Origin of the sequence: Streptomyces lasiicapitis (assembly GCF_014646335.1) — a bacterium.
Taxonomy (GTDB): domain Bacteria; phylum Actinomycetota; class Actinomycetes; order Streptomycetales; family Streptomycetaceae; genus Streptomyces; species Streptomyces lasiicapitis.
This window is the reverse complement of sequence record NZ_BMNG01000005.1, coordinates 480,512-537,073: the sequence shown is the minus strand read 5'-3', so window position 1 is coordinate 537,073 and position 56,562 is coordinate 480,512. Positions and strand designations below refer to the sequence as shown.

51 protein-coding genes and 4 tRNA genes (2 of these 55 only partly in view) are annotated in these 56,562 nt (G+C 72.1%); 29 read left to right on the top strand and 26 right to left on the bottom strand.

Annotated features, from left to right (window positions below; translation table 11 throughout):
• Positions 1-245: the 3' portion of a LytR C-terminal domain-containing protein gene (locus IEY91_RS14070; RefSeq protein ID WP_189174164.1), read on the top strand. Its footprint begins 418 nt before the window's first position; only the last 245 of its 663 coding nucleotides appear in the window; its start codon lies beyond the left edge, outside the window; it ends in the stop codon at positions 243-245.
• An 8-nt stretch (positions 246-253) separates the two neighbouring features.
• Here IEY91_RS14070 and upp read toward each other — a convergent pair whose 3' ends face one another.
• Positions 254-889 (bottom strand): uracil phosphoribosyltransferase, encoded by a 636-nt coding sequence (gene upp, locus IEY91_RS14065; protein ID WP_164323198.1) that lies wholly within the window; start codon positions 887-889, stop codon positions 254-256.
• 102 nt (positions 890-991) lie between these two features.
• Between upp and IEY91_RS14060 the strand changes: the two genes are divergently transcribed.
• From IEY91_RS14060 to IEY91_RS14020, 9 genes are all read left to right on the top strand, one after another.
• Positions 992-1,159 (top strand): hypothetical protein, encoded by a 168-nt coding sequence (locus IEY91_RS14060; protein ID WP_189174163.1) that lies wholly within the window; start codon positions 992-994, stop codon positions 1,157-1,159.
• A gap of 193 nt (positions 1,160-1,352) precedes the next feature.
• Positions 1,353-1,910 carry a tRNA adenosine deaminase-associated protein gene (locus IEY91_RS14055; protein ID WP_189174217.1) on the top strand — a complete coding sequence of 186 codons (558 nt, stop codon included), beginning with the start codon at positions 1,353-1,355 and terminating at the stop codon, positions 1,908-1,910.
• A gap of 75 nt (positions 1,911-1,985) precedes the next feature.
• Positions 1,986-2,462, top strand: coding sequence for a tRNA adenosine(34) deaminase TadA (gene tadA / locus IEY91_RS14050; protein WP_189174216.1), 477 nt, complete (start codon positions 1,986-1,988; stop codon positions 2,460-2,462).
• Positions 2,463-2,510: 48 nt separating this feature from the next.
• Positions 2,511-2,595 (top strand) — tRNA-Ser (locus IEY91_RS14045).
• Between the two features lie 482 nt (positions 2,596-3,077).
• Complete coding sequence (locus IEY91_RS14040) at positions 3,078-3,257, top strand: hypothetical protein (RefSeq protein ID WP_164323196.1); 180 nt, start codon at positions 3,078-3,080, stop codon at positions 3,255-3,257.
• Positions 3,258-3,307: 50 nt separating this feature from the next.
• Positions 3,308-3,601 (top strand): Dabb family protein, encoded by a 294-nt coding sequence (locus IEY91_RS14035; RefSeq protein WP_164323193.1) that lies wholly within the window; start codon positions 3,308-3,310, stop codon positions 3,599-3,601.
• A 206-nt stretch (positions 3,602-3,807) separates the two neighbouring features.
• The gene (locus IEY91_RS14030) at positions 3,808-4,656 is read left to right on the top strand and encodes an RNA polymerase sigma factor SigF (RefSeq protein WP_164323190.1); all 849 of its coding nucleotides are present in this window, start codon (positions 3,808-3,810) and stop codon (positions 4,654-4,656) included.
• 243 nt (positions 4,657-4,899) lie between these two features.
• A complete protein-coding gene (locus IEY91_RS14025) occupies positions 4,900-5,775 on the top strand; it encodes an RNA polymerase sigma factor SigF (RefSeq protein ID WP_164323188.1) in 876 nt (291 codons plus the stop codon).
• A gap of 90 nt (positions 5,776-5,865) precedes the next feature.
• Positions 5,866-6,705 (top strand): hypothetical protein, encoded by an 840-nt coding sequence (locus IEY91_RS14020; protein ID WP_189174162.1) that lies wholly within the window; start codon positions 5,866-5,868, stop codon positions 6,703-6,705.
• Between the two features lie 56 nt (positions 6,706-6,761).
• Here IEY91_RS14020 and IEY91_RS14015 read toward each other — a convergent pair whose 3' ends face one another.
• On the bottom strand, positions 6,762-6,986 hold the full coding sequence (locus tag IEY91_RS14015; protein WP_164323184.1) for a hypothetical protein: 225 nt from the start codon (positions 6,984-6,986) through the stop codon (positions 6,762-6,764).
• Positions 6,987-7,125: 139 nt separating this feature from the next.
• Here IEY91_RS14015 and IEY91_RS14010 point away from each other — a divergent pair, with 139 nt between their 5' ends.
• From IEY91_RS14010 to IEY91_RS13995, 4 genes are all read left to right on the top strand, one after another.
• A complete protein-coding gene (locus tag IEY91_RS14010) occupies positions 7,126-7,656 on the top strand; it encodes a MarR family winged helix-turn-helix transcriptional regulator (RefSeq protein WP_373287941.1) in 531 nt (176 codons plus the stop codon).
• 110 nt (positions 7,657-7,766) lie between these two features.
• Positions 7,767-10,268 (top strand): MFS transporter, encoded by a 2,502-nt coding sequence (locus IEY91_RS14005; protein ID WP_506005019.1) that lies wholly within the window; start codon positions 7,767-7,769, stop codon positions 10,266-10,268.
• A 253-nt stretch (positions 10,269-10,521) separates the two neighbouring features.
• Positions 10,522-11,340, top strand: a complete 819-nt coding sequence (locus IEY91_RS14000) for a YceI family protein (RefSeq protein ID WP_189174160.1) — start codon at positions 10,522-10,524, stop codon at positions 11,338-11,340.
• 10 nt (positions 11,341-11,350) lie between these two features.
• The gene (locus IEY91_RS13995) at positions 11,351-11,809 is read left to right on the top strand and encodes a PPOX class F420-dependent oxidoreductase (RefSeq protein WP_164323178.1); all 459 of its coding nucleotides are present in this window, start codon (positions 11,351-11,353) and stop codon (positions 11,807-11,809) included.
• On the opposite strand, the gene IEY91_RS13990 is transcribed toward IEY91_RS13995, so the two are convergent.
• The 8 genes from IEY91_RS13990 to IEY91_RS13955 all read right to left on the bottom strand — a co-directional run bounded on the left by IEY91_RS13990 (position 11,784) and on the right by IEY91_RS13955 (position 22,210).
• The gene (locus tag IEY91_RS13990; RefSeq protein ID WP_229696933.1) at positions 11,784-12,638 is read right to left on the bottom strand and encodes a TetR/AcrR family transcriptional regulator; all 855 of its coding nucleotides are present in this window, start codon (positions 12,636-12,638) and stop codon (positions 11,784-11,786) included. The two genes, IEY91_RS13995 and IEY91_RS13990, sit on opposite strands and share 26 nt — an antisense overlap.
• Positions 12,639-12,689: 51 nt before the next feature.
• Positions 12,690-14,213 carry an MFS transporter gene (locus tag IEY91_RS13985; RefSeq protein WP_189174159.1) on the bottom strand — a complete coding sequence of 508 codons (1,524 nt, stop codon included), beginning with the start codon at positions 14,211-14,213 and terminating at the stop codon, positions 12,690-12,692.
• A gap of 80 nt (positions 14,214-14,293) precedes the next feature.
• Positions 14,294-16,471, bottom strand: coding sequence for an ArnT family glycosyltransferase (locus tag IEY91_RS13980; RefSeq protein ID WP_189174158.1), 2,178 nt, complete (start codon positions 16,469-16,471; stop codon positions 14,294-14,296).
• Positions 16,468-17,802: a bifunctional glycosyltransferase family 2/GtrA family protein gene (locus IEY91_RS13975; RefSeq protein WP_189174215.1), complete on the bottom strand. Its 1,335-nt coding sequence runs from the start codon at positions 17,800-17,802 to the stop codon at positions 16,468-16,470. Before IEY91_RS13975 ends, IEY91_RS13980 begins: the two co-directional genes overlap by 4 nt.
• 38 nt (positions 17,803-17,840) lie before the next feature.
• Positions 17,841-19,490: a sensor histidine kinase gene (locus IEY91_RS13970; RefSeq protein ID WP_229696932.1), complete on the bottom strand. Its 1,650-nt coding sequence runs from the start codon at positions 19,488-19,490 to the stop codon at positions 17,841-17,843.
• A complete protein-coding gene (locus IEY91_RS13965; protein WP_229696931.1) occupies positions 19,487-20,233 on the bottom strand; it encodes a response regulator transcription factor in 747 nt (248 codons plus the stop codon). Before IEY91_RS13965 ends, IEY91_RS13970 begins: the two co-directional genes overlap by 4 nt.
• A gap of 72 nt (positions 20,234-20,305) precedes the next feature.
• The gene (locus IEY91_RS13960; protein ID WP_189174157.1) at positions 20,306-21,250 is read right to left on the bottom strand and encodes an amidohydrolase family protein; all 945 of its coding nucleotides are present in this window, start codon (positions 21,248-21,250) and stop codon (positions 20,306-20,308) included.
• A 54-nt stretch (positions 21,251-21,304) separates the two neighbouring features.
• Positions 21,305-22,210 carry a DUF2797 domain-containing protein gene (locus tag IEY91_RS13955; protein ID WP_189174156.1) on the bottom strand — a complete coding sequence of 302 codons (906 nt, stop codon included), beginning with the start codon at positions 22,208-22,210 and terminating at the stop codon, positions 21,305-21,307.
• Between the two features lie 76 nt (positions 22,211-22,286).
• On the opposite strand from IEY91_RS13955, the gene IEY91_RS13950 reads away from it, so the two are divergent.
• From IEY91_RS13950 to IEY91_RS13925, 6 genes are all read left to right on the top strand, one after another.
• Positions 22,287-22,868: a TetR/AcrR family transcriptional regulator gene (locus tag IEY91_RS13950; RefSeq protein ID WP_189174155.1), complete on the top strand. Its 582-nt coding sequence runs from the start codon at positions 22,287-22,289 to the stop codon at positions 22,866-22,868.
• 109 nt (positions 22,869-22,977) lie between these two features.
• A complete protein-coding gene (locus IEY91_RS13945) occupies positions 22,978-23,760 on the top strand; it encodes an SDR family oxidoreductase (RefSeq protein ID WP_189174154.1) in 783 nt (260 codons plus the stop codon).
• A 116-nt stretch (positions 23,761-23,876) separates the two neighbouring features.
• Positions 23,877-24,713 carry an MOSC domain-containing protein gene (locus tag IEY91_RS13940; RefSeq protein ID WP_164323155.1) on the top strand — a complete coding sequence of 279 codons (837 nt, stop codon included), beginning with the start codon at positions 23,877-23,879 and terminating at the stop codon, positions 24,711-24,713.
• A 141-nt stretch (positions 24,714-24,854) separates the two neighbouring features.
• Entirely contained in the window at positions 24,855-25,493 is a 639-nt protein-coding gene (locus IEY91_RS13935) for a CatB-related O-acetyltransferase (RefSeq protein WP_189174153.1), read from the top strand.
• A 58-nt stretch (positions 25,494-25,551) separates the two neighbouring features.
• A complete protein-coding gene (gene sigJ, locus IEY91_RS13930; RefSeq protein ID WP_189174152.1) occupies positions 25,552-26,499 on the top strand; it encodes an RNA polymerase sigma factor SigJ in 948 nt (315 codons plus the stop codon).
• A gap of 152 nt (positions 26,500-26,651) precedes the next feature.
• Positions 26,652-27,899 carry an NAD(P)/FAD-dependent oxidoreductase gene (locus IEY91_RS13925; RefSeq protein ID WP_189174151.1) on the top strand — a complete coding sequence of 416 codons (1,248 nt, stop codon included), beginning with the start codon at positions 26,652-26,654 and terminating at the stop codon, positions 27,897-27,899.
• A 108-nt stretch (positions 27,900-28,007) separates the two neighbouring features.
• Here the strand turns inward: IEY91_RS13925 and IEY91_RS13920 are convergent.
• Both IEY91_RS13920 and IEY91_RS13915 read right to left on the bottom strand, forming a co-directional pair.
• Positions 28,008-28,080 (bottom strand) — tRNA-Arg (locus tag IEY91_RS13920).
• A 237-nt stretch (positions 28,081-28,317) separates the two neighbouring features.
• A tRNA-Ser gene (locus IEY91_RS13915) sits at positions 28,318-28,408 on the bottom strand.
• 289 nt (positions 28,409-28,697) lie between these two features.
• Here IEY91_RS13915 and IEY91_RS13910 point away from each other — a divergent pair.
• Positions 28,698-29,180 (top strand): SSI family serine proteinase inhibitor, encoded by a 483-nt coding sequence (locus IEY91_RS13910; protein ID WP_306309897.1) that lies wholly within the window; start codon positions 28,698-28,700, stop codon positions 29,178-29,180.
• A gap of 332 nt (positions 29,181-29,512) precedes the next feature.
• Positions 29,513-34,519, top strand: a complete 5,007-nt coding sequence (locus IEY91_RS13905; protein ID WP_189174150.1) for a PAS domain-containing protein — start codon at positions 29,513-29,515, stop codon at positions 34,517-34,519.
• Between the two features lie 72 nt (positions 34,520-34,591).
• Here IEY91_RS13905 and IEY91_RS13900 read toward each other — a convergent pair whose 3' ends face one another.
• Positions 34,592-35,179: a TetR/AcrR family transcriptional regulator gene (locus IEY91_RS13900; protein WP_164323141.1), complete on the bottom strand. Its 588-nt coding sequence runs from the start codon at positions 35,177-35,179 to the stop codon at positions 34,592-34,594.
• A 130-nt stretch (positions 35,180-35,309) separates the two neighbouring features.
• Here IEY91_RS13900 and IEY91_RS13895 point away from each other — a divergent pair, with 130 nt between their 5' ends.
• On the top strand, positions 35,310-36,590 hold the full coding sequence (locus tag IEY91_RS13895) for an MFS transporter (protein ID WP_229696930.1): 1,281 nt from the start codon (positions 35,310-35,312) through the stop codon (positions 36,588-36,590).
• A 100-nt stretch (positions 36,591-36,690) separates the two neighbouring features.
• Here IEY91_RS13895 and IEY91_RS13890 read toward each other — a convergent pair whose 3' ends face one another.
• From IEY91_RS13890 to IEY91_RS13850, 9 genes are all read right to left on the bottom strand, one after another.
• Entirely contained in the window at positions 36,691-38,340 is a 1,650-nt protein-coding gene (locus tag IEY91_RS13890) for a long-chain fatty acid--CoA ligase (RefSeq protein ID WP_189174149.1), read from the bottom strand.
• A gap of 207 nt (positions 38,341-38,547) precedes the next feature.
• Positions 38,548-39,111, bottom strand: a complete 564-nt coding sequence (locus tag IEY91_RS13885) for a SigE family RNA polymerase sigma factor (RefSeq protein WP_372446974.1) — start codon at positions 39,109-39,111, stop codon at positions 38,548-38,550.
• Between the two features lie 231 nt (positions 39,112-39,342).
• The gene (locus IEY91_RS13880) at positions 39,343-40,230 is read right to left on the bottom strand and encodes a DUF1906 domain-containing protein (protein ID WP_189174148.1); all 888 of its coding nucleotides are present in this window, start codon (positions 40,228-40,230) and stop codon (positions 39,343-39,345) included.
• A 52-nt stretch (positions 40,231-40,282) separates the two neighbouring features.
• A complete protein-coding gene (locus IEY91_RS13875) occupies positions 40,283-41,449 on the bottom strand; it encodes a lipid-transfer protein (RefSeq protein WP_189174147.1) in 1,167 nt (388 codons plus the stop codon).
• Positions 41,446-41,904 (bottom strand): MaoC/PaaZ C-terminal domain-containing protein, encoded by a 459-nt coding sequence (locus IEY91_RS13870; RefSeq protein ID WP_164323135.1) that lies wholly within the window; start codon positions 41,902-41,904, stop codon positions 41,446-41,448. Before IEY91_RS13870 ends, IEY91_RS13875 begins: the two co-directional genes overlap by 4 nt.
• 17 nt (positions 41,905-41,921) lie before the next feature.
• On the bottom strand, positions 41,922-43,079 hold the full coding sequence (locus IEY91_RS13865; protein WP_189174146.1) for an acyl-CoA dehydrogenase family protein: 1,158 nt from the start codon (positions 43,077-43,079) through the stop codon (positions 41,922-41,924).
• Between the two features lies 1 nt (position 43,080).
• Complete coding sequence (locus tag IEY91_RS13860) at positions 43,081-44,088, bottom strand: bifunctional MaoC family dehydratase N-terminal/OB-fold nucleic acid binding domain-containing protein (protein WP_189174145.1); 1,008 nt, start codon at positions 44,086-44,088, stop codon at positions 43,081-43,083.
• Positions 44,085-45,323 carry an acyl-CoA dehydrogenase family protein gene (locus tag IEY91_RS13855; protein ID WP_189174210.1) on the bottom strand — a complete coding sequence of 413 codons (1,239 nt, stop codon included), beginning with the start codon at positions 45,321-45,323 and terminating at the stop codon, positions 44,085-44,087. Before IEY91_RS13855 ends, IEY91_RS13860 begins: the two co-directional genes overlap by 4 nt.
• Positions 45,324-45,549: 226 nt before the next feature.
• Positions 45,550-45,861 carry a hypothetical protein gene (locus IEY91_RS13850; protein ID WP_164323130.1) on the bottom strand — a complete coding sequence of 104 codons (312 nt, stop codon included), beginning with the start codon at positions 45,859-45,861 and terminating at the stop codon, positions 45,550-45,552.
• A gap of 711 nt (positions 45,862-46,572) precedes the next feature.
• Here IEY91_RS13850 and IEY91_RS13845 point away from each other — a divergent pair.
• Complete coding sequence (locus IEY91_RS13845; protein ID WP_164328379.1) at positions 46,573-47,400, top strand: bifunctional DNA primase/polymerase; 828 nt, start codon at positions 46,573-46,575, stop codon at positions 47,398-47,400.
• Between the two features lie 474 nt (positions 47,401-47,874).
• Here IEY91_RS13845 and IEY91_RS13840 read toward each other — a convergent pair.
• Together IEY91_RS13840 and IEY91_RS13835 are read right to left on the bottom strand one after the other, a co-directional pair.
• A tRNA-Ser gene (locus IEY91_RS13840) sits at positions 47,875-47,961 on the bottom strand.
• Between the two features lie 50 nt (positions 47,962-48,011).
• The gene (locus tag IEY91_RS13835; protein WP_189174144.1) at positions 48,012-49,526 is read right to left on the bottom strand and encodes a S1C family serine protease; all 1,515 of its coding nucleotides are present in this window, start codon (positions 49,524-49,526) and stop codon (positions 48,012-48,014) included.
• 197 nt (positions 49,527-49,723) lie between these two features.
• On the opposite strand from IEY91_RS13835, the gene IEY91_RS13830 reads away from it, so the two are divergent.
• The 3 genes from IEY91_RS13830 (at position 49,724) to IEY91_RS13820 (ending at position 52,372) form a co-directional block, all read left to right on the top strand.
• Positions 49,724-50,593 carry a glycerophosphodiester phosphodiesterase gene (locus IEY91_RS13830; RefSeq protein ID WP_189174143.1) on the top strand — a complete coding sequence of 290 codons (870 nt, stop codon included), beginning with the start codon at positions 49,724-49,726 and terminating at the stop codon, positions 50,591-50,593.
• A 53-nt stretch (positions 50,594-50,646) separates the two neighbouring features.
• Positions 50,647-51,279, top strand: a complete 633-nt coding sequence (locus IEY91_RS13825) for an ATP-binding protein (protein WP_164323126.1) — start codon at positions 50,647-50,649, stop codon at positions 51,277-51,279.
• 109 nt (positions 51,280-51,388) lie between these two features.
• Entirely contained in the window at positions 51,389-52,372 is a 984-nt protein-coding gene (locus IEY91_RS13820; protein WP_189174142.1) for a DUF5926 family protein, read from the top strand.
• Between the two features lie 288 nt (positions 52,373-52,660).
• On the opposite strand, the gene IEY91_RS13815 is transcribed toward IEY91_RS13820, so the two are convergent.
• Together IEY91_RS13815 and IEY91_RS13810 are read right to left on the bottom strand one after the other, a co-directional pair.
• The gene (locus IEY91_RS13815; protein ID WP_229696929.1) at positions 52,661-53,227 is read right to left on the bottom strand and encodes a hypothetical protein; all 567 of its coding nucleotides are present in this window, start codon (positions 53,225-53,227) and stop codon (positions 52,661-52,663) included.
• Between the two features lie 55 nt (positions 53,228-53,282).
• Positions 53,283-54,035 carry a bifunctional DNA primase/polymerase gene (locus IEY91_RS13810; protein ID WP_189174141.1) on the bottom strand — a complete coding sequence of 251 codons (753 nt, stop codon included), beginning with the start codon at positions 54,033-54,035 and terminating at the stop codon, positions 53,283-53,285.
• 614 nt (positions 54,036-54,649) lie between these two features.
• Here IEY91_RS13810 and IEY91_RS13805 point away from each other — a divergent pair.
• Positions 54,650-56,068 carry a PP2C family protein-serine/threonine phosphatase gene (locus IEY91_RS13805; protein ID WP_189174140.1) on the top strand — a complete coding sequence of 473 codons (1,419 nt, stop codon included), beginning with the start codon at positions 54,650-54,652 and terminating at the stop codon, positions 56,066-56,068.
• Between the two features lie 175 nt (positions 56,069-56,243).
• Positions 56,244-56,562 carry the 5' end (the start) of an aminopeptidase P family protein gene (locus IEY91_RS13800; RefSeq protein ID WP_189174139.1) on the top strand. It continues 1,151 nt past the right edge of the window, so 319 of the gene's 1,470 nt are visible here — the first part of the coding sequence; it begins with the start codon at positions 56,244-56,246; its stop codon lies off the right edge, out of view.

Below are 56,562 nucleotides of genomic sequence, written 5' to 3'. Positions count from 1 at the left end.
GGGGCACCGGGATACTGCTGGGCGCCAAGGCGGCCACGGACACGGCGCTGCCGGTGCTCGGCACGCAACTGGCGGGCGCCGAGAAGCAGACCGACACGCGCAAGGGCGGGGAGGTCGACCTGATCCTGGGCAGCCAGTTCAAGGACCTGGCGAAAAAGGAGGACGCCGACAAGGCCTTGGCGACACTCGCCAAGCCCGCACCGGCGCCCTCAAAACCGTCGTCCGTTGACGGCAAGAACTGCTGAGCCGCTGACTACTCCGCGGCCCCGTACATCCGGTCCCCCGCGTCCCCGAGCCCCGGCACGATGTACCCGTTCTCGTTGAGCCGCTCGTCCACCGCCGCGGTCACCACGGTCACCGGCGTCCCCGCCAGCTCCCGCTCCATGATCTCGACGCCCTCGGGCGCGGCGAGGAGCACGACGGCGGTCACGTCGTCGGCGCCGCGCTTGATCAGCTCCCGGATCGCCGCGACGAGCGTGCCGCCGGTGGCGAGCATCGGGTCCAGGACGTACACCTGGCGCCCGGAGAGGTCCTCCGGCATGCGCGTCGCGTACGTGGACGCCTCGAGCGTCTCCTCGTTGCGGATCATGCCGAGGAAGCCGACCTCCGCGGTCGGAAGGAGGCGGACCATGCCGTCGAGCATGCCGAGGCCGGCGCGCAGGATCGGCACGACCAGCGGACGCGGATACGACAGCTTGACGCCGGTGGTCCGGGTCACCGGGGTGTCGATGTCGACCTGCTCGGTGCGCACGTCCCGGGTGGCCTCGTACGCGAGCAGGGTGACCAGCTCGTCGGCGAGGCGCCGGAAGGTCGGGGAATCGGTGCGCGTGTCGCGCAGCGTGGTGAGTTTGTGCGCCACCAGCGGGTGGTCGACGACGTGGATCCGCATTGTTCAACAGTAACCGGGCGAAGTGCCCCCTGATCCCCCCGCGCTGGCATCAACCCGGGCGGCGGAGGGAAGGTGGACGTACGAACTGGGGAGGTGTGGCCGATGCCCGACCGGGAAGCGCGCGAGAAGGACGCCGAGCGCCGCAGGCGCCGCGCCCAGTTCCTGCACGAGCTCGCCGAGGCCCGCGAACTGCGGGCCCGGGTGACACCGCGCCGCGCCCGGGCGGCCAGACTGCGACAGGCGATGCGTATGCGTACGTTCCGCTGGTAGCCGCGAGGGGGCCGCGGCACGCACGCGGCCTGTGATCTGAGACGCGACGCGGACACAGCGGCCGGAAGACCTCTCCTGAAGCCGTTGTTTCTGCCACGATTCCGAGTGGGCGGGGCTTGGAACAGCACTCCCGCCCCCGACGTCCGCCGGGGGGATCCCCAACCGGCGCCTGATGAACAGTGGGAGAGTCACGGTGTACTTCGCCGCACTGCTCGCGCGCACCGAAGACGGGTGGGAAGCGAGCGACACGGAGCTCGACGATGTGGAGACCCTGTCGGATCTGACCGACCTGGCCCGTGAGGCAGCCGCCGAGGCGGGCGGCGCCGAAGACGAGACCGTCCTCGTCTTCATCGAACAGGAAGACGCGTGGTTCGGCGTCGTCCGCGTGGACGGCGAGGAGGACCCGCGGATCTACGTCTCGGACGCGGCCGCCGCCGCCCGCAGCGCCTACGGAGAGATCCTGCTCACCGACGAGATGCTGGGCCGCGACCCGGACGACTCGACGGACGACCTGGACGCGCTCGACCTCGACGGCACGGAGGACGGCGAGTCCGAGACGGCCGACGAGGGCGAGAGCGACGCCACGGACGCCTCCGGCGAGGCCGTGCCCGCGGGGCCGCTGGGGGACAGGCAGATCCTCAGCGACCTCGGCGTGCCGGAGAAGGACCTGCTCGGCCTGGAGAGCGGCGACGCGCTGGGCGAGATCGCCGACATCCTCGGAGCCGCGGAGGTCCTCGAAACCGTGCGATAGGCATCCGCCGGCGTCCGTTAGGTTCGCTGTGTGACACCACTCCCAGATCCGGTACGAGACCGCTGGCGGGCGCCGATGCGGGTCGCCCTGGACGAGGCCGAAAGGGCCGTCCGGGGCGGCGACGTGCCCGTCGGCGCCGTCGTGCTGGCCGCGGACGGCGAGACGGTCCTGGCCACCGGACACAACGAGCGCGAGGCCCTGAACGACCCGACGGCGCACGCGGAGGTCCTCGCGCTGCGCCGGGCCGCCGAGCGGCTCGGTTCCTGGCGGCTGCCCGGCTGCACGCTCGTCGTCACCCTTGAGCCGTGCGTGATGTGCGCGGGCGCGCTGCAGCAGTCCCGGGTGGACCGGGTGGTGTACGGCGCGCGGGACGCCAAGGCCGGTGCCGCGGGCTCCCTGTGGGACCTGCTGCGCGACCGGCGGCTCAACCACCGGCCCGAGGTGATCGAGGGCGTCCTCGCCGAGGACTGCGCGCGGCTCCTCACGAGCTTCTTCCGCGACGGCGACGCGGGGCCCGGCGAGGAGCCCGACGACGTACCCGGCCCGGGGTAGCCCAAACGGATTTCAGAGCACGGCCCACCTTGGGCTAGGATCTCTCTCGGTAGCGTGTCCGAGCGGCCGAAGGAGCTCGCCTCGAAAGCGAGTGTGGCGCAAGTCACCGAGGGTTCAAATCCCTCCGCTACCGCTCTTGATTGAAGGGCCCCGTCCGCACGGACGGGGCCCTTCTTTCTTCCCGCGGGCGTCCACCGACTTCCTGCGGGCGCGTTCACCGAACAGGCACGGAAAAACCCCGGCGCCGCCATGGCGCCGGGGCTTTCTCCCGATAGGACGGGGGAAGCGGCATACGGGGGGACAAGCCGCTTCCCCCGATGAGGACCGGAAACTCTCAAGTCGACGCCGCCACCGGGGGAAGCGGACGGCGCGGACCCCGCAGTGGAGTACCAGTCCCAGGCCCGGAGATTCCTGCCAGATCCGCCGGGCTCACCCCCCATCCTGCTCCTCGGGAAAGGGCGAACCCGCAGTCCAAGGGCCTCTGCCGCCGGGTCATTGGTCCTTAAAAACCAGGTGAGTTCGGGCCACGTTAGACTCGCCCGGCACAGGCAGATCAAGCGGCACACGGGGTGCGGGGATGGCTACGGGGATGAGCGGGCACGGGGAGGCCACAGCGTGAAGGACCCGAAGAAGATCGTTCTCTTCGTGCTCGTGGTGTTCATCCTGTACGTGATCATCACCGACCCGGAAAAGGCCGCGGACTACGTCCAGGTAGGGTTCGAGGGCATTTCGAACGGCGCCAAGGCCATCGGCGACTTCATGACCTGGGTGGCCAACGGCGGCAAGGACGACTGACCGCCGTACCGGCCGGTCGCCGCCCTACGATCCGACCACTGGGAGCGCCCGTGATCCGCCATCTGGTCCTCTTCAAGCTCAACGACGGTGTGGAGCGCGACGACCCGCGCGTCACCGCCGGCGTCAAGGCCTTCGAGGAGCTCGGCGGGCTCGTCCCCGAGCTGCGCTTCTGGGAGTGCGCCTGGAACATCTCCGAGCGCCCCATCGCGTACGACTACGCCATCAACTCCGCAGTCGAGGACGCCGACGCGCTCACCCGGTACCTGGAGCACCCGGCCCACCAGGCGGGCGTCGCGCTGTGGCGCGAGTTCGCCACGTGGGTGATCGCCGACTACGAGTTCTGAGGCCGCCGCCGCGTTTTCCACGGCCCCGCACCGGGAACGGTGCGGGGCCGTTTCGCGTCTTCTGCCCCAACTTGCCGTTCAACACGGAGTTATCGGGTGCTTGCACACAGTGCACATGTCTTGTGATGCTATGACCGCTTTTGACGGATGAGTTGACCGAGATCGACCGGGCTTGATCGAGCTCTGCCGGACTCGCGGGAGAAGGGGTGGCGTTGACCGTGCCGGCCAGTTCTGCGCCCGAAGCACTGCCCGCCCAGGTGACCGAAGGGCCACCCGTGAAGGCCCCGAGCACCCGGGGCGCCGACACCCGCGCCCTCACCCAGGTCCTGTTCGCCCAGCTCAAGGGGCTCACCGTGGGCACCCCCGAGCACAGCAGGGTGCGCGGGGCGCTCATCGAGGCGAACCTTCCGCTCGTGCGGTACGCCGCCGCCCGCTTCCGCAGCCGCAACGAGCCGATGGAGGACGTCGTCCAGGTCGGCACCATCGGGCTCATCAACGCCATCGACCGCTTCGACCCCGACCGCGGCGTGCAGTTCCCGACCTTCGCGATGCCCACCGTCGTCGGCGAGATCAAGCGGTACTTCCGCGACAACGTGCGCACCGTGCACGTACCGAGGCGGCTGCACGAGCTGTGGGTGCAGGTCACCGGGGCGACCGAGGACCTCACCACGGCCTTCGGGCGCTCGCCGACCACCGCCGAGATCGCCGAGCGGCTGCGGATCACCGAGGAGGAGGTGCTCTCCTGCATCGAGGCCGGGCGTTCGTACCACGCGACGTCCCTGGAGGCCGCGCAGGAGGGCGACGGGCTGCCCGGCCTCGTGGACCGGCTCGGGTACGAGGACCCGGCCCTGGACGGCGTGGAGCACCGCGATCTCGTACGGCATCTGCTCGTCCAACTGCCCGAGCGGGAACAGCGGATCCTGCTGCTTCGCTACTACAGCAATCTGACCCAGTCGCAGATCAGCGCGGAATTGGGCGTTTCCCAGATGCATGTGTCACGACTGCTGGCCAGAAGCTTCGCGCGACTTCGGTCCGCAAATCGGATCGAGGCGTAACCGTATCGGGTGGAACGGCCTTTTGGCCGTTACCGACGGAGTCACGGCCGAAAAAGTCCCAGACCCCCTCTTTCCTGCACGGACGTCACCCTCACTTGTCGACAAGTAGCTACAGCGCGTTGCCGACATGTGACATTCTGCTGGAACCGCGTTTGCCGGGGCCCCGCCGCCGGTATTCAGGTGGAGGCTGCGTTCCTTCGGCGGAGCGCCGGCCGCGACCGTCCGCGACCTCAAGGGGGTGGCATGTCCGCAGACCAGGGCAGCTCGAAGGTGCTCACGCTCACGCTCGAAGACAGTGCGAGCGACTCAGCGCCCGACGCGCTCAAGGGTTCCGAGGCCGTATCCCCGGCCCCGGGAGCCATCGACACCCGCACCCTGTCCCGCTCCCTCTTCCTGCGGCTCGCCGCCCTCGACCAGGACAGCCCCGAGCGTGCCTACGTCAGAGACACCCTGATCGAGCTGAACCTCCCCCTCGTCCGGTACGCGGCGGCCCGCTTCCGCAGCCGCAACGAACCGATGGAGGACATCGTCCAGGTCGGCACCATCGGCCTGATCAAGGCGATCGACCGGTTCGACTGCGAACGCGGCGTGGAGTTCCCGACGTTCGCGATGCCGACCGTCGTCGGTGAGATCAAGCGCTTCTTCCGGGACACCAGCTGGTCCGTGCGCGTGCCGCGCCGGCTCCAGGAGCTCCGGCTCGCCCTGACGAAGGCCAGCGACGACCTCGCCCAGCGCCTGGACCGCTCGCCCACGGTGCCCGAACTGGCCGCCGTGCTCGGCGTGTCCGAGGAGGACGTGGTCGACGGCCTCGCCGTCGGCAACGCGTACACCGCCTCCTCGCTCGACTCCCCCGCCCCCGAGGACGACGGCGGCGAGGGCTCCCTCGCGGACCGCCTCGGGTACGAGGACACGGCCCTGGAGGGCGTCGAGTACCGCGAGTCCCTGAAGCCGCTGCTCGCCAAGCTGCCGCCGCGCGAGCGCCGCATCATCATGCTGCGGTTCTTCGCGAACATGACGCAGTCGCAGATCGGCGAGGAGGTCGGCATCTCGCAGATGCACGTCTCCCGGCTGCTCACGCGGACGCTGGCGCAGCTTCGGGAAGGGCTCATCGGCGACTGACCGCTTCGGCGGTACGTGACCGCTCCTGCGGCTCGCACGGATCCTGTTGACAGGGTTCCTAATTGACGGAGCGTCAGCCACACTGGCGCGATGCTTCGTGGTGCTTGGAGAGGCGGACGTGGCCGCCGGGGCGCGATGGTCGGCGCCTCGGCGGCGTTGCTGTGTCTGGGCGGACTGCTCGCCGCGTGCGGCGGCGACGGCCGCGACGGCTACGTGGCCACCGGCGCGGCCGGGGACGGGCCGGAGAAGGGGCCTGGCGGGGTCGTGGCGCCCCGCGGGGACGTGGAGTACGTGCCGTTGGACGGGGAGCCTTCCGGGAAGCCGTCCGGGACCTCACCCGGCGGTCCGGGCGGGAAGCCCTCCCGGGAGGGCGGCTCGGGCGGCGGCGAGAGCACGGGTCCCGAGGGCGGCGGCAACAGCCCTGAGTCCGGCGGCGGTCCCGGGGAGCCCGCGAGCCCTGACAGCAAATCGCCCGACGGCAGCGGGAGTTCGAGCTCTCCCGACGCGCCGGACAGCTCGCCACCGGGCCGTGACGGCGACGACGACAACGGGACCCGCCCCAGCGCCCCGGGCGACGACCGTCCACGCCCGCCCGAAAAGCCCGGCACCAGCGCCCCACCCCGCCCCGCCGCCCTCAAGGTCGGCGACCCCCGCCGCCGGCCCGCCGAGAAGCGCTGGTGCGAGGACGTGACCCTCAGCTTCCGCAACGCCGGTGGCTCACCCGTGCGTTCGGGCAGCATCACGCTCGGTACGCACATCATCGGCGCCCTCGGCGTGGACTGGGGAACGATCGAGGCCACGCGGAAGCTCCCGGCGCCCATCGGGGCCGGGAAAACCGTGAAGAAGACTTGGCCGATTTGCGTCGACTGGTGGCGCGTTCCGCTAGGCATGCACATCGAGACACGCGACGTCGACGTGGACTGGAAGTAGCTGATCAGGTCGGCCTGATCAGCCGGAGCCCCGCCTCGGCCGGTTCAGCCGGAGCGTTACTTCAGTGCCAGCCAGGCCACCGCGGCCACGATCACGACGGCCGCGACCACGCCGAGGATGAGGCCGATGCGCGGGCCCGCCGGGGCCGGTGCCTGGCGCTGGGCGCGGCCGCCCTGCGGGGTCTCGTCGACGAAGGCGCGGAACATCTGAGTGGAGCCCGCCGGGTCGTGCTGACCCTCGGGGCCCGGGGCGCCCTGGGGGGCATGGGGGTTGTGTGCCATGGGGCAGGACCCTAGCGAATCCCCGCCGCCGGGCCCAACCCCCGCTGACCGGCGACTTTACGGGTGGGGTCCCAGACCTTTACCAGGCCTTTAGCCCGTTGGTCCAGTTTTAGTTTGCCTGCGGCAACCAACTGTCTCTATGGTTGCCCTAAGCAACGAAAGTGAGGGCGGGGCCGTGGCCGCACAGCGTGAATACGAGGAGCTGGCCCGCCAGCTCAGCGCCATCGGCGCCGTGAAGCGCGGCCTCGGCCGGGGCCTGCCCGCCGACTGCCCCGGCGGCTCCGCCGCCGTGATCACGCTCCTTCAGCGGCACGGCGAGATGCGGATGAGCAGGCTCGCCGAGCTGCTCGCCGTCGACATGTCGGTGACCAGCCGCCATGTCGCGCACGTCGCGGAGCGCGGCTGGATCGAGCGGTCCCCCGACCCCGCGGACAAGCGCTCGCGCATCCTGCGGCTCACGCCCGCGGGCGAGGCCAAGTTCGCGGAGCTGTCCGAGCTGTCCATGCGGACGCTCGCCCACTACCTGCACGACTGGTCCGACGACGAGGTCGGCCACTTGAGCGCGTTGCTCGCACGCCTGCGTGCCAGCTTCGGGGACTGCCGCGTGGCCTCGGCCCGGCTCCCCGGGCCCCCGCACGCGACCGAGGAAACAACCCGTACACCCGCGTAAGAATCAGGAAAAGGAAGCCCATGGCAACATCCACACCGTCCGGTGTGCGGGGCGCCCATGCCAAGCACGGAGCGCACGGAGGGCACGGCGGCGGCGCCGACGGTGCCCCGATGTCGCACCGGCAGATCATGGAGGCGCTCTCCGGCCTGCTGCTCGGCATGTTCGTCGCGATCCTCTCGTCGACGATCGTCTCCAACGCCCTGCCCGAGATCATCGGTGACCTCGGCGGCGGCCAGTCCGCCTACACCTGGGTCGTCACCGCCGCGCTGCTCTCGATGACGGCGAGCACCCCGCTGTGGGGCAAGCTCTCCGACCTGTTCAGCAAGAAGACGCTGGTCCAGATAGCACTGGTCATCTTCGTGCTCGGATCGGCCGCGGCCGGTCTCTCGCAGAACGCCGGAATGCTGATCGCCTGCCGCGTGGTGCAGGGCATCGGCGTCGGCGGTCTCTCGGCGCTCGCCCAGATCGTCATGGCCGCGATGATCTCCCCGCGCGAGCGCGGGCGTTACTCCGGCTACCTCGGCGCGACCTTCGCCGTCGCCACCGTCGGCGGCCCGCTGCTCGGCGGTGTCATCACCGACACCTCGTGGCTCGGCTGGCGCTGGTGCTTCTACGTCGGCGTGCCGTTCGCGATCATCGCCCTGATCGTGCTGCAGAAGACCCTGAAGCTGCCCGTGGTGAAGCGGGAGGTGAAGGTCGACTGGGCCGGCGCCTTCTTCATCACGGCCGCCGTGTCGCTGCTCCTGGTGTGGGTCACCTTCGCGGGCTCCGGCGCCGGCAAGAAGTACGAGTGGCTGTCGTGGCAGTCGTACTCCATGGTGGGCGGCGCGATCGCGCTCGGCCTGCTGTTCCTGCTCGTCGAGTCCAGGGCCAGCGAGCCGATCATTCCGCTGCGGCTCTTCCGCAACCGGACCATCGCGCTCGCCTCGGTCGCCTCGCTGTTCGTGGGTGTCGCGATGTTCGCCGGCACCGTGTTCTTCAGCCAGTACTTCCAGCTGGCGCGCGGCAAGTCGCCGACGATGTCCGGTGTCATGACGATCCCGATGATCGCGGGCCTGTTCGTCTCGTCCACCGTCTCGGGGCAGTTGATCACCAAGACGGGCAAGTGGAAGGCGTGGCTGGTCAGCGGTGGTGTGCTGCTGACCGCCGGTCTGGGGCTCCTCGGCACCATGCGGTACGACACCGCGTACTGGCACATCGCCATCTACATGGTCCTGATGGGCCTCGGCATCGGCATGATGATGCAGAACCTGGTGCTGTGCACGCAGAACCAGGTCGCGCCGCAGGACATCGGCGCCGCCAGCTCCGTCGTCACCTTCTTCCGGTCCCTCGGCGGCGCCATGGGCGTCTCGGCGCTCGGCGCCGTGATGTCCACGCGCATCACCGACTACGTCAAGGACGGCCTCGCCGACCTCGGCCCCAAGGCCGCCGCGTTCGGCCACGGGGGCACCGGCGGTGGCGGCATCCCGGACCTGGACGCGCTGCCCGCGCCGTTCCGTACGGTGATGGAGAGCGCGTACGGCCACGGCATCGCGGACGTGTTCCTGATCGCCGCGCCGATCGCCTTCGCCGCGTTCCTGGTGACGCTGTTCATCAAGGAGGTGCCGCTGCGGTCGGCGGGGGCGGTCGCGCAGGCCGCCGAGTCGTCCTCCACTGAGGCTCCCGCGGCCCCGGCTGTCTCGGCCGCCGCCCCGGCCGCCGAGGAGCCCGTGCTCGCCTCCGTGGCCGCGCACACCGGGCCCACGGCCGAGACCGGTCCCGATGCCACCCAGCGGCTCGCCGCCGTGGCGTCCGTCGCGGGCACCGGCTCCGGTGACGCGCCCGCGCAGGCCACCGGCGGTGTCCCCGTCCGCGGCTTCGTCCGCGGCGCCGAGAGCGCGCCCGTGCCGCGGGCAGCGGTCACGCTGATCTCGCTCGGCGGGCGGCAGTTGGGGCGCGCGGTCGCCCAGGACGACGGCTCGTACGCGGTGGACGCGCCCGGCGCCGGTTCGTACGTCCTCATCGCCTCCGCCGACGGCTTCCAGCCGCAGGCCTCGACCGTCGTGGTCGGCGAGGAGCCCCTCGCGTACGACCTGCTGCTCAGCGGCACCAGCGGGCTGACCGGCATCGTGCGCACCGCCGACGCCAAGCTGCCCGTGGCCGGCGCCATGGTCGTCGTGACCGATGTGCGCGGTGACGTGCTCGCCACCGGGTCCTCCGGTGAACAGGGCGACTTCGGCTTCGCCGAGCTGGTCCCCGGGCCCGTGACCGTCGCCGTGAACGCGGCGGGGCACCGGCCGGTGGCGCTGCCCGTCGAGGTGTCCACCGTGGGCGTCACCCGCGTCGAGGTCGAACTGCGCTCCGGCGCGCGGGTGCTCGGCACCGTGCGGGCCGCGGGCGAGCCGCTGAACGGCGCCCGCGTCACCCTCGTGGACGCCGCGGGCAACGTCGTGGCCACCGCCACGACCGGCACCGACGGCGAGTACGCCTTCACCGACCTGGACGGCGGCGAGTACACGGTCATCGCGACCGGGTACCCGCCGGTGGCCACCGGCCTGACGGTCGGCAGTGACGGCAACGCCGGCGGCAGCGTCGACGGGCACGACATCGAACTCGCCCACCCGGGCGAGTGATTGACCCCGCCCAGGGGCCGCGCTTTGAGCGGACGCGGCCCCGGGGCGGTGCGGTAGGGCCCCCGGGACGGTGGCGGCGCGACGGTTGGGGACGGCCGGTCGCCACCGCCGGGGGCCGATTGCGCGCTGCGCACCACCAGGGCAGGTCTTTGCTGCGCACGACCACCGCAACCATCAATTGAGCAACCAACGCGGCGAGCATTTGGTCCGCGAGAGCGGCGCCGGTTTAGGCGCAAAAAGGGGAGAAATAAACGTGGGACTCAGTGGGCGGGTTCGGACGCGGGACGGCTGGGCGGTACCGCACGCGGTCGTCACCGTCACCGACATGACGGGTACGCAGGTGCTGCGCGCCGAAGTCGACGGTGAGGGCGTGGTGCGGGACGCCACGGAGCTGGCCGCCGGGCCGTACACCGTCATCGTCACCGCCGTCGGGTACGCGCCCGCCGCCGCCACCGCTCTGGTCACCGCGAGCGGGCGGGCCGACGTCGGCAATGTGGTCCTCGCCCGCGCGGGCGGCACGGAGCTGCCGCCGCCCGGACCGTGGACCATCGACCCCGTCCACTCGTCCGTGGCGGCCGTCGCCCAGCATCTGGGGATTTCGAGTGTGCGTGGCCGGTTCGGCGAGTTCTCGGGGCGCGTCGAGATCGCCGAGGATCTGGAGAAGTCGCGGGTCGATGCGGTGATCGGGGCCGCGTCCGTCGACACGGGCAACGCGATGCGCGACGGGCACCTGAAGTCCTCGGACTTCCTGGACGTCGAGACGTACCCCGAGATCACCTACCGCTCGACCGCGCTCGAACCCGCCGGATCCGACCGCTGGACGGTGCGCGGCGAGCTCGGCATGCACGGCGTCGTACGCCCCGTCGACCTCGACCTGTCCTACCTCGGCACCGGCGCCGACCCCTGGGGCGGCACCCGCGCCGCCTTCCGCGCCACCGCCGAACTGCGCCGCGAGGACTTCGCCATGAACTACAACCAGGTCCTCCAGGCGGGCATCTCCGCGATCGGTACGACGCTGAAGGTCGAGCTGGACATCCAGGCGGTGCAGGGCGAGAGCCTGCCGCAGGTCTAGCCTCACGGTCATGACGCCACCGAACATCGCCACCAACACCACCGTGTCCCTCGCGGAGTTGCTGGACTTCGTCCGGCCCCGGCACAAGGCGCTGCTCCTGACCGCGCGCGCCGACGGCACCCCGCAGGCATCCCCGCTGACCTGCGGGGTCGACGACTCGGGGCGGATCGTGGTCTCCACGTACCCCGAGCGCGCCAAGACCCGCAACGCCAAGCGGAACCCACGGGTCAGCGTGGTCGTCCTGTCGGACGACTGGAACGGCCCGTGGGTCCAGGTCGACGGCACCGCGGAGGTCGTCGACACCCCGGAGTCGGTGGAGCCGCTCGTCGAGTACTACCGCAACATCGCGGGCGAGCACCCCGACTGGGACGAGTACCGCGAGGCGATGCGCAAGCAGGGCAAGTCGCTGATCCGGATCACTCCGGAGCGGTGGGGGCCGGTGGCTACCGGGGGCTTCCCTCCTCGGTGACCCCCGCAGGGGCCCCGGCGGCGGCTCCCTCGGCCGTCACAGCCGGGTCCAGCATCGACTCGATGCCCGCGATCATCAGGTCGAGGGCGATCGTGAAGTCCCGTTCCCACATCTCGGAGACGGTGCCCTCGCTGCGGGACTCCATGAGTTCCGCGGCGGAGCGCACCGCCTCGTTGTCGGCGAGCTCCTCGTTGACGGTGCCGACGGCGTCCCTGAAGTACTCGTCCTGGGTCATCCCCGCGGCCGCGCAGCGCGCGATGAAGTGGCCCTCGATGGTCCCGAAGCCGTACACGAACTGGAACACCGCGGCGATCGCGCCGTTCTGCCGGTAGGGCGTGAGCCCGGTGTTCTTCACGGCCCGCTGGATGGCGAGGGAGAACGCCAGCCAGTTCGGCCCGATGTTCAGGAACTCGCCGATCAGCGGCGACACCCAGGGGTGGCGGACCAGCAGGTCCCGGTATCCGGCGGCCAGTTCGCGCAGCTCCTCGCGCCACGCGTCGGGCGCGGCCGCCGTGCCGGTGTCGCCCTCGGCGGCGGGCAGCCGCACCTCCTCGGCCACCCTGTCGAGCGCCAGCTCCAGCAGGTCGTCCTTCGTGTCCACGTACCAGTACACGGACATCGCCGTCACGTTCAGCTCGGTGGCGAGCCTGCGCATGGAGAACTTGGCGAGGCCCTCGGCGTCCAGGAGCCGGATGGTGGCCTCGGTGATGCGGTCCCGGTCGAGTCCGCTGGGCTGGGCGCCCTTGCGGCCGGTGCCGCGCGGCGCCTTGCCCTCCAGCCAGACGCTCGTGCGGGCCGCTCGCTTCGCGCGGTCGGCTGCCTTCGTCATGGCGCACCTTCCTGGTCCTGGTCATCGTGCCGTGCTTCGCTCTGCTGTGTTCTACTCGGCGGCCGGGGCCGCCTGCTGCACAGAGTCTGCCCTCTCCGCACGCCACAGCAACGCCGCCGCCAGCGCGCCGCCGAGGAACAGCGCCACCGCGCCGACGAGCTGACTCGTCTCCAGGCCGGAGGAGAACGCGTCCGAGATACGCTCCCGCTCGCCCGCCGACCCGGCCGCCGCCATCGCCGCGGGGAACGACGTCGCCGACACCGCGACGAGCGCCGAGAACCGGGAGCTGAGGACCGCGCCCAGCACGGCGACGCCGAGTCCGTTGCCGAACTCCGCGAGCGTGCCGTTGATGCCCGCGCCCACGCCCGCCTTCTCCACCGGGATCGCGCCCATGATGGCGTTGGCCATCGCGGGCATGGCGAACGAGATGCCCGCGCCCATCAGGACCAGGCCGGCCAGCATGCCCGAGTAGTCGTGCGCGCCGAACGACGCGACCACGGCGAGGCCGCCCGCCAGCATCGTCATGCCCGTCAGGATCGTCCCGGGCGTGCCCAGCTTGGCGTGCAGCTTCGCGCCGACGCCCACCAGATTCAGTACGACCACGGTGACGGCGAGCGGCGCCGTGCGCAGGCCCGCCTCCAGCGGCTCGTACCCGAGCACGAACTGCAGGTGCTGGGTGAGCAGGAACAGCGAGCCGCCGAGGCCGAACGCCACCAGGACCGCGCCCATCACGGCGCCGATGAAGCGCTTGTTCCGGAAGAAGTGCATGTCCAGCATGGGGTACGGGATCCGCAGCTCCCACAGCGCGAAGGCGCCGAGGACCACCACGCCGACGCCCGCCGCGACCAGGACCTGCCCCGAGGTCCAGCCGTGCTCGGGGCCGGAGATGATCGCGTACACCACCGAGGCCATGCCTATGGTCGACAGCAGCGCGCCGAGCAGGTCGGGACGGTCGCCCTGCGGATTCTTCGACTCCGGCACCATCTTGACCACGGCGACGATGCCGATGAGCGCCACGGGGATGTTGATCAGGAAGATCGAGCCCCACCAGAAGTGGTTCAGCATGAAGCCGCCGAGCAGCGGACCCGCGGCGAACCCGAGGGAGTTGACGGTCGCCCACAGGCCGATCGCCTTGACGCGCTCGGCGTCGTCGAAGAGCTGCACGACGACCGCGAGCGTCGTCGTCATCAGCAGCGCGCCGCCCACGCCCATGCCCGCGCGGGCCGCGATGAGCTGCGTGGAGGTCTGGGCGAGGCCCGCCGCGAGCGAGCCGATGCCGAACAGGGCCAGGCCCGCGGTCAGCATCTTCTTGCGGCCGTAGCGGTCGGCCGCGCTGCCCGCGGTGAGCAGCAGGCCCGACTGCACCAGCGAGTACGCGTTGATCATCCACTGGATGTCGGCCGACGAGGCGTCGAGTTCGCTGGTCAGCGAGGGGATCGCGACGCTCAGGACGGTGTTGTCGAGCAGCACGGTGAGCTGGGCGAGGCAGATGACGCCGAGGATCAGCCAGCGCTGCGGGTGGCGGCCGTCGGGCGCGGCGACCGCCTCGGAGTTGTCTGCGGTGGTCGCCGTCATACGGGCTCCTTCTCTTCTACGGTGTACGTCGATGGGTAGACGTACACCGTAGAGGAGAGTCCCTTACGGTGTACAGCGACTTAGTCGGCGGGCTTCGTGAGGTCGTAGAACGTCGCGTCGCCCGCCGTGACCTTGGTGAAGTTGTCCTCCACCCAGGATGTGATCTTCGACGAGGTGCCCTCGCTGCCGCCTCGGCCGCCGCCGCCCATGCCGCCGCCCATGCCTCCGCCTGCCACGAAGTAGTGGATCCGGCCGTCGGCCACATAGCTCTTGAACTGGGCGAGGGTGGGGGACGGGTCGCTGCCGTTGAAGCCGCCGATGGCCATCACCGGGTCGCCGGTGGCGAGTTGGTAGCTGGCGGCGTTCTGGGCGCCGATCGCGGCGGCGGTCCAGGTGTAGTCCCCCGCGTTCTTCTCCAGGAGCTGCTTCGCCTTGGTGCTTACCTGGGCGCCGTCGAGGAGGCCGCCCATGCCGCCGCGTCGGGCGCGTTCGCCGGTGGGGGTGCCGCCGCCGGGGCCACGCTGCTGGTTCTGGCCTTGGGGTTGGCCGGGAGGCTGACCTTGCTGACCGACTTGGCCGCGCTGACCGCCTTGGCCGCCCTGCCCCGGAGGCTGTCCCCCGGCCTGCGGCTGGCCCTGGCCTTGGCCCTGCCCCTGGCCAGGCATCCCCATCCCGCCACCACCGCCGCCACCCGGACCACCGCCGCCCGGCCCACCACCCATCCGCCCCGCCCCCGCGGGCCCCGCCGTCACGATCGACCCCGTGTGCGGGGTGTCCACCGTGGACAGCGCGTACGCCACAGGACCCGCGAGCGAGGCCGCGAAGCCGAGCCCCACCGCCGGGGCGAGCCGCCTGCCGAGGCGCGCAGCCGGCAGCAGCCCCGCCGCGCCCGCGAGCCCCGCGACCAGGACCGCCGTCCGCAGCCACGGCACGTAGTCCGGCGTACGGCCGAGGAGTTCGTACGCCCACCAGGCCGTCACCGCGACGGCCGCGCCGAGCACCGCGCCCGCCCACCACTTGGCGCGCTCCTCCCACAGCACGGTGGCGCCCATGCCGACGAGCGCCGCGAGGTAGGGGGCGAGGGCCACCGTGTAGTACTGGTGGAAGATCCCGGCCATGAAGCTGAAGACGGCCGCGGTCATCAGAAGCGAGCCGCCCCACGCGACGAACGCCGCCCGCGCGGTGTCCGTCCTGCGCGCCCGCCACGTCACGATCAGGCCCGCGAGCAGCAGGATCAGCGCGGCCGGAAGCAGCCACGAGATCTGGCTTCCCACCTCGGAGTTGAACATCCGGCCGAGGCCGGTGTCGCCCCAACGGCCGCCGCCACCGCCACCGGGCCCGCCACCCCCGCCGACGCTCCCGGCCTCGTCGCCGTTGATGCGGCCGAGGCCGTTGTAGCCGAAGGTCAGCTCCAGGAAGGAGTTGTTCTGCGAGCCGCCGACGTAGGGGCGTGAGGACGCGGGCCACAGTTCGACGACCGCGACCCACCAGCCGCCCGCGACGACCATCGCGAGCCCGGACAGGGCGAGTTGGCCGAAGCGTTTGCCGAGCCGCACGGGCGCGCACACCGCGTACAGGACCGCGAGCGGCGGCAGGATCAGGAACGCCTGCAGCGTCTTGGCGAGGAACGCGAGGCCGACCGCGACGCCCGCCCACACCAGCCACTTGGTGCGCCCGTGCTCCAGGGCGCGCAGGACGCAGTAGACCGTGACGGTCATCAGGAGCGCGAGCAGCGCGTCGGGGTTGTTGAAGCGGAACATCAGCGCGGCGACCGGCGTGAGCGCGAGCACCGCGCCCGCGATGAGCCCTGCGACCGCGCTGAAGCGGCGGCGTACGGCGGCATAGAGCACCCCGACCGTGGCCACGCCCATCAGCGCCTGCGGCAGCAGGATCGCCCACGAGCTGAGGCCGAACAGCCGCACGGACAGCGCCATCGGCCACAGCGCGGCAGGGGGCTTGTCGACGGTGATGGCGTTGCCCGCGTCGAGCGAGCCGAAGAACATCGCCTTCCAGCTCTGGCCGCCGGCCTGCGCGGCCGCGGAGTAGAAGGAGTTGGCGTAACCGGACGCGCCGAGGTCGTAGACGTACAGGACGGCCGTGACCAGCAGCAGGCCGAGGAACGCGGGGCGCACCCAGCGCGCGTCGTCGGCGCGCCCGCGCCACAGCCGCGCGAGGATCCCGACCGCGCGCCGGTGCCCCTGACGCGCCCCTTCGGGGAGCGCCACGGGGGCGGCGGCGGGTGGGTTGGTCGTGGTCATCGGGAGTTCCTCATTTCGTACGTGTACGTGGGGGAGGGCGTCGGCTCCGTACCGGCCGGCGTCGGCTCCGTACGCCGGTCCGGGAACACCCACGCGCGCAGGAGCAGGAAGCGCAGGACCGTCGCCGCGAGGTTGGCGACGACGAGGACGGCCAGCTCCGTGCCGTGCGAGGCGTCCTCGGCCGCCGCGTCGAGCGCCGCGAGGGAACCGCTGGTCAGGGCCAGGCCGATGGCGAAGACCACCAGGCCCTGCGCCTGATGGCGGACGGCGCGCGCACGGCCGCGCACGCCGAAGGTGAGCCGCCGGTTGGCCGCCGTGTTGGCGACGGCGGACACGAGGAGGGCGAGCGCGTTGGCCGCCTGCGACCCCGTGAACGTACGGAAGGCGGAGTACAGGAGGAGATAGAAGACAGTGGAGAGCACACCGACGACGCAGAAGCCGACGAGTTGGCGGGGCAGTGTGCGCGGTACGCCCGTCAGCGCGCGGTCGCGCGGATCGTCCCCGAAGGGGCGCACAAGCCGGTCAAGAGGGAGCGCGCCCACCGCAAGGGCGCGACCCACGCGCCAGACGCCCTTCAGGTCCTCGGCCGCCGTCTTGACGATGTGGACGGTCGAGTCCGGGTCGTCGACCCAGTCGACGGGCACCTCGTGGATGCGCAGGCCCGCGCGTTCGGCGAGCACCAGCATCTCGGTGTCGAAGAACCAGCCGGTGTCCTCGACGAGCGGGAGCAGCGCCCGCGCGACGTCCGCCCTGATCGCCTTGAACCCGCACTGCGCGTCGGAGAACCGGGCGTGCAGCGAGCCGCGCAGGATGAGGTTGTACGCGCGCGAGACGAACTCCCGCTTGCCGCCGCGCACCACGCGTGAACTGCGCGCGAGCCGGGAGCCGATCGCCAGGTCCGAGTGGCCGGAGATCAGCGGCGCGACCAGCGGGAGCAGCGCGTTGAGGTCCGTGGACAGGTCCACGTCCATGTACGCGAGCACGGGCGCGTCGGACGCGGACCAGACGGCCCGCAGCGCGCGGCCGCGGCCCTTCTCCTCCAGGCGTACGTGACGCACGTCGGGCACGTGCGCCGCGAGGTGGGCCGCGACCTCGGGAGTGGTGTCCGTGGAGGCGTTGTCGGCGATCGTGATGCGGAAGCGGTAGGGGAAGGTCCGCGTGAGGTGGTCGTGCAGCCTGCGCACGGACGGCGGGAGGTCCTTCTCCTCGTTGTGGACCGGGATGACGATGTCGAGGACGGGCGGCGCTGCGGGATGCGCGGGGTGCGCTGCCACGGGAGTCGGCAGGTGCTCCCGCGTCGGCAAGGCGCCCGGCGAAGAGTCGGTTGGCAAGTCGCTTGGCATGTGTCCGACGCTCGCCAACTGCTCTGTCAGGGCTGTGTGGTGAGGCTGTGGCCCGTCTGTGAGTACGGGAGTTGCTCTTGGTGCGCGAGCTGCTCCTGGTGCGCGGGCAGGTGAACGGTGAACACCGTGCTGCCGGGCTCGCTCGTGACCGTCACGGCGCCGCCGTGCGCGGCGACGACGGCCTGCACGATCGCGAGGCCGAGACCCGTTGACCCATGGGCGCCTCGGGCGCCTTGGGCGCGCGAGCGGGAGCTGTCGCCGCGCGCGAACCGTTCGAAGACGTGCGGGAGCAGGCCGGGCGGGATGCCGGGGCCGTCGTCGGCGACGTCCAGGCAGACCCACGGGCCGTGCCGGTGCACGCGGGCGGTGACGGTGGTGCCCGGCGGGGTGTGGGTGCGGGCGTTGGCGAGGAGGTTCACCAGGACCTGGTGGACGCGGGCGGGGTCGGCGAGGACGAGCGCGGGGTCGTCGGGCAGGTCGAGGCGCCAGGTGTGGTCCTGCCCGGCGGCGCGGGCGTCGCTGAGGACGTCGACGACGAGGGGGGAGAGGTCGGTGGGTTCGTAGGTGAGGGGGCCCGGGCCGGCCGAGCCCGACGTACCGCTGCCTCGTTCCACGTCCAGGCGGGCAAGGAGCAGCAGGTCCTCGACCAGGCCGGTCATCCGCGCGGCCTCGGACTCGATGCGGCCGAGCGCGTGCCGGGTGTCGGGCCCGGTCTCCTCGCGGCCGCGGCGCGTCAGCTCGGCGTAGCCGCGGATGGAGGCGAGCGGGGTGCGCAGCTCGTGGCTGGCGTCGGCGACGAACTGGCGTACGCGGGTCTCGCTCCGCTGTCGCGCGTGCAGCGCCGAGTGGACGTGGTCGAGCATGCGGTTGAGCGCGGCGCCGACCTGGCCGACCTCGGTGCGGGCGTCGGCCTCGACGTCGGGGACGCGTTCGTGGAGGGCCACTTCGCCGCTGTGCAGGGGGAGTTCGGAGACGCGGGTCGCGGTGGCGGCGACGCGGCGCAGCGGGCGCAGGGCCACGCCGACCATCGCCGCGCCCGCGAGCGAGGCGGCGACCAGGCCCGCGGCGGTGACGCTGACCTCGGTGACGACGAGCGTGTTGAGGGTGTTGGTGACCTTGGCGGTCGGCAGGCCGACGAGGTAGTCGCCGAAGCGGCCGCTGGTGTACTCGACGCGGTACTCGCCCAGTTCCGGTACGTCCACGGTGTGCGGCTTGCCGTCGCGGGCCACGTCGGCGAGGGCGTCGAGCTGGTCGGCGTCCAGGGACTTGCCGATGGATTCGGGGGCGCGGCTCGACACGTCGGGCTCAGTGCTGACGGCGCCCTCGGTGAGGGTGCCGTCGTCGCCGACGACCGCGCCGACGGTGCCGATCTCCTGCGGGCCCTTGGTGACGAACCGCAGCGGCCCGCCGGCGCCGGGGCCCTCCTCGCGGTGGTCCGGCAGCTTCCCGGCGTCCTCCGGCGGCCCGGCCGCCCGCATCGAGACCTGCCGGAGGGCGCCGTCCACCTGCTCGTACAGATGCGACCGCAGCGCGATCGTGGTGACCGTGCCGATCACCGCGCACACGACGGCGATCAGCGCCACGGCGGAGACTACGAGGCGGGTGCGGAGGGTGCGGGGCTTGCGTGCGCGCGAGGCGCGGGGCTTGCGAGTCCGCGGGCGGCCCGGGAGGCTCACGCCGCCAGGACGGCGGGCTTGATCAGGTACCCGGCGCCCCGCCGCGTGTGGATCATCGGCTCCCGGCCCGCGTCGATCTTCCGCCGCAGATACGAGATGTACAGCTCGACGACGTTGGCCTGGCCCCCGAAGTCGTAGCTCCACACCCGGTCGAGGATCTGCGCCTTGCTGAGCACGCGCCGCGGATTGCGCATGAGGTAGCGCAGCAGCTCGAACTCGGTGGCCGTGAGGTGGATGGAGTCGCCGCCGCGCGTCACCTCGTGGCTGTCCTCGTCGAGGGTCAGGTCGCCGACGGCGAGCACGGACTCGCTGCGCCGCCCGGACGCCCCGGCCCGCCGGATGAGGCCGCGCAGCCGCGCCACGACCTCTTCGAGGCTGAACGGCTTGGTCACGTAGTCGTCGCCGCCCGCCGTGAGTCCGGCGATGCGGTCCTCGACGGCGTCCTTGGCGGTCAGGAACAGGACCGGCACGTCGGGGAGTTCGCGGCGCAGCCGCCCGAGCACGGCCAGGCCGTCCATGTCCGGCAGCATCATGTCGAGCACGACGGCGTCGGGCCGAAAACTCCGCGCTGCCCGCACCGCGCCCGCGCCGTCGTCGGCGCTGCGGATCTCCCAGCCCTCGTACCGCAGCGCCATGGAGAGCAGCTCGGTGAGCGACACCTCGTCGTCCACGACGAGTACGCGGACGGGGCTCCCGTCCGGCCTGAGCAGTTCGGTACGCCCCTGGGGCGAGGTCATCGTCATGGCTTCAGCGTGGGCGGCGGCGGTGAAAGACGGCTTTCGCCCAGCTGTGAATTCCCTGAGAAAAAGTCGTCCTCACTCCAGCCCGAACAGCCGCGCCCCGTTCCCGTGGCAGACCGCCCGGAGCCAGTCGTCGCCGAGGCCGAGCCGCTCCAGGGCGTCGAGCTGGTGGACGTACCCGTACGGAATGTTGGGGAAGTCCGTCCCCAGCAGGATCCGCCCGCCGAGCCCCAGCTCCGCGAGCCGCCCCCGCTCCGCGCGCGGGAACGGCGCGGACAGCTCGGCGAAGTCCGTGAACGCCATCGTCGTGTCGAGCCGCACCTCCCCGAACCGCTCGGCGAGGTCCAGGAAGTCCGCGTACTCCGGCATCCCCATGTGCGCCACGACGAGCCGCAGCCGCGGATGCCGCGCGAGCAGCCGCCCCACCGGCTCGGGCCCGGTGTGCTTGCCGGGCGCCGGGCCCGACCCGCAGTGCATCACGACCGGGATCCCGGCCTCGGCGAGGAGCCCCCACACCGGGTCGAGCAGCGCGTCGTTCGGGTCGTACGCGCCCACCTGCACATGCGACTTGAACACCCGCGCCCCGCCCTCGACGGCCGCGCGCACATAGCGCTCGGCGTCCGGCTCGGGGAACAGCGTCGCCGTGTGCAGACAGTCCGGCGTCCGCGCGGCGAACTCCGCCGCCCAGCCGTTGAGCCACTCCGCCATGCCCGCCTTGTGCGGATACAGCATCGACGTGAACGCCCGCACCCCGAACTCCCGCAGCACGGCGAGCCGCCGCTCCTCGTCGTGCCGGTACGCGATGGGCCACCGCACGCCCGTCAGCGGCCCGATCGAGTCGAAGTAGCCCCACACCTTCGCGAGGACGCGCTCCGGCATGAAGTGCGTGTGTACGTCGACGAGTCCCGGCAGCCCGAGCCGCCCCCAGAAGGCGGTGACCCGCTCCACCTCGTCGCCGAGCCGCGTCACCTCGTCACCGGGCTCCTCCTCGCCGACAGCCCCAAGCTCGTGATCACTCATGGCACCCACAGTCGGCCCCTCGCCGTGGCTCTGTCCAGCCTCCCGGGCCGCGCCTCAGAACAATCCGCCCTGCACCACAGGTATCTCCCGCACTGGAACTGTCACCTCCGGGGTCTCCGAGTCCCCCACCCCCACAAGCCGCCACCCGCTCATCAGCCGACTGTCGATCACCAACCCCCGTCCCGGGCCCACCTCGAGATGCAGATCGGGCCCGGCAGCAGCAACCAGCGTCCCGGCCACGACCCCGCCGTCCGTCAGCTCGTCCACGACCCGCCCCGCCCCGTCGAACCGACCGAGTCCGGCGAGCCCGAACTCCCTGCCGTGGTCCACGGCTTCGCACGGCAGCCGCTCCAGCGACTCGGGCCAGCCGCCGAGTGCCGCCGCCTTCCGGTGAAGCCCCGCCAGCTCGGCGGCCCGCTCCGCCGCGTCCGGCAGCCGTGACCGCAGGGCCCGCTTGCGCGCGTACGGAATCCGGTCCGGGACGCCGAGCGCCGTACGCAGCAGTTCCTCCGTGCGGCGCGCCGCCATCAACGGCCCCTGCCCGAGCCAGGTGTAGGCCACCGCCCCCTGTTCGAGGAGCCGGGCCCCGCCCCGCGCGACCCCGGTGATGCCGACCTTCACCAGGCCGGGGCCGAACCACGCCACGTACACGCGATACGGCCGCGGGTCGTCGGCGAACGTGTCCGCCGCGACCGAGTGCGCCCGGTCGACGCGGGCGCACTCCTCGCACTGCGCCCGGGTGGCCCGCCCCGCCACCGCCGCGCCCGCCGGACACGCCGTCCACCGCCCGCCCCGGAACACCCCGAGGCAGCGCCGCCCGCCCCGCACCCGGAACGCCACCGCGCCCCCGAACTCCAGCGGGCTCTCGCGCTCGCCGCGCCCCGGCGCGTACCACCCGAGCGCAGGTCCGACGGGCCCGCCGCCGACCCGCCATCGCACCCCCGTGCACCACCAAGTCATGGAAAAAGCATGCCGCACGCCACTGACAACGCCCCTTCTTGACCCACAGGTACACAACTCTGCTAGAGTCCTCGCCATGGGACGGCCGAAGCAGTTCGATCCGGAGACCGCCGTGGAACAGGCGATGCAGGTCTTCTGGCGCAAGGGGTACGGGGACACGACCCCGCAGGACCTCGTCGACGCCCTCGGCATGGGCAAGGGGAGTCTGTACCACGCCTTCGGCAGCAAGCACGGCCTGTTCGAGCTGTCCCTGCGGCACTACGGCGACACCCAGGCGAAGGCGCTCACCGACCTGCTCACCGAGGGCGACGACTCCGTCAAGGAGCGCCTGCGCAAGGGACTTGAGCTCCTGGTGGAGATGGACCTCGCCGACCCGGACCGGCGCGGCTGCATGGCGGTGAACACGGCCGCCGAGCTGGCCGTCGCCGACGAGACGGCCAGCACCCTCGTGCGCGGCATGTTCGCGCGCACCGAAGGCGCCTTCCAGGCACTGATCGAGGAGGGCAAGCGGTCCGGCGAGATCGCCCCCGACCGCGACGCCGCGACCATCGCCAGCCTGCTCCTGAACACGACCATCGGCCTGCGCGTGACCGCGCGGGTCGCGGACGGCCCCGACGGCATGCGCCGCACGATCCGGGCGGTCCTGGACCTCCTCTGACCCACCCCTCCCCCTGACCCACTCCTCCCTCTCACCCACCCTTCCTCTCGCCCTCCCTACGCATACCCATTTTTTGTACCCATAGGTAAACTACTGAAGGGACTCCCTCATGGACCTCAACCTCACCGCCAAGACCGCCGTCGTCACCGGCGCGAGCCGCGGCATCGGCCTGGCCACCGTCCGCACCCTGATCGCCGAGGGCGTCCGCGTGGTCGGCGCCGCCCGCACCATCACCCCCGAGCTGAAGGACTCCGGCGCGATTCCGTACGCCGCCGACCTCGGCACGCCCGAAGGCCCCGCCGCCCTCATCGACCACGCGCACGCCGAGTTGGGCGGCATCGACTTCCTCGTCAACAACGTCGGCGCCGGCGACGACGTGAACATCGGCGGCTTCCTCACCACGGACGACGCCCACTGGCAGGCGAACCTGGAGATCAACCTGTTCAGCGCGGTCCGCGCCAGCCGCGCCGCGCTGCCGGGGCTCGTCGAGCGCCGGGGCGCCCTCGTGAACGTCTCCTCGATCAACGCCCGCGTCCCCGGCTCGGGCCCGGTCGCCTACAGCACCGCCAAGGCGGCCCTGACGGCCTTCGGCAAGGCGCTCTCCGAGGAGTTCGGGCCGCAGGGCGTGCGCGTGAACACCGTCTCGCCGGGTGTCGTGCGCACCGCGATCTGGGAGGACCCGAACGGCTTCGGCGGCCAGGTGGCGGCGGCCGCGGGGGTCGACCACGCCCAGTTCATCGAGGCGATCCCGCAGTCCTTCAACATCGCGTCCCGCCGCATCACCGAGCCGGCCGAGGTCGCGGCCCTCATCGTCTTCCTGCTCTCGGACGCCGCGGGCAACATCACCGGCGCGGACCACATCATCGACGGCGGAACGGTCAAGTCCGCCTGATTCACCCGCATTTCGCGCACCGTACGAATCAACCGCTGCCCCGGTCCACCCGGGGCAGCGGCATTTTTCGGCGATCACGTACGTTCTCCCACTGTCACCAGGAGAAAGGACCAGGCATGACCGTCGTCATCGCCGAGCTGGCGTACTACCCCGTCAAGGGCTGCGCGGGGACGTCGGCGAGCGAGGCCGTGCTGACGCCCGCGGGCCTCGCGCACGACCGCAGCTTCATGGTCGTCAGCACGGAGGGCGTGTACCGAACTCAGCGTCGGGACCCGCGTCTCGCACTGATCCGCCCCGACATCGACGCCGACGGCACCCGGCTCACGCTCCGCGCGCCCGGCCACGACGGCGTGCACATCGACGTGGACACGTCCGGCGCCCGCAGGGACGTCGACCTGTTCGGGGCCGCGTACCAGGGCATCGACCAGGGGGACGCGGCCGCCGCGTGGCTGACGGACGTACTCGACGCACCGAGCAGACTCGTCCGCGTACCGCCGGAGCACCACCGCGTCACCGACGGCAGGACCCCGGGCACCTCCGGCTACGCGGACAGCTCGGCCCTGCACCTCATATCCCGCGCCACCGTGGACCTGCTGAACGGCAAACTGGCCGAACGGGGCGCGGAGCTCCTGCCCATGGAGCGCTTCCGCCCCAACATCGTGGTCACCGGCTGGGACGAGCCGCACACCGAGGACCGCGCCCACCACCTCACGATCGGCACGGCCGAACTGGGCTACACGAAACCGGCGATCCGCTGCGCCGTCACCCTCGTCGACCAGGACACCGGCCGCCGCGCGGGCCCGGAACCCCTGCGCACCCTGGCGTCGTACCGCCGCGCGCCGCAGGGCGGAGTCGCCCTCGGCACGAAGTACTCGGTGCTGCGGTCCGGCAAGATATCGGTGGGCGACGAGGTGTGCGTCGGCGTGTGGGGTGAATCCGAGGTCCAGCCGTGAAGTGCGGTCCAGCCGTGAAGTATTGAGTGGACGGCGAGACGGAGCGTCAGCAAGGCTGCGTTCGCCGCGCGGACTTGACCGCGGCCCGTGAGAAGCCCGGCAGACCCCTGAGAAGCCCGGCAGACGAGGAGCCGACGCACGATGCCATCCGCCCCGCCCGACCCGACCGTGGTGCACCCGATGCCGGACCAGCCGCGCGTCGTCCTGCTGCGCCCCCTGATCACCTCACCCCTCATCGACGTGGGCGAGTTCACCTACTACGACGATCCCGACGACCCCACCGCCTTCGAGACCCGCAACGTCCTCTACCACTACGGTCCGGAGAGGCTGGTCATCGGCAAGTACTGCGCGCTGGGCGAGGGCGTGCGGTTCATCATGAACGGCGCCAACCACCGCATGGACGGTCCGTCCACCTTCCCGTTCCCGATCATGGGCGGCTCCTGGGCCGAGCACTTCGACCTGATCACCGGCCTGCCCGGCCGGGGCGACACCGTGGTCGGCAACGACGTCTGGTTCGGCCACCGGACCATGGTCATGCCGGGCGTACGCATCGGCCACGGCGCGATCATCGCCTCCGGCTCGGTCGTGGTCGACGACGTACCCGACTACGGCATCGTCGGCGGCAACCCGGCCACCCTCATCCGCCGCCGTTACGCCGACGAGGACGTGGCCCGGCTCCTCGAACTCGCCTGGTGGGACTGGCCCGTGGAGCACATCGGCGCGCACGTCCGGACGATCATGTCCGGCAGCGTCGACGCGCTGGAGGCCGCGGCGCCCTGACCCCGTCACCGCGACGGGGTCTGACCCTGCCCCCGCGGTCAGGACTAGGATCCGACCCATGGCCCCCCTGACCATGAACGACGTCGACCGGTTCGAGGCCTCCAGGCCCCGCCTGGAGGCCATCGCCTACCGCCTCCTCGGCTCCGCGGCCGAGGCCGAGGACGCCGTGCAGGACACCTTCCTGCGCTGGCAGGGCGCCGACGTCGAGCGCGTCGAGGTCCCCGAGGCCTGGCTGACGAAGGTCCTCACCAACCTGTGCCTCAACCAGCTCACCTCGGCCCGCGCCCGGCGCGAGACCTACGTGGGCGAATGGCTCCCCGAGCCGCTGCTCGCCGGGGACCCGATGCTCGGCCCGGCCGACACGGCCGAACAGCGCGAGTCGGTCTCGTACGCGGTACTCACCGTCCTGGAGCGCCTCTCCCCCAACGAGCGGGCGGTGTACGTGCTGCGGGAGGCCTTCACGTACACGCACCGCGAGATCGCCGAGATCCTCGACATCACCGACGCCGCCAGCCAGCAGCTCTTCCACCGCGCCAAGAAGCGGGTCGCGGAGGGCAAGGCGCGCACCGAGATCGACGAGGCCGCCGCCCGGCGGATCGTCGAGGAGTTCCTCGCGGCCGCCACCAGCGGCCAGACCGAGCAGCTCGTACGGATGCTCACCGACGACGCGATCGCGGTCGGCGACGGCGGCGGCAAGATCCCGGCCCGCGCCAAGGCGTTCGAGGGCGCCGTCGCGGTCGGAAAGTTCATGCGGGGCCTGTTCAAGCCCAGCAAGGCCAAGCGCGCGTACGTCGGCGGCTCGCCCGAGGTCTGGGTCACGACCGCCAACGGCGGCCCGGCCGTCGTCGCGGTCGTCGACGGCCGGGTCGTCGGCGTCATGTGCCTGGAGATCACCGCCGAGGGCATCGCGGCGTTCCGCAACCAGGTCAACCCGGACAAGCTGGGCCGCGCGACGGAGCGATGGGCGTCCGAGGACCACGGAAACCCCCTGCTCAACGCGTTCTGATCCTTCCTGCCACGTATCGCCTGACACCCCCTGACCACACTGTGACGTGGATCACGTCGCGCCCCTGTCAGAAAACATCCGGCTGCCCGGTTCAAGGGGCGAAACCGCGAACGAGCCGACGACGCGGAAGAGCCGAGACAGGGAGCAAGACAATGAAGCAGCAGCACCGCATCATCGTCCTCGGAGCCGGATACAGCGGAGCCATCGCCGCCGGACGCCTCGCCAAGCGGCTGCGCCGCGAGGACGTGGCCATCACCCTCGTCAACGCCGAGCCCGACTTCGTGGAGCGCGTCCGGATGCACCAGCTGGCGGCCGGCCAGGACCTCAGGCCCCGCCCGTTCAGCGAGATGTTCGCGGGCACGGGCGTGGAACTGAAGCTGGCGAGGGTGACGGCGGTGGACGTCGACCGCAAGAGGGTGCAGGTCACGGCCGCGAGGCCCGCAGCGGAGGCCACCGGGGAAACCGACGTACTGAACGAGGTACTTGAGTACGACACCCTCATCTACGCCCTCGGCAGCGCCTGGAACAGCCAAGGGGTCCCCGGCACGGCCGAGTTCGCCGACGAGCTGGCGAGCCGCCCCGGAGCGCTCCGGCTGCGCGAGCGCCTGGCGGGCCTGGAGGCAGGACAGCCGGTGGTCGTGGTCGGCGGCGGCCTGACGGGCCTGGAGGCGGCGACCGAGATCGCGGAGGCGCGCCCGGACCTCGACGTGGCCCTCGCCGCGCGCGGCGCACTCGGCGACTGGCTCTCGCCCAAGGGCCGCGCCCACGTACACAAGGTCTTCGCGGGCCTCGGCATCACGGCGCACGAACACGCCGCCGTCACGGACGTCGAGTCCGACCGCGTGGCCACGGCCGACGGCAAGTCGATCCCGGCCGCGATCACCGTGTGGACCACGGGCTTCGCGGTCCACCCGATCGCACGGGCAACGACCCTGGAGGTCACGGACACCGGCCAGATCAAGGTCGACAGCACGATGCGCTCGGTCTCGCACCCGGATGTGTACGCGGTCGGCGACGCGGCCATGGCGATGGGCCCGGGCGACAAGCCACTGCGCATGTCGTGCGCCTCGGGCACCCCCATGGCCTGGCAGGCAGCCGACGCGATCGCGGCCCGCCTGACCGGCACCAAGGTCCCGAAGACCCCGATCCGCTACTTCAACCAGTGCATCTCACTGGGTCGCAAGGAAGGCCTGATCCAGTACGTCACCGCCGACGACCGCGCGGTCAAGGCAGCCCTGACGGGCCGCTTCGCCGCCAGGTACAAGGAACTGATCTGCAAGGGCGCGGCGTGGGGCGTAGCCAACCCAACCCTCGGAATCCCGACGCGCCGCCGCCGCATCGCCCAGAACGCCACACAGCCGCAGCCCCGGACCGGCGAGACGATCAAGGCAACAGCCTGAACCCCCAGAGGCCCTGCGGACCACTCCACAGGGCCTCTGATGCGGGGCGCCCAATGTGGTCCCGGCAACGCAAGAGGCCCCGGATTTCTCCGGGGCCTCTTATCCATGTGCACTCGGCAGGATTCGAACCTGCAACCTTCTGATCCGTAGTCAGATGCTCTATCCGTTAAGCTACGAGTGCTTGATTTTTTTGTTGTGTTGCTCTTCCTCCCGGGCTTTTCTTCCCGGTCGGCGTTGCGGGAACAACATTACATGACCTGCGCCGTGAGGCGAAATCCGTTTGTCGCACCTGCTCTGAGCTGGGCAAATGCCCTCAGGGCGGGGTCCGCGGGGTGGGGGCGCGTGGGGCCCCTGTGGTGCGAGCGGTCGAGGAACGGCCGAAGCCCCGGTCGGATGACCGGGGCTTCGGATCGTGGTGCGGAGGCGGAGGGATTTGAACCCTCGATGGGCTTGAAGGCCCAAACCGCATTAGCAGTGCGGCGCCATAGACCGGACTAGGCGACGCCTCCCAACCTGCATCCCGCGCGAGCGCGGGGGTGCGTGCAGATGATGACACAGCCCGGGGGCGTGTCACCAATCGCGGCCTCTACGGTACTAGTCGGGCGGCCCGCAGGGCAAAGCGCATTTCCGGGCCGCAACGCGGTGGGGCCTGCGGCGTTAGACGCAGTGCGGTGAGGCCATCGGCGTCGACGGGCCGGGCCGGTCCCGCCCGAACCACGCCGGAGCCCCCGTCGGAACCCCGCGCCCCAGGGAGACCCCGTGAAGCCGTCCACCCAGCCCCTCGCCGAGTCCTTCACACTGCGCCGCCGCTTCCTTCTCGCCGTCTCCGCCCCCGTCGCCGCCCTGGCCGCCGTCTTCCCCGCCGCGGCGCACGCGTGCCCGGCGGACCACCCCGGCGCATCCGAGCGCTCCACCGTGCACCAGCTCACCATCACCGTCGCCGGAACCGACGGCACCGGCGACACCGGCGACACCCGCGGCAGCGCGAGCGACGGGACGTACACCCTCGAATGCGGCCCCACCGGCGCCGGCGGCACCCACCCTTCACCCGATGACGCCTGCGAACGTCTTGATCAGCTCGCGGCGGACGGCGCGGACCCCTTCGCCCCGGTGCCGCGCGACGCCATGTGCACCGAGCAGTACGGCGGCCCGGAGACCGCGTACGTCACCGGTACCTGGCAGGGGCGCCCCGTGGACGCCTCCTTCTCGCGCACCGACGGGTGCCGGATCGCGCGGTGGAACGGCCTCGTGCCGGTGCTCCCCGCGGGCGGCGGCGCCTGAGCGCACACAAAAGGGGGGCCGGGGAAAGGTCAGGCACCCGACGGCGCGCGCGTAAGGGCGCCGTCAAAGACTCGCCAAGCACCTGCCAAGCAGCCGCCGCACACTCACCCGCCGCGACCGAACCGACGTGCCCTTCTTAAGAAGGGAGTTCGCAACCCTTCCGTGACCAGGGACTACTGAAGGCTCACGACTTCTGCGTGCGACCTCCCTCTCATCCGGCGTCGCGCCCGCAACCACTCCCCGTAGACTCCCTCCCGTGACACGCCGCGAGCCGAGAGGCAAGATGGCTCGGGCGGTCGGCAAGGTGCGGTAATCAGGGAGGAAGCGTCGTCGTGAGCAGCAGGCCATCCCGAGGCGCTGCTCGCCTCGCAGCCATACTCGACGCGCTCCCGGACGCGTTGGTGCTGGTCAACGCCAACGGGACGGTCGTGAACGCGAACGCGATCGCGCTCGAGGCCTTCGAGGCGCCCGGCACCGCGCTCGTGGGGCGCGGACTCCTCGATCTGCTGCCCGAGTTCGACTCCCGGCTCATCCCCGGCTCCATGCGCCGACCGGACAGCACGGACGAACGCGGACGTACGAAGCCGAAGCGGATGATTGCCCGCCGAACGGACGGAACCGAGTTCCCCGTCGAGGTCACCAGCTCCAACCTCGAGGACAGCCGGCACGCGTACGACGAGCGGTTCGGCAGCCAGGGCGGATACGGCGGCTACGGCAGCGACGAGATGCTGATGATCGTCGTACGCGATCTGTCGGGCGCGCTCAACACCGAGGCCGAGCTCGCGCGTTCGCAGCGGCAGACCGAGATGATCCTGCGGGCCGCCGCCGAAGGCGTCGTCGGGACCGACACCGACGGGCGCGTCGTGCTGGTCAACCCGGCCGCCGCCCAGATACTCGGCTTCCGCGCCAGCGACCTCGGCGGGCAGGAACTGCACCCGCTCGTCCTGCACTCGCGCGCCGACGGCGAGCCCTTCGCGTACGACGAGTCCCCGCTCGCCGACACCCTGCGCTCCGGCCGCAAGCACCGCGTGCGCGGCCAGGTCCTGTGGTCCAAGAGCGGCGAGAAGGTCTCCGTCGACCTCACCACCGCCCCCGTGCGCGACGGCGACCAGCTCGTCGGCGCCGTCATGACCTTCACCGACCGGCGGCCGTACGACAACCTCGCCGAGAAGTACGAGGCCGCGCTCACCGAACACGCCGAGGAACTGCGGGCCGCGGCCGAGCAGCGCGAGCAGGAGCTGACTGCCGCCGCCGAACTGCGCGAGGAGGAACTCGCCGCCGAGCAGGAGCGGTACGCCGCCCTCGCCGAACGCGAGAAGGACCGCTACGAAGAGCTGGCCGAGCGCGAAGAGGAGCGCTACGAAGCCCTCGCCGCCCGGCACAGCCAGCTCATCGCCGTCCTCGGTCAGTCGCTGCGCGGGCCGCTCGACGAGCTGCGCCGCGAACTGTCCGCGCTCGCCTCCGACGACGCGGGCCAGCTCTGGCCCGAGGCCAACCAGGTGCTCCACCACCTGTCGGCCGGCTACGCGCGCATGACGACCCTCGTCGACAACGTCCTCGGCTACCAGCGCCTCGAAGCCGGATCCGAGGAGCTGTCCCTGACGACCGTGCTGCTCGACGCCGTCGTCGCCGCCGGTGTCGACGGTGCCGTCGAACTCATCGGCCCCGGGCGCGCCCAGTTCGCCGTGCACGCGCCGCCCATCGAGGTCGAGGTGGACGCCCACCGCCTCGCCACCGCGCTGGCCCATCTGATCGCCGACGTCGCCGGAATCGACGCCACCGGCAACACGCGCGCGGGGGCTGTGATTTCGGGGGTTTCGGGGGTTTCGGGTTCGCCCGGCGGCCAAGGTGCGTACGTCGACTCGACGGTGGTCGTGGCCGCCGCCCAGCGCGGCGAGGTCGTACGCATCGAGGTGCGCGGTCCGTACACCGGGGGAGACCCGGTGCACGAGCCGATCGTGCGGGGTGTCGTCGAGGCCCACGGTGGCGTGCTTCAGACGCACGAGGTGCCGGGCATGAACGGCAGCGCGTACGTGCTTGAGGTGCCCATGGGGGATGGCACGGGTGCCGTTCGTTCTGTGGGCGCTGTGGGTGCTGTGGGGGCTGTTGGTTCTTCGGTCTCTACGGAGAGTGCTGGTTCGGCGGATACGGCGGATACGGCGGCAGGTTCGTCCGGGGGCGCCGGGGCCGGGCGTCGGCGGGCTCGGCGGGCTTCGGTGGACTCCTTCTTGGACAGTGGGGATGCCGGGGGCGGCGAGGACGGCGGTTCGGGTGCCGGGGACGGCTCCGATGGCACCGGGTTCGTCGCGGTCGCCGACTCCGGTTCCGATTCCGGTGGGACCGGGCGGCGTCGGCGGCGGGCCATTGCGGAAGGGCCCGCGGGGGCCGGTGGCGGTGACTCTGTGGAGGCCGCGGGCGGTGCCGCGTCCGGCAACGGAGCCGCTGGTTCTTCGGGTGGTACGTCGGGTGGCACCGGTCGGCGTCGCGGGCGGCCCAGTCCGGCCGAGGGTGCCGTGATGACGGCGGCCGAGCACGCCGCCGGGTCGGCTGCGCTCGGTGAGACGGTGCCGCCGCAGGGCGTTCCCTCGCAGGGCGGTCCGGGGTCGGCGGAGGTCGCCGTGCCGTCCGGACGGCGTGCCCGGCGCGGTGGTGGACAGCAGGCTTTGGCGTTGCCTTCGGGGACGGGTCAGGCGGGAGCCGGCGGTCCGGAGGCGGGCGGTTCCTTCGGAGCCGGTGCCGGGGGCGACGGCGCGGAGCCGCGTTCCGGTGGTCGGCGGGCCCGGCGCGCGCTGGCCGCCGCGCGGGAGCGTGCCGCCGCGGAGGAGGCCAACAGCGGGCGCGTGTTCGCGCTGCCGCCGGCGGAGGCCGACCGCGACGCGGGCAGTGGTGCGCCTGGCGGGGCCGAGCAGGTGGGCGGGGCGGAGGGTGTCGTTCCGCAGGGTGGAGTGGCGCAGGGCGGTGTGGCGCAGGGTGTTGTGCCTCAGGCCGAGGGTGCTTCGGTCGGGGCGGGCGTCGTGCACGCGGGTGCGCCTCAGGCCGGTGTCCCGTACGGGGCGCCCGGACAGGCGGGTGGCCCGCAGGGCGGGGCCGCGCAGGTCGGCGGTCGGCACGGTGGGCAGGCGCAGGTCGCGGGACAGGTGCAGGTCGGCGCCTCGGTGAACGTGCCCGCGGGTGTGCAGGCCGGACTTCAGGGGGGCGCCCGGGGTGGCGTGCCCGCGCAGGGTGGTGCGCCTGAAGAGGCGGGCCATGTGCAGGAGGGTGTGGCCGCGGGTGCGCGGTCCGGTGGTGCGCAGGGTGCGCAGGCGGCCGGTTCGGTGCAGGGCGCGCAGGGGGCCAGGTCGAGGTCCGCTGGTGCGCGGCGCGGGGTTGCTGCGGGTGCGCAAGCGGCCTCGGGTGTGGCGGGTCAGCAGGGTGCGGCGGGTCATCAGCAGGGTGCCGCGGGTCCGCAGGGCGCTGCGTCCGCCGCCCACAGTGGCCTGCCCGTAGGCGCGCACGGCGTGCCGGCCGGACAGCTCGGACCCGCGGGGCAGGGCGTGACAGCCGGACAGCACGGACCCGCAGGGCAGGCTCTGCCCGCCGGACAGCGTGGACCCGCAGGGCAGCATGCCCCCGCCCTCCACGACCCCGCCGACGACCACACCCCGCCGCAGCCGCACCCCGCGCAGCCCTCGACGCTGCCCGGCCAGGCCGGACCGGCCACGTCGGCCACGCCTCCCGGATCTGGCGGATCTCCCGGCCACGCCGGACCTGCCCCGCAACCCGGACAGCCCCAGCCCGGCCAGACTCAGCCCCCGACCGGCCGCCGCCGCGCCCGCCAGGCCCCGCAGGCCCCGGCCGCCGACCCCGCCACGACCGGAACGCCCGCCCAGGGCATGCCGGTTCAGGGCACCCCTCCGGGCGCCACCCCCGCCGCCGGTGTGCCCCAGCAGGCGGGCCCGCACCCCGAGGGCGCAGCCTCTCAAGGCCCCGCCCAGGGCATCCCGACGCCCGCCCGCGGCGGCGCCGCCGCCCTGCCGCCGGAACGTGACCCACGCGCGCGTGCCGCCCAGCCGCTGCCCGCCGAGGCCGCCCCCGTCGACCCGAACTCGACGCAGGGACGCGCCATCAGCGTACGAACGCTCGGACAGGGTGTGCCGTTCGGACGCCAGGCAGCCAAGGAGCAGGGACAGGCTGGACCGGCCGCGCAGCCGGGACAGCCGCAGCAGTTGCCCGCGCCACAGCAGCCTCAGCAGCCGCAACAGGCCCCGCAGCCCCCGCAGGCCCACCCCTTGCCCCAGCCCGGAGCACAGCCGGACTCGTCCCACACGCCCGCGCAGCCCTCCTCCGGAGGCTCGGGCCGGCGGCGCCGGCTGTCGACTCCGCCCGCGGCGGCCACGCCCGCAGGGCCCGTCGCCGACGAGCACCAGGACGCGGCCCGCCCGCACCCCCAGGCACAGCCCCAGGCCGCCAAGGCGCAGCCGCAGCCCCGGCTTTCGCCGACCACCGAGGGCACCGGGCGCGCGTACGCGATCGGTGCTCCGGACGAGGACGCCGACGAGGGCCCCGAGATGCTCGACGGTCCCGGCGGCGCCATCGAGGTGTCGAACCAGCCGCAGCCGCAGCCCATGGACGACGAACTGCCGCCCGAGCCGCTGGACAACCCGCGCCGCCTCCTGGTGTGGCCCGCGCCGGACGTCACCACGCAGCAGGCCCTCAGCGACCGCGGCTACCGTCCCGTCATCGTGCACTCGCGCGAAGAGGTCGACGCGCAGATCGCCGCGTTCCCCGCGGCCCTCTTCGTGGACCCGCTGACGGGGCCGATCACGCGTACGGCGCTGCAGTCGCTGCGCCAGGCCGCGGTCGCCGCCGAGGTGCCCGTCCTGGTCACGGCGGGACTCGGTCAGGCCTCGCGCGAGGCGGCGTACGGCGCCGACCCGGCCGTACTCCTGAAGGCCCTGGCGCCGCGCGACAGTGAGCAGCACCCGCCGCGCGTGCTGCTCATCGAGGAGCACGAGGAGATCGCGCTCGCCCTGACCGCGACGCTGGAGCGGCGCGGGATGCGGGTCGCGCGGGCCGAGAGCGACGCGGACGCGGTCACGCTCGCCGCGCAGATGCGGCCGAACCTGGTGGTCATGGACCTGCTCCAGGTACGCCGCCGACGTGCCGGGATCATCGACTGGCTGCGCGCGAACGGGCAGTTGAACCGCACGCCGCTCGTCGTCTACACGGCGGCCGTCGATGAGACCGACCTGCCGAAGCTCGCCGCGGGCGAGACCGTGCTGTTCCTCGCGGAGCGGTCCACCAGCGGCGAGGTGCAGAGCCGGATCGTGGATCTGCTGGCGAAGATCGGTACGAACTGACGTAGCTCGGTACTATCTGGCGTAGCTCGGCACTAACTGGCGTAGCTCGGTACGAATCGACGTGCCGAAGGGTCAATCGGTCGGCGCCGTGAGGCGGCGGGCCGCGGCGCGGACCGAGGCGCGCAGGCGTGCGCGGTCCTCGTCCCCCGCGCCCACCAGGACGCGCCTCATCTGCGGCACCGCCGACGCCCAGCCGGCCAGCGCGACCAGCATGAACAGCAGGTCGGTCGCCGGGATCGCGTCCGTGATGACGCCCCGCGCCTGGGCCTCCTCGAAGGCGGCGACCTTGCTGTCGTAGTGCGCCTGGCGCTCGTACTCGTGCGGCAGCTCCTCGGTGCCGCCGTACTCGATGCCCTCCCAGAAGAGCAGGCGCAGCACCTCGGGGTGGGTGGCGTGGTACTCGATGAGCCGGTCCATCCAGCCGTCTATGTCGTCGGCATCGACGGGCACGCTGACGGCCAGGTCGAGCATCTTCTTCTCCAGGACCTGGGCGAAGAGCTCGGCCTTGTTGCCGTAATAGGCGTAGATGAGCTGCTTGTTGGCCTTCGCCTCGCCCGCGATGCGGTCGATGCGGGCGCCCGCGATGCCGAACCGCGCGAACTCCGCGACCGCCGCGTCGAAGATCCGGGCCCTGGTGGCCTCGGGGTCTCTCACTGCCATGGGAACAGCGTAAGCGACTTCGCCGTCCAACCAACCATTTGGTTGCTTGACAGTCGGCGGGTCATGACCTCAGACTTTTTACAACCAACCAGTTGGTTGCAAGACAGAGCGCGAAGGAACCCTGCCGCCCATGACTTCAGCAACACCATCTCCGCCGGGTGCCCTGACGGACCGGCCCGGGCCCACCGGGACGACGGCGCACGCGGGCTCGTCGGGCCCGCCCGGCCCGGCCGCGGGACTCCCCCCGCGCCTGTTCCTCGTGCTCATCGCCGTCTGTACGGCGGTCACCGCGGCGAACATCTACGTCGCCGCGCCCCTGCTCCCCCTCATGGCCAAGGACTTCGGCTCGACTCCGTCGGGTGTCGCGTGGATCGCCTCGGTGGCCCAGTTCGGGTACGCGGCCGGGCTGCTGTTCTTCGCCCCGCTCGGCGACCGCGTGAACCGCAGACGCCTGGTCGCCGCGCTCTCGCTGGCCACGACGGCCGCGCTTGCCCTGGGCGCGGCGGCATCCGGCACCACGGCGCTGGCAGCCGCGATCCTGGTGGCCTCAGCGGCGACGGTCGTGCCGCAGCTGCTCGTGCCGCTCGTCGCCGAGCGGGCGCCGGCGCACCGGCGGGCCAGCCATGTCGCGGCCGTCATAGCCGGTCTCTTCACCGGCGTCGTCGCGGCCCGGGTCGTCGGCGGGCTCGCCGGGCAGGCCTTCGGCTGGCGCGCGGTCTTCCTCGGCGCGGCCGCGCTCACGGCGGTGCTCGGCCTGGCCTCCGCGGCCGCCCTGCCCAAGGAGAAGCGCCGCCGCACGGGCCCGCTGTTCGCGGGCCTCGCCCAACTCCCGCGTGTCGTCAGGTCGTCACCGGAGCTGCGCCGCGCCTGCGTGCGGCAGGGCGGGATGTACGGGGCGTGGAGCGCGCTGTGGACGTCCCTCGCGCTCCTGCTCACGGGCGACGGCGGCGACGGGTACGGCCTGACGACCGGCGCGGCCGGCCTGTTCGGGCTCTTCGGCCTGGCGGCGAGCGTGGTGGCGCCGGTCGCGGGCGGGTTCGTGGACCGGTTCGGCGCGGCCAAGGTGGTGGCGTCGGCCTATGGGCTCGCGGCGGTGTCGGTGCCGCTGTTCTGGCTGGGCGGCGAGCGGCTGTGGGCGCTGTGCGCGGCGGCGGTGGCCGTGCACGCGGCGCTGGTCGCGAGCCACATCGCCAACCAGACGCTGGCCCTGACCACCACCTCCACGCCGGCGGTCGCCAACACCGCCTACGTGGTGGCGGGTTTCGCGGGCGGCGCCGTCGCCTCGGCCCTCGCGGGCGCGGCGTTCACGCACTGGGGCTGGGGCGGGGTGTGCGCGGTGGCTGCGGGCTGCCTGACCGTGGGGTGGGGCGCGACGTCCCCGGTCGTACGGGGGTGGCGAATACGGCGGTGAGGCGGCGGATGCCAACGGGGCGGAGTACGCAGGCGGGGCGAGGTACGCCGACGGGGCGGGATACGGCGTACCCCGCCCGCGCCCGGCGCCGCACCGCGCGTCAGAGCTGCGTGACGTCCAGCTCGCCCGCCGCGTACTGCCTGCGCAGCACCTTCTTGTCGAACTTGCCGACGCTGGTCTTGGGGACGGCGGGAACGAGCGCCCAGCGCTCGGGGAGCTGCCACTTGGCGACGCGGGTGGCGAGGAAGTCACGCAGGACCGCGTAGTCGACGGTGGCGTCCTCCTTGAGGACGACGGTGGCGAGCGGGCGTTCGCCCCATTTGTCGTCGGGAACGGCGACGACGGCGGCCTCGGCGACGTCCGGGTGGGACATCAGCGCGTTCTCCAGCTCGACGGACGAGATCCACTCGCCGCCGGACTTGATGACGTCCTTCGCGCGGTCGGTGAGGGTCAGGAATCCGTCGGCGCTGATGACGCCCACGTCGCCGGTCCGCAGCCAGCTGTCGGGGCTGAACTTGTCCTCGGGCTTGAGGACTTCGCCGTCCACGCCGCCGAAGTAGGAGCCCGCGATCCAGGGGCCGCGCACCTCGAGCTCGCCCGCGGACTTGCCGTCCCAGGGCAGGTGGGCGCCGTCGGGCCCGGCCAGGCGGGCCTCGACGCCGGCGGGGAAGCGGCCCTGGGTGAGGCGGTAGGCGAACTCCTCGTCGGTGCCGATCGCGTGGGCGGGCGGCCGCGCGACGGTGCCGAGCGGGGACGTCTCGGTCATGCCCCAGGCGTGGCAGACGCGCATGCCGAGGGTGTCGAAGGCCTCCATCAGGGAGGGCGGACAGGCCGCGCCGCCGATGGTGACCTGGGTGAGGCTGCTGACGTCGCGGGGCTTGGCGGTGAGCTCGGCGAGCAGTCCCTGCCAGATGGTGGGCACGGCCGCGGCGTGCGTGGGCCGCTCGGACTCGATCATCTCGGCGAGCGGCGCGGGCTGCAGGAAGCGGTCCGGCATCAGCATGCCGACGCCGGTCATGAAGGTGGCGTGCGGCAGGCCCCAGGCGTTGACGTGGAACTGCGGCACGACGACGAGGCTGAGGTCGGCGTCCGTGAGGCCCATCGACTGGGCCATGTTGACCTGCATGGAGTGCAGGTAGATGGAGCGGTGGGAGTAGACGACGCCCTTGGGTTCGCCGGTGGTGCCGGAGGTGTAGCACATGGCGGCGGCACGGCGTTCGTCCAGGTCGGGCCAGTCGTAGCCGGTGGGCTTGCCCGCGATGAGGTCCTCGTACTCGTGGACGCGGGGGCGGACGCCCTCCAGGAGGGAGCGGTCGCCGGGTCCGGAGACGACCAGGTGCTCGACGGTGGGCATGCGGTCGAGGAGCGGCGCGATCAGGCCGAGCAGCGATCCGTTGATCAGGACGACGCGGTCGGCGGCGTGGCCGACGATCCAGGTGAGCTGGTCCGCGGGGAGCCGCAGATTGAGCGTGTGCAGCACGGCGCCCATACAGGGCACGGCGAAGTACGCCTCGACGTGCTCGGCGTTGTTCCACATGAACGTGGCGACGCGCTCGTCCTCCTGGACGCCGAGGTCCTCGCGCAGGGCGTGGGCGAGCTGGGCGGTGCGCGCGCCGATGTCCCGGAAGCTGCGGCGCTGCGGGGCGCCGTCGCCGGTCCACGTGACGACCTGCGCGTCCCCGTGCACGGTGGTCCCGTGATGAAGGATGCGGGTCACAGTCAGTGGTACGTCCTGCATGGTGCTCAGCACGGCATCCTCCCGGTCGGCGTGGCCAACAGGCGTCCGGACGTTCCCGGCGCTCTACCTGGCAGTAGCCCCAGATTCTTGCCGCATACCGCACGGTATGTCACTACCGCGGGAGCACGTGAGGAGAAAAAAGCCGCAGTGACACGGCGGAGGAGGGTGCGCGGTGGCGTGGCCCTGTCAGGCCATGGCCCGACGGCGCACAGCGGACGCTCAGCGGACCGGCGTCAGCTCCGGGTCCTCACGGAGCTTGCCGAGCGCCCGCGACACCGCGCTCTTCACGGTACCGATGGAGACCCCGAGCACCTCGGCCGTCTGCGCCTCGCTCAGGTCCTCGTAATACCGCAGGACGACCATCGCCCGCTGCCGCGCGGGCAGCTTCATGATCGCGCGCCACATCGCGTCGTGCAGCGCCTGCTGCTCGGCCGGGTCACCGGCCGGCACGGTCTCGGGTTCGGGCAGCTCGTCGCAGGCGAACTCGTCGACCTTGCGCTTGCGCCACTGCGACGTACGGGTGTTGAGGAGCGCCCGGCGCACATAGCCGTCGAGCGCCCGATGGTCCTCGATCCGGTCCCAGGCCACATACGTCTTGGTCAGCGCCGTCTGCAGCAGGTCCTCGGCATCGCTCGGGTTCGCCGTCAGCGAGCGGGCGGTGCGCAGCAGCACGAGCTGGCGGGCCCGGACGTAGGAAGCGAACGACGGGTAGGCGGATGGACTCGTGGTCCGCGTCGCGGCCTTCGATGCGCTGGTGCACACGGTCACCATGGATGCGGTCATGGCTCCACGCTAGAAGCGACCCCTACAGCAGCGGATCGGCCGCAGGTCCCGAAGCGTTGTCCGCCTCAGGTTGTACGAGGGGAGCCAGCCCCACCTCCTGAAGGTGGAGGAGGCGGGGCGGACCCTTGCGGGTTCAACCCTGAGGTGTACGAAAGTGGCTGGCCGCCGGGGTCGGAGGGCGGGGGCGTACGCGCCCGGCGGACGGCGGGCGTACGGGATCGGGGCCCGCCGCTAGCCCAGCGTCGCCACCGGTGCGTCCACCATGTTGCGGTCGATGGTGATCGTCCGGCCGCCGTGGCGCTCCGTGACGTTGCCCGCGTACTGGTGGATGCGCCGGTTGGGCTGCCAGGCGTCGCGGCCGAGCGCGGGCTCGCCGTCGGTGTCGGGCGCGGTGTTCCAGCGCGCGAACCACATCACCGACGGCAGGTCCTTCACACCCTCACGCCGTGCCTGGTCCATGTGCCGTACGCCGGAATTCGCGCTGCTGTAGAAGCCCGGTACGTAGCCGTGGCTGCGCACTTCGCGGTTCCAGGCCCGGACGAAGGAGAGCGTGTCGCGCGCGCACGCCTTGCGCTCCTGGCGGTAGGACTCCATGTCCAGGTAGAGCGGGCTCTCCGGCTCGATGCCGAGTCCCTGCGCCTTCTCGACCGCGTCGCCGCCCTCCCGTGTGCCCTGCTTCCAGGGGTCGCTCCCGATGCGGACGTGCTGCTTGTTGCGCGCGACGACGCACGGCGACTGCGAGCCGACGTACACGGGAAGCACCCCCCAGCCCATCTCGTCGACCGACTGCAGCCAGTCCCGGCTGAGGTGCGTCTGGTTCGGACAGGCCCGGCCGCGGCCGCCGAAGTACACCCCCACCGCGCCGTAGTCCGACGCGAGCCAGCGCCGCATCGAGTCGGCGGACGGCGCCTGGCAGGTGTCGAAGGCGCGGCCGTTGTAGGTGTCCGCGGCGCGGTCGAAGGCGTTCGCGTCGGCCCAGACCGATTCGGTCTGCGACGAAGGGCCACCCGGTGGCGGGTCGGCTTGCGTGGTCGTGTTCGTGGTCGTGTCGGTGTCCATGGCCAGTGTCGCCAGGCCGAGGGCGAGGGCGAGTCCCAAGAGCAGATTTCGTTGGCGCATACAGCGAGTGAACGGCCCTGCTCCGCCGCCCCGTGCGGGAGACGCGCCGCGTTCAGCCGTCCGCCGTCAGAATCAGCCCCGATGTGGGGACACCGGTGCCCGCCGTGACGAGGGTGCGCGCGGCGCCCGGTATCTGGTTCACCGCCGTGCCCCGCACCTGCCGGACCGCCTCGGCCACGCCGTTCATCCCGTGCAGATACGCCTCCCCGAGCTGCCCGCCATGGGTGTTCAGCGGCAGCCGCTCCTTCGCGACGAACTCCGCCGCCTCACCGGGACCGCAGAACCCGAACTCCTCCAGCTGCATCAGCACGAACGGCGTGAAGTGGTCATAGAGGATCCCCACGTCCACGTCCTCCGGCATGAGCCCGGACGTGCGCCACAACTGCCGTGCCACCACGCCCATTTCGGGCAGCCCGGTGAGGTCGTCGCGGTAGAAGCTCGTCATCTGCTCCTGCGCGCGGCCCGCGCCCTGTGCCGCGGCGGCGATCACGGCGGGCGGCCGCGGCAGGTCACGGGCGCGCTCCACGCTCGTCACGACGACGGCCTGCCCGCCGTCCGTCTCCTGGCAGCAGTCCAGGAGCCGCAGCGGCTCCACGATCCACCGCGAGGCGGCGTGCTCCTCCAGGGTGATGGGCTTGCCGTAGAAGTACGCGGCCGGGTTCGTCGCCGCGTACTTCCGGTCGGTGACCGACACATGGCCGAACGCCTCCGGTGTCAGGCCGTACGCATGGAGATAGCGCTGGGCCGCCATCGCCACCCACGACGCGGGCGTGAGCAGCCCGAACGGCAGCGCCCAGCCGAGCGCCGCGCCCTCCGCCGACGGCTCGCGCCGCTGCACCCCGGAGCCGAAGCGGCGACCCGAGCGCTCGTTGAACGCGCGGTAGCAGACGACCACTTCGGCCACCCCGCTCGCCACCGCGAGCGCCGCCTGCTGCACGGTCGCGCAGGCCGCGCCGCCGCCGTAGTGCACGCGGGAGAAGAAGGACAGGTCACCCATGCCCGCCGCCTGCGCCACCGTGATCTCCGGGCTGGTGTCCATCGTGAACGTGACCAGGCCGTCCACGTCGGCCGGGCGCAGGCCCGCGTCGTCCAGCGCGGACCGCACCGCCTCCACGGCCAGCTTCAGCTCGCTGCGCCCGGAGTCCTTGGAGAACTCCGTCGCGCCGATCCCGACGATCGCCGCCTTTCCGCCCAGGCTGTCTTTGCTTCGTACGCTCATATGTGGCCTCCCCGCGCGGGCACCGTGGCCGTGACGGTGCCGGTCACGTGCTTGCCGATGCTGTTGGCGCCGACGACCCTGACGGTGACCGTGACTGTCGCCGCGCCTCCGCCGGGTCCGGCCCGACCGACCTGCTCGACCTGCTCGACCGTCCCCGTCAACGTCATCGTGTCCCCGGGGTAGTTGGGCGCCCCCAGCCGGATCGCCACCTTCCGGAGGGTGGCCCCCGGGCCGAGGTGATCCGTGATGTACCGCCCCACGAGGCCGTTCGTCGTGAGGATGTTCATGAAGATGTCGGGGGAGCCCTTCTCCTTGGCGAGCTCCGCGTCGTGGTGCACGTCCTGGTAGTCCCGCGAGGCGATGGCCCCGGCGACGATCAGAGTGCGGGTGACGGGGATCTCCAGGGGCGGCAGGTTGTCTCCCGGGCGGAGCACTGAGGTGTTGTTGCCGCTCATTCGGACTCCTCCTCCGTTCATTCGGCCTCCTCCTGCGCCGCGATCAAGTCGCCCAGTTCGGCGAGGACTTCGCCGCCGCACCCCAGATACGCGTCCAGTTGTCGGCCCCACAGGAAGTGCCGGTGCACCGGGTGCTCGACGTCCGCGCCCGTGCCGCCGTGCAGATGCTGGCCCGCGTGCACGACGCGGCGGCCCGCCTCCGAGGCCCACCACGCGGTCGTCAGCGCGTGCGTGTCGTAGGGCAGCCCCGCGTCGCGGCGCCAGGCCGCCTCGTACGCCGTGACGCGGATCGCCTCCGTGTCCATGTACGCGTCCGCCGCGCGGAGTTGGACCGCCTGCTTCACGGCGAGCGGCTGGCCGAACTGCTCCCGCTCGTTCGTATGGGCGACGGCTCGGGCCAGGGATCCCGCGCAGACCCCGGCCTGAAGTCCCGCGAAGGCCGTACGGGCGGTGGCCAGCACGTCGTCGTACGCGGACCCGGGAGCAGCCTTGTCCCGCACCCCGGCCCCGGCAGAAGCCTCCTCCCGCACCCCGGACCCAGCAGAAGCCTCCTCCGGCACCCCGTCTTCGTACCCACCCCCCAACCGCTCCGCCCGCACCCCGTCCAACTCAAGCCGGCCCGCCCGCCAGGGCGCCGTCAGCTCCACCGGCTCGCAGTTCACGTCGGCCGTCCGCACCATCCACAGGCTGTGTCCCGCACCACCGACCCGCGCCTCCGACGACGACGCCGCCGCGACCAGGACGAACGTGGCGTCCCGCAGCCACGGCACCCAGGGCACCGCCCCGCACAGCCGCCCGCCCTCGGCCCGCACCCGGCCCCCGCGCGCGGGGAACGCCCCCGTCGCCACCTCCGTCCCGTCCCTCAGCCCCGGCAGCAGCCGCGCCCGCTGGTCCGCCGAGCCGTGCGCCGTCACCGCCAGCAGTCCGTACACACAGCTCGCCGCGAACGGCACCTGCGCCGTCGTCCTGCCCTGCTCCTCAAGGAGCAGCACCAGGCCGAGCAGCCCGACCTCCTCCACCGCGCCCGGCAGCCCCGCCGCGCACAGCGCCTTCCACAGCTCGGCGTCCGTCCCGGTGCCCGCCGCCGCGAGGCGGTCCGGTGTGGACAGGTCCCCGAAGATCCGTGCGGCCAGGTCGCGGGCGGCCGCCTGTTCCGGTGTGGGCGTGAAGTCCATGTCAGCGCACCCCTCCTGGGACACCGGCGCCGACCGGCCGGAACAGCGGCAGCTCCAACTCCTCGTCCACCCGCCGGAATTCAAGGCGCACCGGCATCCCGATCCGCACCTCGCCGGGCGGCACCCCCACCACCTGGCTGATGACGCGCACACCCTCCGCCAGCTCGACGAGCACCACCGCGTACGGTCCCGCCGCGTCGGCGTGATCGGACACGGCGAACGCCGGGAACGGCGGGTGGTGCATCACGACGTACGAATAGACCGTCCCCTCACCGCTCGCCTCGACCGCCTCCCACTCCGGCGAGCCGCAGGCGTTGCAGCCCGGCAGCCAGGGGAAGCGCGGGCGGGCGCAGTCGCCGCAGCGCTGGATGAGCAGTTGGTGTCCGGCCACGCCGTCCCAGAACCCGGCGTTGTCCCTGTTGATCACGGGGCGTGGCCGCTTGGCGGTGGGGCGCGGACGCGTGTCCGCAGGCCGTGACCGCGCGGGCGCGAACTTGAGGATCCGGAAGCGGTGCGTCCCGGCCGGCTCGCCGTCCGCGCGGACGTCCATCCGCGTCGTCACGAAATACCCCGTACCGAGCTTGGTCGTCTTGCGCTCGGAGACCGACTCGATCACCGCGTCGAAGGTGATCCCGTCGCCGGGGCGCAGCGGGCGCAGATACTCCTGCTCGCAGTCGGTCGCCACGACCGAGGCGTACCCGGCGTCGTCGAGCAGGGCGAACAGTTCGTCGTACGCCTCCGAGCGGCCGCTGTGGCCGTGCCCGGAGAGGCCGCCCATCGTCCACACCTGGAGCATGGTCGGCGGGGCGACGGCCTCCGGCCCGGTGTACGCCGCGTCGGTGTCCCCCATCGCCTCGCACCAGTGCCTGATCATCGGCTCGTTCACCGGGTCCTTGCCGCGCCCCGCGACGGCGGCGGCTCTGCCCTCGTACGCCTTCAACTTCTCGTACAGGTCGTCCGACTCGGTCGCCTCGGCCGACCTGGCCGGCTCCCCGCGTCCGCGCGTCATCGCCGCCCCCTCCGCATCCCGAGCCGCATCGTCGCCACGATCTCCCGCTGCACCTCGCTCACCCCGCCCCCGAAGGTGTTGATCTGCGCCGCCCTGTTCATCCGCTCCAGCTCCCCGTCCCCGGCCGTCCCCGACCCCAGGGACCCCGGTGAACCGGCCCGCACGAACCCCGCGTCCCCCACGATCTCCTGACATATTCGGTACGCCTCGACCGCCGATTCAGTTCCCGCGAACTTCACGCCGCTCGCGTCCCCGGGAGCCAGCCGGCCCGCCCCCACATCGCCCACCAAACGCCAGTTGAGCAGGCGCGTTGCCGCGAGCCGTGCATGTGCTTCGGCCAGTTTCAAACGGACCCACGGAGCGTCAACCCGACGTTCGCCACTCACCGGATCGAGGGAGCACGCCGCCGCGCGCGCGGCCGCGTAGAAGTCCTCGGCCTGCATGCCGATCGCGGCGAGCGCGACCCGCTCGTGGTTGAGCTGCTCGGTGATAAGGCCCCAGCCGCCGTTCTCCTCGCCGACGAGGTTCCCCGCGGGCACGCGTACGCCGTCGTAGTACGTCGCCGTCGTGGTCTGGCCGCCGACGGTCTCGATCGGGGTCCAGGAGAAGCCGGGGGAGTCGGTCGGCACGAGGAGGATCGAGATGCCGCGGTGCTTGGGGGCGTCCGGGTCGGTGCGGCAGGCGAGCCAGATCCAGTCGGCGTGCTGGGCGTTGGAGGTGAAGATCTTCTGCCCGTCGATCAGCCAGTCGTCGCCGTACGCCGACGCGGGCGCCTGGGCGTGTGCGGGCGCCTGGGCCTGGGCCTTGACCCGCGCCTTCCGTACCGCCCGCGTCCGCAACGAAGCCAGATCCGTGCCCGCGGAAGGCTCGCTGTAACCGATCGCGAAGACGGTTTCCCCGCGCAGGATGCCGGGCAGGAAGGAGGCCTTCTGTTCCTCGGTCCCGTACTTCATGAGGGTCGGCCCGACGGTGTTCAGCGTGACCATCGACACGGGCGCGCCCGCGCGGTACGCCTCGTCGAAGAACACGAACTGCTCGTCGGGGCCGCGCCCCTGGCCGCCGTACGCGACGGGCCAGCCGAGGCCGAGCAGCCCGTCGGCGCCGATGCGGCGCAGGATCCGGCGCTGTGCGTCCTGGTCGTCGGCCGGGGGCGGTCCTTCGGGCAGCAGTTCGCGGAAGTACGCGCGCAGCTCGGCGCGCAGGCGGTGCTGGCGTTCGGTGGGGGCGAGGTGCACGGGGGCGGCCTCTCCGTCTCGTACCGGCAAGGTTTCTGACTGTCCGTCAGAAACAGTCGGTCAGAAACAGAACCGGCGTCAAGGCCCCGGGGCGAAGCCCGCACCCGTAGGGGGTGGACGCGACCCCGAACACAGCTGCGCGGCAGTGCCCCAGGCACCGCCGCGCAGCCGTCACATCACCCCACTGAACAGGCCCCCGAGGATCACTCCCCGGCGAGGCCCGAGGTCACCACAGTTCGCTGAAGTTCACGGCGACGTTCGCGTTGCCCTGGTTGATCGCCGTGAACGCGGAACCGTTCACCTGGGCGGTGTTGCTCTGGTTCGAGGCGCCGTTGCCGACCGCCTGCTGCTGCGTGGTGGACGAGTTGCCGTTGTTGTCGTCGCCGACGCCGCTGCCGTCGACCGTAGCCACACCCGCGTTGGATCCGTTGTCCGCGAACGAGCCGTTGTCGGCCATCGCAACACCGGAGAACAGCGCGGCGGCGAGGGGCAGGGCCGCGACGGCGGCGAGGGCGCGGGCGGTACGGATGCTTGCCATGTCATTTCCTCCAGGACGGGGAGATACGCACCGGCAGGGAGCCGGGAACGCCTCAAGTAACGCTTGCTCCAAGGCAGTTGGCCGACCGCCTCGGGTTTGGATCTGCACGACGTCGCGAGACCAGAGTTGCCCACCGAATCCCCGCCGAACCACCCCGGAAGACACGATTCCCCCGCAAGCGTGAGGACAAGTCGATAAACACGCTTTGCATCCGCAGTGTTCCTGGTCGGCGCCACTCCAGTGGTCCGGCCCAGACGCCGCACGGGCTGAAGCGTTCCGGCAACTCCACGAACTGAGGGGGCGCCGTCCGCGCACAACGCGCCACCCCGGGCCACCCCCCTTCCCTTCATCGAACGTTTGTACGAAAATGAAGTCATGGCCCCCATCGACCGCCATGCAGAAGACCGCAACACCCCTGACCACACCCCTGATCGCGGCCCTGACCGCGCCCCTGATGGCGCCCCTGACCGCAGCCCTGACCGCAGCCCTGATGGCGGCGCCCCTGATCCCGCCCCGGAAGGCCGCGCACGGGGTCGCCTCTCGGCGGAACAGCCCTCGGCGGAACAGCCCCCATCGCACCCCTCGGATCGGCGGCCCCCCGCGGACCGGCGCGCCCACAGCCACGACTCGGCCGCCGCCAACCCCCGGGCCACCGCCGATCACCGAGGCGCCGCCGACCGGCACACCGCCACGCTCGCGCTCGCCCACGCCCTGTCCGCGGCCGAACGCGGCCTGGCCGTCATCCCGCTCTCCCGGACCAAGCTCCCGGCGCTGCGCTCCCCGCACCACGAGGACCCGCAGCCGTCGGCGTGCCGGGGCGAGTGCGGCCGCATGGGGCACGGCGTGTACGACGCGTCGACGGACCCGCTGCGCATCCGTGAACTGTTCGCCGCCGCGCCCTGGGCCTCCGGCTACGGCATCGCGTGCGGGCTCGCCCCGTACCACCTGATCGGCGTCGACCTGGACACGAAGTCGGGTGCCGACGCCCCGGCCGCGCTGCGGGAGTTGGCGCTGCGGCACCTGTTCACAATCCCGGAGACGGTCGTCGTGATGACGCCGAGCGGGGGCCGGCACATCTGGCTGTCCGGGCCGCCCGACACGGTGGTGCCCAACTCGGCGGGGCGACTGGCTCCGGGGATCGACATCCGCGGCGCGGGCGGCTACCTGGTCGGCCCCGGTTCCCGTACCGAACACGGCATCTACAGCACGGTGCCGGGCACGGCGCACCTCCCACCGGCGGCGTGCCCGCCCGCGCTCCTACGCCTGCTGGCCCCGTCGCCACGACGCCGCCCGTCACCCCCGGCCACGGACGCCCCACCATCGGCCCAACAAGGCCACGGCCTGGTCCAGTTCGTCCTGGCCGCGCACGAGGGCCAACGCAACACCCGCCTGTTCTGGGCGGCATGCCGCGCGTACGAGAACGGCCTGGGCGAGGCCCTCGTGGGCCCCCTCACGGACGCGGCACTCCGAGTGGGCCTCACCCTCCGAGAGGCCCGCTCAACAATCGCCTCAGCGGCCCGCCTGACGGGCCACGACTGACAACCCGACCGCCCGCGACCCGGCTAAGAAATCGGCAACCCCCCGATGGGCAACGACCGCGCCGCCGACCCATCAACGACCTCCTGCCCAGGAACCCCGTCAAACGAGTCCCGGGCAACCAACGAAGTAACAGCCACACCGTCCCCCGACCCCGCCCCCTCAACAGCCAAGGCAGGCCCAGCCGCCCCCATCACCATGGCGGCCCCCACAGCTCCCACGGCGCCCACAGCACTCACCGCACCCATCACACCCACAACAGCCCCAACAACCCTCATACCCGAAGCACCCCTTCCAGTTCCGGCAGCACACCCAACGCCCTGCCGAACCCCTTAACCCACCCCCACCCCACCGAGGTACCGCCCCCTCACCCGAGCGGCCCACGGCCACTGGGAGTCACGCCGGGCAAAAAAGAAGAGGCAGGGCGCCCGGAAGTTCCGGACACCCCGCCTCATGAGGCCTTACGGCCAGTTCCCGCGGTGGGTGTGGGATTTGAACCCACGGTGACATCGCTGCCACGACGGTTTTCAAGACCGTTCCCTTAGGCCGCTCGGGCAACCCACCCCGCGCCCGCGGCCCGTGGGCGGCGGTGGCGCGGGGTCAAGAGTAGCGGGTCAGCTGTCGCCCTTGCGTGCGCCCAGGGTCACGTCGGCTGTGCGCTCCTTGCCGTCCCGTTCGTAGGTGATCTTGACGGTGTCGCCGGGCTTGTGGGTCCAGATCTGGCCGATCAGGGTCGGGCCGCTGTCGATGACCATGTCGTCCAGCTTCTTGATGACGTCGCCGGACTTGAGGCCCGCCTTGGCCGCGGGGCCGCCCGGCTCCACCGCCGCGCCGGAGCCGCCGGCCGCGCGGTCGGAGATGGTCGCGCCGTTCGACGCCTCCCCCAGGGACACCGACGCGCCGATCACCGGATACGTCGCCTCGCCCGTCTTGATCAGCTGCTGGGCGACGTTCTTCGCCTGGTTCACCGGGATCGCGAAGCCGAGGCCGATCGAGCCCGACTGGGCGCCGCCCCCGAGGCCGCCGCTGTCGGCGGGCTTGATCGCGGAGTTGATGCCGATCACCGCGCCGCGCGCGTCCAGGAGCGGGCCGCCGGAGTTGCCCGGGTTGATGGACGCGTCGGTCTGCAGCGCGCTCATGTACGAACTCTTGCTGCTGCCGCCGTCGCTGGACGTCACCGGCCGGTTCTTGGCGCTGACGATGCCCGTCGTGACCGTGTTGGACAGGCCGAAGGGCGCGCCGATGGCGATCGTGGAGTCCCCGACGGCCACCTTGTCGGAGTCGGCGAGCGCGATCGGGTTGAGGTTCGCCGGCTTGGACTTGAGCTTGATGACCGCGACGTCATAGCCCTCCGCCCGGCCCACCACCTCGGCGTCGTACTTCTTGCCGTTGGAGAACGTCGCCGACAGCTTGCCGCCCTGCGCGGCGGACGCCACCACGTGGTTGTTGGTCATGATGTGGCCCTGCTTGTCGTACACGAACCCCGTGCCCGTGCCGCCCTCGCCGCTGCCGCTCTGGGCCTCGATGGTGACGACGCTCGGCAGCGCCTTGTTCGCGATGGCCGCCACCGACCCGGGCTCGCGCTTGAGGTCGGCCGGGGAGTCCGACGCCGAGACCGTCGTCGAGTCCGTGCCGCTGTCCTCGCTGCGGTCCGCCGCCCAGAAGCCGAGGCCGCCGCCCACGCCGCCCGCGACAAGGGCCGCCGCGATGACGGCCGCGACCAGGCCGCCGCGCCGCCCGCCGGGCTTCGGCGCCGCCGGCTGCTCCGCCGTCCAGGACGCGCCCCAGCCGGAGCCGGAGCCGCCACCCTGCGCGTACGTAGGCACGGCGGGCGGCGGAGGCGGCGGCCAGGCCCCGGAACCGGCAGGGGCGTGCCCCGAAGAGGCGTGTCCGGCGGGGACCTGCCCGGCGGTCGTCTGGCCCGCGCCCACGTGCGCGGCCGTGTGTGCGTACGGATCAGGAGCGCTCGGCGCAGGAGCGCTCGGCGCGGGAGCCGCCGGGCTCTGTGCCGGGGCAGGGGCCTGCCCGGCCGCCTGCTCCCCGGACGCGGAAGCAGCGGGAGTGTCCACCGGCACAGGAGGTGCGGACGGGGCCGGGGGTACCTCAGTGCCCTCGTTCTCGGTGCTCACAGCTTCTTCTCCTCGGTCCACGCTGTCGTACTCGGTCACGGCCTGAGAGCAGCAAACGATCAATTCGGTTCAGTTTTGTCTGTAGTCAGCTTTTCCCATGGGCTGTCAGGGCACCATAAGCCGATGCTGTGCGTTCACGGCGGGCGAAACCGCCCCATTCGAAAGGCCCAGCCGGACAGCGATGGCACGATGACGCGGTGACCCACGCACGACAGCACCAGATCCAGGTCGTCGCCCACCGCGGAGCCTCTGAGGACGCCCCGGAGCACACGCTGGCCGCGTACAAGAAAGCGGTCGAGGACGGCGCCGACGCCCTCGAATGCGATGTACGGCTCACTGCCGACGGCCATCTCGTCTGTGTCCACGACCGCCGTGTGAACCGCACCTCCAACGGCCGCGGCGCCGTCTCCGCGCTGGAGCTCGCCGATCTGGCCGCCCTGGACTTCGGCTCCTGGAGACTCGCTGGAGAGGGGCCGGAAGCCGGCCCGGACGGGGATTCGGACGGGGATTCGGACGGGGAGGTCCCGGACTGGGAGGAGGGGCCCGATCCGGCCGACACCTCCGTGCTCACGCTGGAGCGGCTCCTGGAGCTAGTGGCCGAAAACAATGCCTCCGGACGGCACGTCCAGCTCGCCATCGAGACCAAGCACCCCACCCGCTGGGCGGGCCAGGTCGAGGAGCGGCTGCTGCACCTGCTCAAGCGCTTCGACCTCGACGCGCCGCCCGCCGGCGGCCCTTCGCCCATCCGGGTCATGAGCTTCTCGGCGCGCTCCCTGCACCGCGTGCGGGCCGCGTCGCCGACCCTGCCGACCGTCTACCTGATGCAGTTCGTCTCGCCCCGCCACCGCGACGGCAGGCTCCCCCAGGGCGTGCGGATCGCGGGCCCGGGCATCCGGATCGTACGCAACCACCCCGGGTACGTCGCCAAGCTCAAGCGCGCCGGGCACCAGGTGCACGTGTGGACCGTGAACGAACCCGCGGACGTGGAGCTCTGCGCGCGCCTCGGCGTCGACGCGATCATCACCAACCGCCCCAAGCAGGTCCTGTCCCAACTGGGCCGGAACTGACCTTCGTTACGGGGAGTGCACCGGCGCGTTCGGTCCGTATTCGATCGTGACGAGTGCGTCACCATCCCGGTGTTGGCCGGTTTCCGGTCCAGTCCATTGGGGCATCCACACCGTGGCGTGGGGCAAAGGAGGTCTCGGGGGTGGCGTTTGTGGTGGCACGGGAGGTGCCCGCGTCGTCGAGCATGGCCGTACCCCATGGTCCTGCGGGCGTGGGGGAAGCAAGGCACCGGATGCGCGACCAATTGCGCATCAGCGGAGTGTCCGAATCGGTCATCGACGACGCCGTACTGATCCTTTCCGAACTCCTCAGCAATGCCTGCCGACACGGCAGACCGCTGGGCGAGGGGATGAACGGGGACGGCGGCGGCGACGACGGAGATGTACGCGCCGCGTGGCGCGTCGACAAGACAGGACGGCTCACGGTCGAGGTGACGGACGGCGGCGGCCCGACCCGCCCGATTCCGGCCACTCCCTCGGTCACGGCCCACGGCGGCCGCGGGCTCAACATCATCACCGCCCTCGCCGAGGCCTGGGGCGTCCGCGACGACACCCGCGGCGAGGTCACCGTCTGGGCCCTGGTGCAGTCCGGGCACCGTCGCGAGGATTTCGCTACGCGCGTCGCCGCACCGTCGGCGGCCGCGATATCCGACCTGCGGTTCGCCGACCCCTTCGACGACTTGGACTGAGGTCTGCGCAGCCGGCGGCCGGGCGGACGCCGCCGCGCCCGGTCCCCCACCGGTGAACGGCTAGGCTCGCGCCCGTACGCAAGCGAGCCGTAACCGGGAGACACCCACGATGGCCAAGAAGCGCCCGCAGACCAAGGGCAACCAGGGCAGCAAGGGCAAGCAGCCGCAGCTCAAGGACCACGAGGTCCCGGTCGTCGGCGCCAGGGAACCCTGCCCCTGCGGTTCGGGCCGCCGCTACAAGGCCTGTCACGGCCGCGCCGCCGCGCACGCGGTGACCGAGCTGGTGCAGCGCCCCTTCGACGGACTGCCCGGCGAGTGCGACTGGGTGGCCCTGCGCGAGCTGGTGCCCGCCGCGACCGTCGAGCTCACCCTGAAGAACGGCCTTCCCGAGGGCGTGCCCTCGGTGACGCTGGCGACCGTCCTGCCGATGGCCTGGCCCGCGCTGCGCCGCGACGACGGCTCGGTGCTGCTCGGCCTGCAGAACGACACCTCGTCCGGCGACATCAGCCGCGACCTCGCCGACACCCTGGAGCGCGCGCTCACCACCGAGCCCGGCCAGCCGGTCGCAGGACGCCGCGCGCCCTCCGAGGGGCCGCGCCTGCAGGACCTGATCGACGAGAAGAGCGCGTTCGAGCCGGTCGTGCACGCCGGTTTCGAGTTCTGGGTGCCGGACGCGGAGAACGCGACTCCGGAGGTGTCCGCCTCCCTGGAGCGCGCGAACGCCGCCGCCATCCCGACCGTCAAGCTCCCCGGCGTGGACGCCGCGTACTGGTGCGAGACCCCGGAGAAGAACCACCTGCGCTGGGTCATGCCGCACCCCGAGGAGCAGCTGCTCGACGCGCTCGCGCGGCTGCACGCGGCCGGTACGTCGAGCCTCGGCGAGGGCACCCGGCTTGTGGGCTCCTTCCGTGCGCACGGGCTCATCGTGCCGGTGTGGGACCTGCCGAGCGGCATGGGCGCGAAGGACGTCGAGCAGCCCGCCGCCGAGTTCGCCGGGCGGCTCGCGACGGCGCTCGCGTCGACGGAGCCGCTCACCCCGGAGGAGCGGCGGGCGCGCGGCGGCCTCACCAACCGGCAGGTCACCCTCAGCTGAGCGGGGCCCGCCGTCTTGTCCCGGTGCCCCGCGGGACCGCCCCCGGGACCCCGCCGTCACTGACCCACCAGTCAGTCGGATCGGAACGCGTGACTCCTGTCACAACTCCCCTTGAGCGCAGGTAAATCCCTGTCCGGATAACTGAGATCGAATTTGCCAAGCGCCGATCTCTTGTTACCGTTCAGGTAGCCCGGTTGCTGGTGCATCCCCCGTCGCCAGCAACCGGGCGTTTCCATGCCCGGCGCCGAGTCGCGGAAAGTCGCACGCTCAACTGCCCCGGGCCGCCGCCTAGTTGCTGCCCGAGCGCAGCAGCAGCGCGTCGCCGCTCTCAGTCGCGAACTCCGCCACCGCCGCGTACTGCGCCGCGGTTCCCGCCGTGCGCTCCCGGGGTGTCTCGCACGCCGCCGGCTCGTCCTCCGCGCCGACCGCGCAGTGCATCTGCACGGTGCGTCCCTTGGGGCCCATGACGCTCAGCACGGCCTTCAGCGCGCGGCCGGTGGCGTTGCGGTAGTAGGTACGCGCCCACGTGTCGTCGGCCTGGGTCAGGACGCAGGTCTGGGCGTCGACGCCGTCGGGCGTGGAGAGTTCGGGGCCGCAGCGGGCGGTGGTCTCGCTCGGGGGCGGTGTGTCGGCCGCGAGGGCGGCCGGGCGGGGGTGCGTGTCCTGCGGCCGGGACGGGCGTTCGCCGGAGCCCTTCGGAGGTGCGGCGCGCTCCGGGGGAGGCGCGGCGGGGGGCTTGGCGTCGTCGTGGAGCACGGGCCCCGCGGAGGCGCCGGCGAGCGGCAGCAGCACGGCGACGGCCACGACGCCCAGGAGCGCGAGCAGGCGGGGGTTCACGGCCGGGCGCGGGTGCATGGCCCGAAGATAACGACCAAGGGCCCCCGGCCCGTTCGCCCCGCGCCCAATTCCCTTACAACTCGGGCGCGCTCACACCCGTACGAGTGAGCGCGTCCACCACGGCGTCCACGACGGCCTGGACGTCCGGCACCCAGGGGGCCGCGGAGCCCGGCAGGGGTGCCTGCTCCCAGCGCACCTGGCCCTGGCCCGTCTCCGACGGCGGCAGGGCCACGTACCCGCCCTCTCCGTGGAAGCGCAGCGAGCCGGGCACCCAGTCCTTGGCGTACAGGAGCGCGCCCAACTGCTCCATCGAATACGGCGCGACGAGGATGAAGACGCGGGCCGGCGTCGCGATGACCGGGCCGAGGCGGATGCCGGCTTCCTGAAGCGCGGACAGGGCGCGCGCGCCGGGCACGGCGGGCAGGCTCACGGCGCACGGGGCGCGTCCGCCGGTGGCCAGGAGCACCGGCGCGCCGGGACGGTTGGTCCACCACCAGCGCACCATGCGCTCGTCGGTGGTCGCGGCAAGGAGGCCCGGGTCCAGCGGGTGGGCGCCGGGGAACGCGCATTCGGGGTCCGGACAGGCACAGCGCACGGCTCCGCCGCGCGGGCCGGGAGCGTCGCCCCTGCCACTCTTTGCGAGTGTGCCGAAACCCTGCCTGACCTGGCCTTCGATGCCGACGCCCGGCAATACGGGCCAGTGCCACGCCGTCGCGAAGGTCAGGGCCGCGCCGAGCAGAGCGGGACTCTGGTCAGACTTCCTACCGATCTTCCTGCCGATTCGCCAGGACAGGAGCCTGCGTCGCCTTCCGAGGATCTCGCGCATGAGCGCTCGTTCCTTTCCGTTACACGCAGAGGGACACTTCGGGCCACATCACACCATGAGTGGATCTCTATCGCCGTGCGTACGAGGTGCGCGTACTAGGTGCATGCAAGTGCGTACAGGTGCGTACAAGCTGGCGCATCACGCCCCAGCCTGCGGCATGGGGCTCCCCTATGGGCCGAGCGTTAACGTGGCGTGGGGTGGCGGCGCCTGGCGTTTGCCGTCCCGCGTACTTCTTGCCGCCCGTGCCACGGGAGGATGGGGCACGGTCGCCGTGGGTTAAGACGCCCGGGTCCGCCGCCAGGTTCCGGGCATCGTGCAACTGCCCCTGGCCATCACCGAGTACGTACCCATCACGACCGCTGTGACGCTCCTTCGAACAATGTCAGTCGACCGCAATATGCCCTTCCCTGCAACAGTTTCCGGCCAAGATTTCAAGATCGCTGGCAGTTCGCAGAATTCACGTCCGTACCTCTGGACACCAGGAATCCTCGCAGGACAATGCTGGACATCCCCTCTCCACTGCGTGTAGATGTGGAGACATTGCTAGCGGCGCAGAACACCAGGGGGTTTGCGATGCTATTGAGCAATACGCACAGGCCGGAAAGCCGTCAGCCATGACCGCCCCTCACCTCCCGAAAGTGGCCGGAATCGATTCCACAGTTCCGCCGCCCGCCCACACTGTCCCGCCCGGCCCCGCCGCCCCATATGCCCAGGCCGCACCGGGCGCGCTGATCCAGGACCGCCTCGCCGGCTGGGTCTCCGACCTCACCACGCTGCACGAACTCACGGAACGCCTGTCCCGCACGAGCACACTCGACGGCGCCCTCGACGAACTGTTGCGCGCCGGAGCCGCCCTCGTCGGCGCCCGCCGCGGCCTCGTCGTCCTGGAGCCCGCCGACGGCCGCGGCCCCGACACCACCGTCGGCCTCGGCCTCGCCCGCGCCGACCTCGGGCACCTGGAGACGGTGCCGCGCGCCGCCACCGCGTTCGGCAGACTCCTCGACGCCACCGCCGCCACCGCCACCGCCGGGGACGCCCCGGGCCCGGCCGTCACCGAGATCGTGCAGCCCGACCTCTTCGCCGACGACACCCTCGACCCGCGTCACCGCGAGGTCGCCGTCCGCCTCGGATACGCGGCGAGCTACGCGCTGCCGCTGGTCACGGACGCGGCGGGCCGCGTGGGCGCCGCGGCCTGGCTGTACGACGAGCCCGCCGAACCGGCCGAGCGCCGACGGCACCTCGTCGGCCTCTACGTCCGGCACGCCACCGAGCACCTCGCGCGCCTGGTGGAGCTGGACCGCGCCCGCACGACCGAGGCGACCCTGCGCGCGGAGCTGCTGCCCCCGCGGCTGCCGCGCGTCGCCGGCGTCCAGCTCGCGGCCCGGCACCACACCGGACCGCGCGGCGGCGGCGACTGGTTCGACGCGCTGCCGCTGCCCGACGCGGCGCTCGGCCTCGCGGTCGGCTCCGTCACCGGGTGCGGGCCGAGCGCGGTCGCCGCGATGGGGCGGCTGCGGGCCTCCCTGCGGGCGTACGCCGTGATGGAGGGCGAGGACCCGGTCGCCGTCCTGTCCGACCTGGAGCTGCTGCTCCGCCTGACCGAGCCCGCGCGCTCGGCCACCGCCCTGTTCGCGTACTGCGAGCCCGCCCTGCGCAAGATCGTGCTCGCCGGGGCCGGGCACAGCCCGCCGCTGATCGTCGGCGAGCGGCGCACGGAGTTCGTGGAGACGTCCCTGTCGGCGCCGCTCGGCATGCTCGCCTGCTGGGAGGCGCCGAGCGTGGAGATGCGCCCGGAGCCGGGAGAAACACTGCTTCTCTATACGGACGGGCTCCTGCACCGCACCGGTGAAGCGATGGACCGCGCCTTCGCCAAGCTGCACGCGGCGGCCGTGAGCGTGCCGAAGGCCGCCCGCGACGACCCCGGGGCGATCGCCGACCACGTGCTGCGCACGGTGCTGCCGGAAGGCCTGGACGCGCCGGACGGGTGCGACAGCGAGGAGGACGTGGTGCTCCTCGCGGCGCGCTTCGAGTGAGGTGGCCTCGCACGCGGCACGCTTCGCGCGAGGTGAAGCGGGCTGCGCGCACGTTCACTCACTCCCGGTGAGCAGGCTCCTGTAACAGGTCTTCCGCCCCTGGGCCCCCTTCCGTACGACCGTACGATGGGTGGCGGCCCAGTGTCGTACATAGCCGTCAAACAGGAGGCAGACCGTGTCGGACGCCCTCAACCCGGAGACCCCGGAAGAGCTGGTGGAGACGGAAGAAGAGCCGATCAAGCAGCGCAAGAACGGCCTCTACCCCGGTGTCTCCGACGAGCTCGCCGAGAACATGAAGTCCGGTTGGGCCGACACCGAGCTGCACGACCTTCAGCCGGTGCCGCAGGCGAAGCACACCGCCGCGCGCCGTGCCGCGCTCTCCGCGCGCTTCCCCGGCGAGCGCCTGGTGATCCCCGCGGGCAACCTGAAGACCCGCTCGAACGACACGGAGTACGCCTTCCGCGCCTCCGTCGAGTACGCGTACCTCAGCGGCA

Coding starts and splice junctions, on each gene's coding strand:
- upp (WP_164323198.1), bottom strand. CDS start 889: ATGCGGATCCACGTCGTCGACCACCCGCTGGTGGCGCACAAACTCACC.
- IEY91_RS14060 (WP_189174163.1), top strand. CDS start 992: ATGCCCGACCGGGAAGCGCGCGAGAAGGACGCCGAGCGCCGCAGGCGC.
- tadA (WP_189174216.1), top strand. CDS start 1,986: ATGCGGGTCGCCCTGGACGAGGCCGAAAGGGCCGTCCGGGGCGGCGAC.
- IEY91_RS14025 (WP_164323188.1), top strand. CDS start 4,900: ATGTCCGCAGACCAGGGCAGCTCGAAGGTGCTCACGCTCACGCTCGAA.
- IEY91_RS14020 (WP_189174162.1), top strand. CDS start 5,866: ATGCTTCGTGGTGCTTGGAGAGGCGGACGTGGCCGCCGGGGCGCGATG.
- IEY91_RS14015 (WP_164323184.1), bottom strand. CDS start 6,986: ATGGCACACAACCCCCATGCCCCCCAGGGCGCCCCGGGCCCCGAGGGT.
- IEY91_RS14010 (WP_373287941.1), top strand. CDS start 7,126: ATGGTTGCCCTAAGCAACGAAAGTGAGGGCGGGGCCGTGGCCGCACAG.
- IEY91_RS14005 (WP_506005019.1), top strand. CDS start 7,767: ATGTCGCACCGGCAGATCATGGAGGCGCTCTCCGGCCTGCTGCTCGGC.
- IEY91_RS13995 (WP_164323178.1), top strand. CDS start 11,351: ATGACGCCACCGAACATCGCCACCAACACCACCGTGTCCCTCGCGGAG.
- IEY91_RS13990 (WP_229696933.1), bottom strand. CDS start 12,638: ATGACGAAGGCAGCCGACCGCGCGAAGCGAGCGGCCCGCACGAGCGTC.
- IEY91_RS13985 (WP_189174159.1), bottom strand. CDS start 14,213: ATGACGGCGACCACCGCAGACAACTCCGAGGCGGTCGCCGCGCCCGAC.
- IEY91_RS13980 (WP_189174158.1), bottom strand. CDS start 16,471: ATGACCACGACCAACCCACCCGCCGCCGCCCCCGTGGCGCTCCCCGAA.
- IEY91_RS13965 (WP_229696931.1), bottom strand. CDS start 20,233: ATGACGATGACCTCGCCCCAGGGGCGTACCGAACTGCTCAGGCCGGAC.
- IEY91_RS13960 (WP_189174157.1), bottom strand. CDS start 21,250: ATGAGTGATCACGAGCTTGGGGCTGTCGGCGAGGAGGAGCCCGGTGAC.
- IEY91_RS13955 (WP_189174156.1), bottom strand. CDS start 22,210: ATGACTTGGTGGTGCACGGGGGTGCGATGGCGGGTCGGCGGCGGGCCC.
- IEY91_RS13950 (WP_189174155.1), top strand. CDS start 22,287: ATGGGACGGCCGAAGCAGTTCGATCCGGAGACCGCCGTGGAACAGGCG.
- IEY91_RS13945 (WP_189174154.1), top strand. CDS start 22,978: ATGGACCTCAACCTCACCGCCAAGACCGCCGTCGTCACCGGCGCGAGC.
- IEY91_RS13940 (WP_164323155.1), top strand. CDS start 23,877: ATGACCGTCGTCATCGCCGAGCTGGCGTACTACCCCGTCAAGGGCTGC.
- IEY91_RS13935 (WP_189174153.1), top strand. CDS start 24,855: ATGCCATCCGCCCCGCCCGACCCGACCGTGGTGCACCCGATGCCGGAC.
- sigJ (WP_189174152.1), top strand. CDS start 25,552: ATGGCCCCCCTGACCATGAACGACGTCGACCGGTTCGAGGCCTCCAGG.
- IEY91_RS13925 (WP_189174151.1), top strand. CDS start 26,652: ATGAAGCAGCAGCACCGCATCATCGTCCTCGGAGCCGGATACAGCGGA.
- IEY91_RS13900 (WP_164323141.1), bottom strand. CDS start 35,179: ATGGCAGTGAGAGACCCCGAGGCCACCAGGGCCCGGATCTTCGACGCG.
- IEY91_RS13895 (WP_229696930.1), top strand. CDS start 35,310: ATGACTTCAGCAACACCATCTCCGCCGGGTGCCCTGACGGACCGGCCC.
- IEY91_RS13885 (WP_372446974.1), bottom strand. CDS start 39,111: ATGACCGCATCCATGGTGACCGTGTGCACCAGCGCATCGAAGGCCGCG.
- IEY91_RS13880 (WP_189174148.1), bottom strand. CDS start 40,230: ATGCGCCAACGAAATCTGCTCTTGGGACTCGCCCTCGCCCTCGGCCTG.
- IEY91_RS13875 (WP_189174147.1), bottom strand. CDS start 41,449: ATGAGCGTACGAAGCAAAGACAGCCTGGGCGGAAAGGCGGCGATCGTC.
- IEY91_RS13870 (WP_164323135.1), bottom strand. CDS start 41,904: ATGAGCGGCAACAACACCTCAGTGCTCCGCCCGGGAGACAACCTGCCG.
- IEY91_RS13865 (WP_189174146.1), bottom strand. CDS start 43,079: ATGGACTTCACGCCCACACCGGAACAGGCGGCCGCCCGCGACCTGGCC.
- IEY91_RS13860 (WP_189174145.1), bottom strand. CDS start 44,088: ATGACGCGCGGACGCGGGGAGCCGGCCAGGTCGGCCGAGGCGACCGAG.
- IEY91_RS13850 (WP_164323130.1), bottom strand. CDS start 45,861: ATGGCAAGCATCCGTACCGCCCGCGCCCTCGCCGCCGTCGCGGCCCTG.
- IEY91_RS13820 (WP_189174142.1), top strand. CDS start 51,389: ATGGCCAAGAAGCGCCCGCAGACCAAGGGCAACCAGGGCAGCAAGGGC.
- IEY91_RS13815 (WP_229696929.1), bottom strand. CDS start 53,227: ATGCACCCGCGCCCGGCCGTGAACCCCCGCCTGCTCGCGCTCCTGGGC.
- IEY91_RS13810 (WP_189174141.1), bottom strand. CDS start 54,035: ATGCGCGAGATCCTCGGAAGGCGACGCAGGCTCCTGTCCTGGCGAATC.
- IEY91_RS13805 (WP_189174140.1), top strand. CDS start 54,650: ATGACCGCCCCTCACCTCCCGAAAGTGGCCGGAATCGATTCCACAGTT.